This window comes from Echinicola rosea, assembly GCF_005281475.1.
In the GTDB taxonomy this organism is placed as follows: Bacteria; Bacteroidota; Bacteroidia; order Cytophagales; family Cyclobacteriaceae; genus Echinicola; species Echinicola rosea.
Map to the genome: position 1 here is coordinate 2,587,826 of NZ_CP040106.1, position 57,671 is coordinate 2,645,496.

Here is a 57,671-nt window from a genome sequence, read left to right on the forward strand (position 1 = left end):
CCGTGTGGCTTCATGAGTACTTGAAGGAATTTCCCGGCAAACAAGACGTGCTGCGGTACGTTCTTACGGCCAATGCACCGGAAGCAAAGGACAATGACTTTACCTGGAAGGATTTTCAGGGAAGGAACAATTCCGAATTGGTGGCCATTTATGGCAACTTTGTCAATAGGGCGGTGGTGCTTACCCATAAGTACTTTGAAGGAGTTATCCCACAGCGGGGAGCCTTGTCACCATATGATCAAGAAGTGCTGGCAGCATTGGAAGGTTATCCAGATAAAATAGCCGCTTCTATCGAAAAATTCAGGTTTAGGGAAGCGCTTGGGCTAGTGATGGATTTTGCCCGCTTGGGCAATAAGTACTTGGCAGATACTGAGCCCTGGAAGAGCATTAAGCAGGATAAGGAGCGGACTGGTACGGTGCTAAACATCGCACTGAACATTGCAGCGAATCTCGGTGTGGTCTCAGCGCCTTTCCTTCCATTTACTGCTGAGAAACTTGCCAAAATGCTGGGGACAAAGGAGGTAGATTGGACAAAGGCTGGTAATGGAGAAATCCTCAAGGGTGGAGAAACTATCGGGGAAGCTGCTTTACTGTTTGAAAAAGTGGAAGATAGTGTAGTCGAACAGCAAGTGAACAAGCTACTGGAGACCAAAAAACAAAATGAATCCGCAAACACTCCTGCTGAACCAGTGAAGGATACCATTGCCTTTGATGATTTTATGAAAATGGACCTAAGGGTGGTTACCGTACTGGAAGCAGAGAAAATGAAGAAATCCAAAAAACTGCTTAAACTAGTGGTGGATACTGGCCTTGGCAAGCGTACTGTCCTCAGTGGGATTTCAGAACACTTCAAGCCGGAGGATTTAATAGGTAAGCAAGTGACCATGTTGATTAACTTGGCTCCCCGTAGGATGATGGGAATCGAATCTGAAGGAATGATCTTGATGGCCGAGGACAAAGATGGCTCACTCCGCCTGATGATGCCAAGTGGCCCTGCCGCTCCAGGGTCTCAGATCAATTGATACGGATCAATTTTAGTTTGGAGTCCGCTTTTCTTTGGAAAGCGGACTTTTTTTGATCCCTATGAAAATGCTTTATTTCTTTAAAAAAATATATGGAGTGTTTGAAATTTATAATTTACGATATCGGCTTGTATCATCTTGACTAAAACGGTTTATTATTGGTTTGGGAATAAATTGGTTATTAGCATAATAAATTGAGATATTGATTTAATATAAGAAATAGGATTAAAAGTAGATGTTGTTTTTGAATTCTGTTCTAAAAATACCCGATTTGGGGTATTTTTTTGTTGATATTAAAGTTTTAGCTTTGAAATATTGTGAACCTTACCAATTCCTAGCATGACCTTCTATTATCTGACCAATTTTTATAGCCACACAGCTCCACATATTATTCATGCCCTAAATTGTCCGGATATGCCCGATATGAGTGAGCTAAGTTACTTGGGACCTTTTAATAATTGCTTAGAAGCGCATAGGCATGCCTCTAAGAAATTTGAAAATGTCACCGTATGCGAGTGCTGCTGTGACAAGCACAAAAAGGCAATCATTAATAAAGCCTCTTGCCAATAGGCTAGGTTATTCTATTGATTGGTAGGAGGGGTATTGATCATTATACATCAAAAAAACGAAGTTTTCGATATTTTACTGGGAATGACAGGCTGATAAAGTATGTTTCGTCCATCAGCAGGCTCTTTATTTTCCAATCCGAGAAGCCTCCCCCTACTTCATAGGGAATATACTGCGTGCCGTCTAGGCAGTTGATGGTATGGAGGTTGTCCACCATGCCTACAGAAGTGGCTTTTAGCAGGGACTCTTTACGGGTCCAAAGTTTATAAAATTCATGACGAGGTGAATACGCATTTTCAATAAAGTGTGTCTCAGGTTTGGTAAAACAGTTATTGATCAATGATAGAAAGTCAAAATCGCTGTCAACGTGTTCAATGTCCACTCCAACTTCATCACGACAAAAACTGAAAATCACCCAGTCTTTGGAGTGGGAAATATTAAAATGGATGTTCCGGTCGCTTTTTAATATCGGTTTTTTATTGATGCCTTCGATAAATTCAATTTCCTTGGGAGGTTTGTTAAGGTATTTTGATAGCAAGACTTTTAGGTACCCTTTACCAATAATATACCTTATCCGGTCACTTTCCCGTTGGTACCTGTTCATGGTTGTGAGTTCTTCTTCTGTAAGGTGTTGCTGAAGTGGAGAAAGTTTTCCCATCAGTTCTTTTACAGATACTCTCCAAAGGTCAATATGATCATCGATCATATAATCCGATTGTTGGTTCCAGTTGGGAAGTAAAACGGTGCTGCAATGAATCTTACTGATATATAGTTGGCTATTCATAGGACACGTTTTATTCTCCTGGTATTTAAAATGCAAACAACATTTTTGCTATTAATTTTGCAGCTTGATAATCGTTGATAGGTTATAATACTGTATAATGTAGTAGCGGGTAGGGTAGTTTTATTATTCATTTTTATGTTAGTGTTTTCCATATTGAATGGAAGGTCTTAACAAGAAGCACTTGACAACTTTGTTTTTTTTTACTTTATCGTCTTTTTCCTACGTTGGTTTTATTTAGTGTAAGAAAGAAGGTACCATTGTCTTTTGCCCGTGTTAATCAAAAGTAAATCTAGTTAATTTTTAAATCAATAAAAATGTATTTTAAATTAAAAAAAATGAATTTAAATAAAATGTAATTGAAATGAAACTATACAGCAATAATCCAGTGTAAATAGTGTATAACACCAAGAAAAAATTATCTTTTATCTATAGATTATTCTACGCTAGGGAATTGGCGGTATCCGGTTTATGGCCGGACACCGCTTAATTACAGTTGCCTACTCCCTAGCATTCAGAGTTTCTTGGAGTTTGTAGCCAAATGGTGCTACAAAAGGGTGATCAAACATGCTGTTATGATCGCCTTCTATATCGATTACTTGGATGGAATTTACATATGGAGTCCAGCCGTAGTATTTTTCCTCACTTACTGGTGCCAGCTTGATTTTTGCTTTGAAAAGTACCATGTCAACGTTTATAGGTTTTAAAGAATAGTTGAGCAAAGCCTCTTTATTGATTTGTTTTATCCTCTTGATAATAGCGGCACGGTCATGGGGGGAATTGTCTTTTTGAAGCCCCATTTTGGTCAGCAGGTTTTCGGTTTTCCGCTTGATCATTCTTCCTTTGGTGGTTTTAAATGTCTCAGGAGCTTCTACCAGAAGTTGTATTTCCACTTTTCTTTTGTGGAATTCTTTGGAAATCATGTCGAATATCCCCTTTTTGTCACCTTCCTCTTCCATCGGCTCCACGCTTGTGTCGAAGATGATCAATTTTCCCATGGCTTTGTTTTTTGCGATGAGTTGCCTCGCCATTTCGAATGCCACATAGCCACCAAAGGAATAACCACCGATATGGTATGGGCCTTCAGGATTATGCTCAATGATTTCATTGACATAGTGTGCGGCAATATTTTCCAATCCTGAATTTGGGGTGTCAATACCGTTTAGGCCCTTCGCTTGAAGCCCATAGATAGGCTGGTCTTTATCTACGTGGTCGATGAGCTTATAGTAATTGGTGATATTGGCAGCGATACCATGGACTACATAGATGGGTGGTTTACTGCCCTCAGGCTTGATAGCGACCAGCGAACTCCATTCGTTGCTTACTGCTTTGGTCTCTTCCTTATTTTCTAGGAGTGCAGCAAAAGACCGTACGGTGGCATGCTTAAATATCGTCGTTAAGGGCAGCTGAGCATCGATTTTTTTGTCCAGTTTGCTCATGACTTCTACCGCAAGGATAGAGTGACCCCCAAGCTCAAAGAAATCATCGTCCAAATCGATATAACTCAGTTTAAGGCTTTCCTTCCAGATCTCACCGATGATTTTTTCAATTTTGGACCACTCCCGGTCGTTTGGAGATGTTTTTTCTATAGCCTTTGAAGCAGGAAAGGGAAGGGCTTTATGGTCTATTTTTCCATTTGGTGTGAGTGGAAATTGCTTTATGCCCACCCAGTGGGAAGGTATCATGTACGATGGCAATTTAGCCTGGATACTTGATTTCCATCTTTTCAGGGTTTCATCCGATATGGCTGAAGGTTCATTGTGTGCGTTGACAGTATTCCTGGTGACATAAGCGACGAGTTGTTTATGGCCTTGCTGGGATTCCTGTACCGTTACGTGAGAAGCCATGACACTTTCCAGCTGGTTGATCTGCTGTTCTATTTCTCCTAGCTCAATGCGGTGTCCCCTGATCTTGACCTGGTTGTCGATCCTTCCCAGGCACATCAATTCACCATTGGTCTTAAACTTGCCCAGGTCGCCTGTTTTGTACATCAACTTTCCATTATTCGCAAACGGATTAGGGATAAATCGTTCCTTTGTTAAATCCACCTTTTGCCAATATCCCAGCGCTACACCATCTCCGCCAATATGTATTTCGCCGACTTCACCAATATCGACCAACTGCCGGTTTTCATCAAGCAAATAGATCTCAGTATTATTTATAGGCGTGCCTATAGAATCAAAATCATCCGGTGTTTTTATGTGCTTCAGACTGGATAGTATGGTTGTTTCTGTAGGGCCATAAGCGTTCCATATCTCTTCGGTAATGGGGAGCAGTTTTTCGATGAGGTGCTTTTGGAAGGGCTCACCACCAGAGACGATTTTAAGCGGCAGAGGAAAATCCCATCCCACCTGGACCAGCATCTGGTAAGTGGCCGGTGTGGAAAATACCCGTGTGATTTTCTTTTCTCCAAGCGCCTTAAGAAGCAGCCGGCCATCTTTGAGGGTAGGTGTGTCCGCGATTACCAATGTAGCGCCGGCTATCAAAGGGCCAAAAAGTTCCATTCCCGCCACATCAAAGGAAATCGTCGTAACGGCCAATACGCGATCTGAATAGGAAATTCCAGGACGGTCTTGTAAACTGTATAGGAGATTAGTGAGGTTTTGGTGGCTGACTTTTACACCTTTGGGCAAACCGGTGGATCCAGAGGTATATAAGAGGTAAACTGGATCATTCATCTGGATATTTGCCTCTTGATAGGTGTTGGGCAAGGTTTCATAATCCCGGTGGAAGTCCTCGATAAATATCCGCTGCACTGTTGCTTGAGGAATATCCTTTATGGAAGTGGTCGTTACGATCGCTGTGGCACTGGCATCATTCAGCATGTGCTGGATACGGTCATGTGGCAACTCCGGATCGATAGGGATATAGGTCAGACCGGATTTGGCTACTCCCAGAAGCCCGATCACCATGTCTGCTGATCGAGGCATCAAAAGGCCTATTCGGTCACCTTTTTTTAGGTTTTTACTTTGTAAAAATGCAGCAAACCTATTGGACTGGTCTTCTAGTTCCTTATACGTGACCAGCTGATGTTGGAATTCGATGGCAGTTTTGGTAGGGAATTGATTGGCCATGGCGTGCACCAATCTGGTAAAGGGTACATTCTTGGGATAATCCTGCTCAGTGTCATTCCACTTTTCATAAAAGCCGACCAGTTTGACAGGGTCAAAAAGGTGAATGTCCCTTAATTTCGTTTCGGGGTGATGGACGATGGTTTGCAGAAGCCGATCGAATTCCTCCATCATCTTCCCAACGGTGGCTTTTTTAAACAGCTTCGTGTTGTAGGACCAGTCAAATTGGTAGGAGTCCCCACTGTTTGTCAAGTTAAGCGCCAACTCAAAATTATCAAAAGCCCTCGGGTTGCTGATCAGTTCATGGTCAAGGCCGTGAAACTGGACTTGTGCGTCCATCCCCATGTCCAGGTTAAAAATAACAGGCACTAAGGCCGTTTTTGAAAGGTCCCTTTTGCGGTTCAGCTTGTTTAGCAGACTACTGTATGTGAAAAGCTGATGGTCATAGCAATCGAGTATTTCCTCATTTCGCTGTTTTAGGAAAGAGAGGAAAGTAATGTCGTTGTCAATCTTACTGTATAGTGGTAAAAGGTTGACGCAGTGTCCCACAAGGTTAAAAAGACCAGTCGCGGACTGCCCAGCTGCAGGAATGCCCAAGATCACTTCTTGGCGTTGACTTTTCTTCGAAAGAAACAGCTCAAACGCAGCGATAAAGGTGGTCACAAGAGACGCACCAGCAGTTTTACCCAAGGCTTGAACCTTATCGATCTGAGTTTTGGGCAATTTAAATTGCAGCCGTTCACTATCGTAGGTTTTTATTGCAGGACGGATGTGGTCAGTAGGAAGCGTAAAATCTTCCGTTTGATGGTTGAATTTTTCCATCCAAAATGAAATGGTATCGGCATGTTCCGGGAGGCTCTCCAATTCCGTTATTTGCCGACAGTAATCACTGAGAGGATTGACCTTGGGCAATTGGGGAGCGCCTTTTAGTACGTTGGCATTGTAGATTTTACAAATGTCCTCCAGTATCACACCAAGCGACCATCCATCGCCGATGAGGTGGTGGACGGAAAGGGTGAAGTAATGCTCCGTTGAAGATAATTTGTGAAGGGCCATTCTGAACAGCGGGCCATTTTCCAAGTCAAAAGCGGTCAGGGCATCTTCGCGGTGAAATTGCCCTATGTATTCGGCCTCTGTGGCAGCATCCAAGGCAGATATGTCTTCTGTATGGATCCGAATAGGCATTTTTTCCTGGATAAGAATCTGCTGGCCATCGATGGCAAATATGGCCCTTAGTGCTTCATGTCTATTGACTACTTCCTGAAGTGCTTCTAAGAAGGATGGCTGGTCAAACGTCCCTTTCAGCACCAATGAGATGGACTCGTTATAGGCCCTGTTGGCGTCTTCTCCTCCGATTTTGCAGGCTAGCCAAATTTCTCGCTGCGACGGGATACTGGTATAGGCTTTCTCAATGGCAATGCCAAAGGGGTCATAATCAACAACTTCAAAGGTTAGATCAGTATTCATGACAAGGATATTAGGTAGTCTTAAAAGTTAAATGAAGGTATTTTCCGGGGCGATCTGGGTCAGGGACAAACCAAGCAGCCTTTCCTTCTTGGTCTTGTCCTAGCTTAGCACCGGGTACAGGCGGCTGATCTTTGGAGATGACATGTGGAGAAGAATGGAGGCTTTCGGAAAGGCCAGGGATGATTTCGTCCCAAAACGTAGCCGAGATAAGTTGCTTAAAGCCGCTTATGATAATTTCCAAGATTTTGTCAATATCCTCGTCCTGGTAGGCTGCAGTAGCGAAGCATGGGAAACCATCATAAATATGAAGTCCTTGCTCTCTAAAAGTGGCAAATAACAGCTCCGTGTACGGGAGTTCCGCTTTGAATTTTATTTTCCATAGCGAACCAAAATTGGCTACGTATGCGGGGATCTTGTGGTCTTGGAAGAAACCGTTCAGTCCGTCTGCCAACCGTTGGATTTTGGCAGCCAGCTTTTCTTGAAGCTTGCCATTGTCCTGTTGGATATATTCGAGGGAAGCTTTTGCAGTGGCCAAGGCCAGGGGATGCCTTACGAAGGTTCCTGCAAAATAGGTGACCCCAATATCTGGGACGGAGTTGTCTCCATACTGCCAGTGACCACCATCCAGAGCGTCCATGAAGGCTGCTTTCCCGGCAATGACCCCGATAGGCAATCCTCCGCCTACGACTTTTCCATACGTCGCCAGATCTGCTTTAATACCGAAGATGCCTTGGGCGCCCTGCGGGTGCATCCTGAACCCAGTGATCACCTCGTCGAAAATCAATGCGGAGCCAGAAGCTGCGGTGATCTCACGGACCTTTTTCAGGAATTCTATCGGCTGAAACTCCGGCCTTCTGCTTTGGACAGGTTCTACGAGTACCGCAGCGATTTCATCTTTTCGTTCCTCTATTATTTTTAGGGCTTCTTCCGTGCCATAGTCCAGTATAAGGATGTTTTCGACTGCCTCGGACATGATGCCTGCGGCTGCAGGAAATGATTTAAGGCTTTTGGTTCCCCGAACGATGACTTCATCAAAGATGCCGTGGTAAGACCCGTTAAAGGCAACCACGAGCGATCGCTGGGTGATGGTTCGGGCCACGCGTAAGGCGCCCATTACGGCTTCAGAGCCGGTGTTGCACAAAGCAGACCGGTCGTGGCCGGTGATGTCACAGATGAGTTTGCACACTTCACCGGAGAGCTCATGCTGGGGGGCTATTTCGTAGCCCTTATCTATCTGGGCTTTTAAGGCCTCGTCGATAAAGGATGGCTTATGTCCGAATAAAATTGAGCCAAAGCCATTCAGGATGTCCAAGTATTCATTGCCATCGATGTCCCAGATCCTACTTCCTTTTGAGCGGTTTACGACAAGGGAATAGACTGTCTCTTTGATGCTTGGATTAAAGCCACTGACCACCCGTGGGTCTGCCATGTGGCTCCTGTTTTGCTGGGTGTAGGCTTTGCTGGAGGCTGTTTTGGAAGTATATCTTTTGGTAAAATCAGCAATAAAGTTATGCTGCTTTTCGGGTAATTTTTGACCCTTCTTATCGATTCGGGCCGTGGCACCGAAAGGTTTTTTCAGGTTTTCGGTTTCTTCCTTCGTTAACTTGACCGTGGTCCCGTTGGTAGGCAAAGGTGCATTGGCTTGGCCATTTCCGTTTGGTGGAGCCGTTGGCTGCGGGGCGGGAGCTGAGGTGGGCAGAGGTGTGCCTTGCAAAAGGGCCAGCTGCTTGGATAGAAGTTCTAGCTGTTGACCGATTAATCCGATGGCAGATTGGTTGTGTGCCGGCGGATAAGATGGTGCAGTCATGGTGTGATTGCTGCCGTTTTTAGGCTGCGAGGCAGCAGTGGGTGATGGTGCAGAACTGGCAGCGGGAGCGGTAGCAGGCGCAGGCTGAAATTGATCCGCAGGAAGTTCTTGGTCCAAATATCCCACCAATGCATCTATAGTGTTGATTTGGGAATTCAGCTGTCTGAAAGAAAGTGGTACACCAAATGCTTTTTTGAGGGCAAATGATAATTGAGTGAGCAAAAGGGAGTCCAATCCAAGTTCCAGAAAAGTGCTGTCACCAGCTTGGAGACTGATTTCCAGACCAGAAAGGTCCTCCAATACGTCAATGGCTTTTTTTCGTATAGTATCGGTTCTCATATGTTTAGTAGTAGTTTCGTTATTATTAGTATTTGTAGAGGGTTGAGCAAGTGTCGGCGTAGTAACTTCCCTAGGGAGCGGGTCGATCCAGCACCTTTTCCGGTCAAAGGCATAGGTGGGCAGATCATCTAGTCGGATGCGTTTTTGCCCCGAATAGAAGCGTGTCCAATCTGGCTGAATACCAGCAATGATCATTTCTCCCAAATTGCCCAGCAGTTCTTGGTAGTGATGTTGATTGCTTTGGCGATTTATACTGTTGACTGTTGTGGCGCTTTTAGCGGAAGGGTGCTGTTTGATCAGCGTGCTGATGACATTTCCTGGTCCTATTTCCAAGAAGACACCATTTGGGTCATTGCCCAAAAGGTATTCGATGGCAGGAGAGAAAAGCACGGATTTTCGCAAGTGGTCCGTCCAGTATTGGCTGCTTGTAGCTTCTTGATCAGTAAGTGGCAAGGCTGTGACGGAAGATATAATGGGCAGTTGAGGAGTACTCAGCTTGGCCAGTTCGACCTCTTTGCCAAAGTCATCAAGAACAGGATCCATCATGGAAGAATGGAAGGCGTGACTGGTAAACAGTTTTTTGTGAAGGATGCTTTCCTGATCAAGTTTACTGCTGATCTCAGCAATAGCTTCTGACGGACCGGCCAGCACACATAAATTGGGGGAGTTGACTGCAGCTAAAGAGATATTTTCCTTAATGAGGTGTTGTATTTTGGACTGTGGAGCCCTGACCGATAGCATGTCGCCACCGGGTAAGTCGGCCACCAATTGTCCTCTTTTGGCTACTAATCTGGTGACGTCTTCTAGGGAGAAAACACCTGCCAAATGGGCCGCTACAAACTCACCGATGCTATGTCCGACCAGTGATGAAGGAGCGAATCCCCATGCCATCCATTGCTGTGCCAGCGCATATTCAATAGCAAATATGGCCGGTTGCGTATAGCGCGTGTTTTTTAGGATGGCTTCCGCCTCATGGCTTTCTTCCGCAGGATAGATGATGTCCAAAAGCGGCTTGTCCATTAACTCATCAAACAAAGCAGCACAATGCATCAATGCCTCCCTGAAAACCGGAGCATATTCGAACAAGTCCTTGCCCATGTTCAAGTATTGAGCTCCCTGTCCGGGAAATACGAATACGGTGTTTTGAGGCAATTGCTTCATTGCTTTTTTCCTTGCTGTGGCCCCATTTGTGCCTTCCAGTTGGGAAAGAAGGTCTTCTTTGTCCTTGAAGGTGAGATAGCTTTTATAGAGGAATTGCTGGGGTTTGGTATTGATGGAAAAGCTTAGGTCAGCCAGGTTTAGGGCAGTAGAGGATTGTACAAATCGATGTAGTTTAGCCTTATAGAGTTCAAGGCTGTTTTCCGTTTTTGCAGAAAAGGAGAGAAGGTGGTAAGGGGCCGTGGATTCATCAGAAGACTGCTGAATGTGCGGGTATTCTTCTAAGATCACATGGACATTGGTGCCGCCGATACCAAATGAGCTGACACCTGCCCTAAGTGGAAATTCCCCTTCCCAATCTACCGTAGCTCCGTTAATGTAGAAAGGACTGTCTTTTAAATCTATTTGTGGATTTAGCTCCTCAAAACCCCGGGTGGCCGGAAGTTTTCGGTGGTGCAGGGAAAGGACCGTTTTGATCAACCCTGTCACTCCTGCGGCAGCGGTGAGGTGGCCAAAATTACTTTTGACCGAGCCAATGCCGCAAAAATGTGCCTTGGAATGTCTCCCGAAGGCCATTTTCAATCCTTCGATTTCGATAGGATCACCCAAAGGAGTGGCCGTGCCATGCGCCTCTACATAACTTATGGATGCTGAAGATACCTTGCTGTCCTGTAGGGCTGCTTTAATGACATCTGCTTGGCCTTTGGTGCTAGGGGCAGAGAAACTGCCTTTTCCATTACCGTCATTGTTGATGCCGAATCCTTTGATGGTGGCATAGATTTTATCCCCGTCCTGGATAGCGGTGTCGAGGTCTTTGAGCATGATGGCAGCCGCACCATCGCTAAATAAGGTTCCTGTCGCTTTAGCGTCAAATGGCTTGCAGTGACCGTCTTTGCTGAAAATAGCACCTTCTTGGTATAAGTGTCCGCTGTGGATAGGAGAAGTGATGGTGCTTCCTCCGGCGATGGCCATCACGCATTGGCCAGAACGAATACTCTGTACTGCCTGTGCTACCGCCAACAAAGAGGTAGAGCAGGCCGAATAAACGCTTATCGCTGGTCCTGTGAGGTCAAACTGGTAAGCTGTTCGGGTTGCGATATAATCTTTTTCATTAAGGGTCATGATCTGAATCGCACCATTTTGCTCGATCAGGTCAGGGTTGCTGAGGAGATTTTTTTGGTAATAGGTGTTATTGTTGGTGCCCGCGAATACACCAGTCTTGTGCGATGTCTCTGAAGTCGTTTGCTGGGTTTTCTCGATAAGTTCCCAGGCCAGCTCCAGAAATAAGCGCTGCTGGGGATCCATCAAGGCCGCTTGGTGGGGTGTGATGCCAAAAAAGCTATGATCAAATTTATCCGCATTTTCGATAATGCCACGCGCTTTTACGTAATGGTCGTCTTTCTTGAGATCCTCAGGGATCAAATCGTCAAGTTCCTCATCACTGAAGCGGGTAATGGATTCTTTCCCCTGCACCAGATTGTCCCAAAATGTGGCGATATCCTCTGCTCCTGGAAACCTCCCCGCCATTCCTACGATGGCCACAGCCTTGGATGAAGAAGGTTTGGTACTTGTGCTTGCTGTAGGGGATGGCTGTTGGTCTTCAGAAAGGTAATCAGTCAGTTGCTTAATGGTGGGGTATTGATATATGCTCGTGACAGGAACTGTCAAACCAAGCTCTAGCCGAATGTCGTTGGACAATTTTTGCACGAGCAGGGAGTTGCCTCCAAATTCAAAGAAGTTGTCAGAAGTACCTATTTGGTCAAAATGAAGTGCCTTTTCAAATAGTTTGGCCAGTTTCTTTTCCAAGGCTGTTTTGGCGGGAACAATAGGGGTTTCGACATGTTCACGCTTATTGATGGGGTCAGGAAGTAGCTTGCGGTCTATTTTTCCACTGGTTGTTTTGGGGAAAGCATCCATTTCGTAGAATACGGCCGGGATCATGTATTCCGGTAGGCTTTGCGCCAAGTGGTCGATCAATTCCTTTTGGCTGGGCCGTTGGTTTTCTGAAGGGATATAATAGGCTACCAAGTATTTTTGTCCGTCATCATATGTCTTAGCCAGTACGGCGACTTGGTAAACGGCGGTAAATTTGCCAAGCACTGCTTCTACTTCCCCGAGCTCGATACGGTGGCCGCGGATTTTAACTTGATCATCACGCCGACCAAGGAAGGTCACTTCCCCATCCTCGCTGATTTTGGCAATATCTCCCGTTTTGTAAGCCCGAAGGGAAGGCCTTTTTGGGAGGGTGGTGAGGGTTTTGAACTTTTCTTCTGTGAGGATAGGCTGATTCAGGTAGCCAGAGGCCAAGCAATCTCCTGCAATGTACAATTCTCCTTCCTTGCCATAGGAAACAGGCTGATCGTTTTCATCCAATACGTATAGCTGGACGTTGTTAATGGCATAGCCAATGGAAGGCAAGGACGGCCAGTTGTTGATGTTTTGAGGTTTGAGGACCAATTGGGATACCACATGGGCTTCTGTAGGTCCGTACTGGTTGAAGAGTGTGGTGTTGGGCAGGTGACTGAAAAGCCGCTTGACTTGGTCGGTGATTTTAAGCTGCTCTCCGGCTGTGATGACATCTTTTAAGGAGCTGGGGTAGAGATTATGCGCGACGGCGGTATGTGCCAGCGACTGAAGACTGACAAAAGGCAGGAAAAGCCTGTTGATCTTATTTTTGTCGATAACCTGTAAGAGGGCCAGTGGATCTTTTACGGTTTCTTCATCCACCAAGTGTAACGTCCCCCCTGTAGTCAGGGTACTGAAAATTTCCTGAAAAGATACGTCAAAGGTGAATTTTGAAAATTGGAGCGTTTTTGATCCCTGTAACTTGTCAAACTGCCCTTCTTGCCACAGCAATAGGTTTACCAGGGCACCATGAGGCATGCAAACACCTTTTGGCTCTCCTGTGGATCCTGAAGTAAATAGGATATAAGCCGTGTTTTCAGGCGCAAAAGTGATCGCAGGAGCTAAAATTGGGTAATTGGAAGGGATTTTTTCCAAAAGATCAATCTGCTGTAAGCTTTTTGGAGCTTCGTCCAGATAGTTACGGTCACGAATCAATAGTTTTGCCTCTGCTGCTGTGCAGATAAACCTTTTGCGCTCCACTGGAAATTCAGGAGCAATAGGGACATAAGCAGCACCGCATTTTAAAATGGCCAGCATCGCAACAATCATTTCTATGGATCGATGGGCACACAGCGCGACCTTGTCGCCCGGAGATATACCCTTGTCTATGATCAAATGAGCCAGCCGGTTACTGTCGTCTTCCAATTTTTGATAGGAAATATGGCTCTTTTCAAACGATATGGCATCTCGCGTAGAGGCAGTCATTGGCCGCCTTTTTAAAAGGTCAACAAGGGTCATCTTGGGAAGGGGGGTAATGTTATGGGTATTCATGGCAAAAGAGTGTAGTTCTGTAGAGACAAACAGCTTTTGAAATAGAGGTAGTTATTGTCTCCGATGAATAAAGTTAAATAATTTAAAACAAATAAAAATGTATTTTAAATAATAAAAAACGAATATAGATTATTTTTTTATTAGGGCTTGTTTTATGAAAGTCGAATGTTTGTTTTGAATAATTATTTTTTTGTTGATAAAAACCAAATAGTAGTAAGATATAAGAATTTATGGTTAAATTTTTATGTTTTTCAAAGGTTGGACTGTTTTTGTTTTTTGGTAAGGGGTTGTTGGTCAGTATGGTAAGTTGGAGAGAACATGTGTTCTATCCTTGTGGTTTCAAGACGTCATGACAATTTGATGGGGCATTTTAATCAACATTTGGGGTGTTGGTTTTAAAATTTTATTTTGTATATTTCTTTGATAGGGTATATGGAAGCTGAAGCTAAGTTTTAGCTACCACATTCATGTGTTTTGTTCAACTTTTTAGGTTCAGAAAACACTAAAGGCATTTGTTCATAAAACTGTATCAATACACCCAAAGGGTCTTGTCCATGATTAAACATCTTATAAAACTTCAATGGAAATCTTTCTTTAGGTCTGCTGCTTTTTCTTCCAATCTCGCCATTAAGATTCTGATGGGATTTGCAGCATTGTATATGATGCTAAGTTTCGGATTCTTGGGGGTGGCTTCATATTATATTATGGAAGAGATGGGGCTAAATGCCTTGGATACGGTGAACAGGCTGTTGGTTTATTATTTGATTATTGATCTGGTCATTAGGTATTTGCTTCAAAAAATGCCTGTCGTGCAGATAAAGCCATTGCTTTTCTTGCCCATTAAGAAATCGGCCATTGTTCAATATAGTATTTGGAAGACGGTGTTGTCTTTTTTTAATATTATCCACGCTTTTTTCTTTATCCCTTTTGCAGTGGTTTTGGTGATCAATGGATACGCGACCGTCTCTGTTGTCATGTGGCTAATGGGGATTTATGCCTTGATCATGGCAAATAATTTTATCAATATTTTTCTGAACGGGGTGGACGCTGTGCTCTATTCAGTTGCGGGGATATTGGCATGTTTGGGGGGGATGCATTATTATGGCGTGTTTGATATTTCGGTATATACCGGTCCTTTGTTTCAGTATCTTTATGAATTCCCCGGTGCTGCATTGATTCCACTGGGGCTAATGGTGGCCGTCTATTGGGTAGCATATAGGTATTTTAGGAAGCGGCTTTATATGGACGCGGGGCTTTCAAATAAGCTAAAAGAGGCCAAATCCGAAAACCTGGAGTGGCTTGATCGGTTTGGGAGTATTTCGGTGTTCTTGAAAAACGATATCAAACTTATCAAAAGAAACAAGCGCTCCAAGACTACCGTGCTCATGAGTGTCATGTTCCTTTTTTATGGCCTTTTGTTTTTCACAAATGCCATTGATGCATACGAGGGACCGGCATGGAGGATTTTTGCAGCACTTTTTGTGACGGGAGGCTTTCTGTTTAGCTTTGGCCAGTATGTGCCCAGCTGGGACAGTTCCTACTATCCCTTGATGATGAGTCAAAACGTCCGCTACCGGGATTACCTCAATGCTAAATGGTGGCTGATGGTAATGGCCACGGTGGTTTCTACGATTTTGGCTTCTTTCTATGCGTATTTTGGATGGGAGGTTTACTTGGCCATATTGGTAGCTGGGCTATACAATGTAGGCGTCAATTGCTACATGGTTTTGTGGGGAGGTGTATATGTGAGGACTCCCATTGACCTTTCCAGCAATAAAGGGGCTTTTGGCAGTTCCCAGGCATTTAATGCCAAAACCTTATTGCTAACCATTCCCAAGATGATCGTTCCAATGATCCTTTATGTCATTGGACATATGGTAAAGGGACCTTACCTGGGGTACCTTTTCGTAGCGATAGTGGCCGTTCTCGGGTTTGCATTTAAAGAAAGGGTGTTCAATTTAATTGAGAAAAATTATAAAACGGAGAAATACAAGACCATAGCTGCTTATAAGCAAAAAAGCTAGTGATTATGATAAATATAGAAAATCTATCAAAAAAATACGGGAAAGATACTGTACTGGATATCGACGCAATGGAAATTCCCTCAGGGGAGATTTTTGGCCTCGTAGGAAACAATGGTGCGGGGAAGACCACACTTTTTAGTTTGCTTTTGGATCTTATCATGCCCAGTTCTGGAAAGGTGCTGAACAATGGGATTCAAGTAAACACCAGCGAGGACTGGAAGCCGCTTACCGCAGCGTTTATCGATGAAACTTTTTTGATCGGGTACCTGACGCCAGAAGAGTATTTTTATTTCATCGGGGAGTTGCGCGGGATGAACAAGCAGGATGTCAGTGAGTTTCTGGTGCCTTTTGAGGATTTCTTTGATGGAGAAATCCTTAGAGGGAAAAAATATCTTCGGGATCTTTCAAAGGGAAATCAAAAGAAAGTGGGGATCGTTGCTTCATTTCTGGGGAATCCAAAAGTGATTATCCTTGACGAGCCCTTTGCCAATCTAGATCCCACCACTCAAATTAGGCTCAAAAAAATTATTGTCAAATACAAGGACATGGATGAAGTGACCTTGTTGATCAGTAGTCATGATTTGCTGCATGTGACGGAAGTTTGTCAACGCATCGTAGTGCTTGATAAAGGCAAAGTGGTGCGGGATACCAAAACATCAGAGGCTACCCTTAAGGAATTGGAAGGTTTTTTCGCGGAAGAAATCCAGTCCACAGAAGGGAATTAAGAGAGGTTATTGGCGATCGACCATGAGTGCGAATAGCATAAGAGCCTCAATGACCATTGACCCAATCAATCAATGTCGTTTAGTTAAAGAGATTTTCCAATACGGATCGTCCATTGAGAAAATTATGGTTTTAATCCATGGCCTTTTTTAAACAAAGGTAAAGAGATGAAAACCATCTTGGAATTTAACATGAAAAATAATTAAACCAATATTTCCAGATACACGCTAACTAAACGACATTGCCTAATCAATCCAATAACCTCCCCTTGAGACACACGGTACAATCGATCTTCTTACAATATACCAATTGTCAAACGGTCTTGTATTAGAGGACTTTCCTGGGGGGGGGGGGGGGTTACAGTGTTTTATGTTTGTGCTGCGAGATCTATTAAGAAGGCATAGTCCATGGCCGTTTCTTTTAAAGCATGAAACCTCCCCGAAGCACCTCCATGTCCTGCGTCCATATTGGTGTAAAGTAAGAGCAGGTTTTTGTCTGTTTTTTTATCCCTTAGCTTGGCCACCCATTTGGTAGGTTCCCAGTATTGGACTTGGCTGTCATGTAGTCCGGAGGTGACCAGTAGGTGAGGGTAGTCTTTGCTTTCCACATTGTCATAAGGCGAATAAGCAAGCATATAGTCATAATAGTCCTTGCTTTTAGGATTTCCCCATTCGTCAAATTCACCCGTGGTCAGCGGAATGCTCTCATCCAGCATAGTGGTCACCACATCCACAAACGGTACGGCGGCGATGACACCTTGGTACAGCTCGGGGCGCATATTGATGACCGTACCCATCAACATTCCCCCAGCACTACCGCCCATGGCGAAAAGCTTCTTCGAAGAGGTGTACCTTTCATTGATCAGGTGCTCGGAACAGGCGATAAAGTCCGTGAAGGTGTTTTGCTTTTTGAGCATTTTTCCATCATCATACCAGTGTCTTCCCATTTCCTGTCCACCACGGATGTGGGCGATGGCAAAGACAAAACCCCTGTCGAGAAGGCTGAGACGGTTTGAGCTGAACACGGCATCGGTGCTGAATCCATAAGAGCCATATGCATACTGTAGCAATGGATTGGAACCATCTTTTTTGAAAGTGTCCATTTTGTAAACGAGTGAAATAGGGACTCTTGTGCCATCTGGGGCAATGGCCCAGGTTCTCTCGGATTGGTATTGGGAAGGATCATAGCCCCCCTGAATTTCTTGCTGTTTCAGTAGTTCTTTTTCACGCACTTCCATGTCATAGTCATAAGTGGAAGAAGGAGTGGTCAAGGAATTGTAGCCAAATCGTAAAGAAGTAGTGTCAAATTGTGGGTTGTAACCTAGCCAAGCGGTATAGGTGGGATCGTCAAAAGTGATATAGTGACTTTCCGTACCGTCCCACGGCATGATTTGTATTTTTGTCAGTCCATTTGTACGTTCTTCGAGTACCAGATACTGTTTGAATACCTCAAATCCCTCCAACAGCGTATCCTGATGATGAGGGACCACGTCTTGCCAGTGTTCTTTTTGTGGATTCGCGACAGGGGTTTTGACCAATTTGTAATTGCTGGCCTTTTGATGGTTGGTAAGGATCAAGAAGTGATCCTCAAAGTGTTCCACACTGTACTCCAGATCACGCTCTCGTTCTTGTATGAGCTGGAAAGATGAGGTCGGTTGATGAGCGTCCAAGTAGCGGGTTTCTGAGGAAACGGTACTTTCGCTGACGATGAAGACAAAATCTTTGGATTTGGATTTGGCGACATGACAGGTGAACGTTTCATCGGCTTCTTCATAAACTAAAATATCCTCTTCCTGTGGCGTTCCCAATGTATGTCTGTAAACCTGAAAAGCCCTTAGTGTGTTGGGGTCCTGTTTGGAGTAAAAGAGGGTTTTGTTGTCATTTGCCCAGACCATGTTGCCTGTGACCTCGGTGATTTCATCTGTTAGGATCGTATCGGTGCTGAGGTCCTTTACCTTGATGGTATATATTCTCCTGCCGATATTATCTTCAGCGTGTGCAAGCAATTGTTGATCATAAGAAAGGGTAATTGCATTGACGTTAAAGTATTCGTGCCCTTCTGCTATTTGGTTTACATCCAAGAGCACCTCTTCACGGTTTTGTAGAGCGTCCTTTTTTCTGCAAAAAACAGGGTATTCACCACCTTTTACAAATTTGGTGTAGTAAAAATAACCATCTCTATAGTAGGGAACACTTTCGTCATCCTCTTTGATGCGGTTTTTCATCTCCAGATAGAGCTTCTCCTGTAGTGGCTCCGTATGCGCTAAATTGGCTTTTAGAAAATCATTTTCCTTGTTGAGGTATTGAATGACTTCAGGGTTTTCCCTGTCATTCATCCAATAATAAGGATCGATTCGGGTATGGTTATGGTAAGTGATTTCCTGTATTTTAATGGGAGCCTTGGGGGCTTCTACTCTTTTCATAAGTAACGTTTCGCTTTTCAAATTGAACTCCTGCAAATTTACAGTCTGCCAAAAAAGAAACCTATGGATCCTTTAAATTGATTGAAAAGAATAGGACAGCAATGATGGTTTGCGGGCACTTAATAAGTTTAGTAGTTACTGCCGGTTTAAGGATGGGTGTTTTCAATGTTGATAATAGGGTATGGGCAGTTAGGGAAGTGTGCTAAAAGTCCAAATATATTGGGCATTGGTTTACGAGCAATAAAGTTGATGGGTATGAAATTAAATATTTAAATAATGTATAATTGGCAAAATAAATTATATTTATAAGTTTTTAAAGATATTTAATATGGGTATTATTCAAGAGTTTAAAAAGTTTGCCCTAAGGGGGAATGTGGTTGACCTTGCTGTAGCGGTCATCATTGGAGGTGCATTTGGTAAAATCGTCACCTCTTTGGTCAATGACGTGGTCATGCCACCGATTGGATTGGCTCTTGGCGGAGTCAATTTCAAGGAACTGATGGTGGTTCTTAAGGAGCCTTCTGTGACTGCTGATGGAATAGAAGTGGCGGCAGTAGCAATCAAGTACGGTGCATTTATCAATACTATTGTTGATTTTGTGATCATTGCTTTTGTGATCTTTATGGCTATTCGCACCATGAACAAACTAAAGAAGAAAGAAGAAGCGAAACCAACTCCTCCTCCGGCTCCTTCAAAAGAGGAACTGTTGCTTGCTGAAATCAGGGATATCCTGAAGGAAAAATAGTGGCAAAGTTCCTACAATGAATTATGATCACGCTGCTGGATAAGCAATGGCAGCGTGATTGATTTTTTCCATTTACGCTATAGCCTTCAGCAGACTTATTGGCGATCGAATTTGTTGTGCTGCGATTTCTGTGGCTTCAGGTTTATCGGTTAAATTGATAGCGGACCTGAAATGTCAGCTCGCTTAGGTGAGTGCCCTTTACCTCTTGAAGCCCACTGCTGATGGTATTACGGTCGGTATAGCTCGTCCTTGCCCAGCGGAGCCAAAAGCTCAATTTTCTTATTGGCTTAAATTGGGTAAGCAGGTAGTAGCGCATCCCCTGGCCATAGTAACTGGGGATGGAAAATGCCCAAAGCACATTTTTTTCATATACATACTGTCGGTTATCATAATCGTCGGTGTCAAAAAGGGCAATCCTGCCACTCCATTTCCATTTTTTGTATTCGAAGTTCAGGTCTTGGACAATGGTATAGCCTTTTGTGAGTTTTTGATTGTAGTCAAAAGTGCTCATTTGGATCCTGGAGCGTATGGAGAAATATTCATTGATTTCTACGTCCAGGTTAAGCAGGTAATTGTATTTTTTTCCTGTTTGGATTTGATAGGTGGCAAGATCATTTTGAGCTGCGGTGACGTTGCGGTCCTTTACTTCCTCTCGCACCTGAAGGTATAGCTCCATTGATTTTTTTGGTCGGTAGCTAATGCGCTGGAGCCACTCATGACCAGATGAAGGAGCATATACGCGGTACCTCATCCATGGAAATTTAAATTGATCGTAATAGCCACTCCACTGAAGCTTTTTAGTGGGGTGATAGCTTAAGCCGAGGTAGATGCCTTTTTCATTGATCGGCCGTGAGGCTTCACCAAAGGCATTGCCATAGAAGCTATGAAAGTTACGGTCATAATTTCTGATGTGCAGTACCAAATCCAACTGCTTGCTGAGGCTGCTCATGATCCCCGCCACATAAGCAACTCCCTTACTCTTCGATATGGCTGTTTCTCCAAAGAAGAAGTGGTTTTGATGGTTATAGGAAAAGTACGCACTGTGGAGGTGGTTCATTTTGCCCCTGAATTCAAACCCATTGTAGTTCCGAAGATCCCGGTTATAGGGCAATTCAAACCGCGTCAACAAGCTGTTGAGGCCTATTTGTAGGTTGCGGTCTTTGGACGAATAATTAAGGTTGATGCCTACATCCTTTTCGTTTGCAGCGGCTTTTCTACTTATTTCGGATGCAGTCCTGTGGTAGCCACTTGATGGGAGTGAGGTGATGTGATGGAGTATGGCAGAGGTGTCGATATTGGCATCTCTGGATGCAGAAGAGACCATGACGGATCCTTCAAATCGTCCTTTTTGGTAGGTGGCGGAGATGCCTCTGAAATACCCCGATTCCATGGAGGAGGTGTAGGGCTTGATGCCAGTAGAGCTTCTTCGTGTAGTGGTAATGGTTTCTGCACCTTTTCCTACCGAAAAGCCCGCACCGAAGACCAATCCTTGGCCATATTGGGCTTGGTAATCTCCTACCGTGATTTGCTTCCAGTGGCCTTTATCATAGAGGGTAAAGTGGTAGCTCAGAAAATTAAAGCCATACCTCCGGGATCCTGGATCCCAAATAAACATTTCGCCGGCATCCCGATCCATAGTGATGCCAAAACTAAAGTCCCCGCTGTGCTGGCTTCTCATTCTCAGGTACTGTGTACCAGGAGGCCCTTGGTATCTACTGGTGAGGGATCCGTTTTTTAATGTATCCGGTGGCGTAAAGCCTTTTCGCTTTTCCAGGTATATGCGATGCCTGTATATAACGTAGGCCGTTTGCTCACTCAAAATCCTCTTGGGCAGTTTATGGGCGTACTTTTCCGGCGTTTTCTCCAAGGTGACAAAAGGGTCGAGCTTTCTGATTGTCTCCACATCAAATGACGGAATGGCCTGGAGCTCGTGAATGGACAGGAATTGGCCATAAATCCTGCGATATTTGAAAAAATTGCTCACCTGAAGTGGTGTCAGAATGTAAAGTGACTGTAGGTCATCTGGGGAGCAGCGGTTAAGGTCAATAGGATTGAGGTAACGCTGAAGAAGATTCTCATATAGCTGCTCATAGTCTAGGTTTTCCTCTTGGAGTGAAAACAGTTCCTCTGCAAATGCCTCCACATCAAAGTCAGTCTGTGCCTTTGTCTTTTCGCCGCAGACAAGGATAATGGATAAAAGTAAAATTCGACAGGTTTTCATGGCGATGCAAACGTATAATTCAAAGAAACGTGATGCGTGAAACCTAACTGGTTGTTTTGGGCGACTGCATAGTCAAATCGGAATTGCTTCGGTTTGAAACCGATGCCAAAGTGGAAATTGGATGGATTGGTTCGAATGCCGCATCTGGCCCAAAAGCGATTGATAAAGTTATATTCCATTCCTATTTTGGCGAAAGGCGGCAGTAGAATGTCCTTTTCAGCTTCCATGGTGATAAGCAGTTTTTTCGAAGGTTTATAAGACAATCCGGCCTTTATGATGGTCGGGAGGTAATCTTGGGAGTCACGGCTCAGTTGGCTTCTGGTAAAATTATAGACGTGGGCTCCAAAAATTAGCTTTGGTCCAAGTACTGCAGTACCTCCAAACTCCATTATAGGAGCCCCGGTTCTTCCATATCCAGCGATGTTGGTCTGGAGGTAGGTGGCTTTGATGCCAAAACTGGCGATCCCCATCTGGTGAGCGTAGCCAATTCCTGCTGCTTGCTGATTAAATAATTCGCCACCGTAATGGGATAGCCCAATACCGAAGTTGCCCTTGTCTGTGGCAATGACGGCGCCTGCTCCTAAGGTGGTCAGCTCATTGAGTCCTAACCGGTGGTCATAGCCTAATACCGCTGTAGAGGTTGACATTCTTCCCATAGCTCCTGGGTTGTTAAAGACACTCCAAGCGTCTGCCAATGTCACATGGGCATTTGCCATTCCGTAACTTCTGGCGCCTTTCGCAAAAATCTCAGAACCATTCTGGCCATAACTGCAATATGGTGCAATAAGGATTAAATACGAAAAAGCATTTAAAATAAACTTCATATTAGTATAAATAAACAGTTAAAAAATGTCTTTGAATTAAACTATTAAAAATCCTGGAAAAATAAAAATTCTTTCTTTAAAGCGAAGAAATCGCTTTTACCCCCAAGAGGCTATTTAATTTCAGGCAAAAGTAGTCAGCCCGAGCGGAGTCAAGGTCCAACGTCTAACCTTAGACGCTACCTGGTGGAAAGACCATTGCCGTCAGTATAAGCCATTAGCAACACACCAGCTATCACAAATAAATGTACTTAGCTGTTCGGGATGTGTATGTTCGGGGTTTAAAATCCCCTACGCCATTTGTAAAGAGCACAATTATCAATAAGGATATAGAATTTCAGCAACTTACGTACGTTAGCCTGACAGCTATGGGAGGATAGACAGGTCCGCTCAGGCTGATATCTCTTTTCTAATAGTTTCAAAGTGATACCCCTGTTCTTTAAAGCGGGGCCTTAATATTGATAAAAAAACTTCCTACCTGTTGGCTGTTGACAGAGTATTCAAATCGAATAACTTGGTCATAAAAAGTGATCAAATCTAGCCCCAGTCCATATCCATAAAGGTAGGTATTGGTAAGTGCGGCATTTTCGGGGATGTGGTTGCGATCGTTGACGTAGCCATGGTCAAAATTGGCACTGAGGTAAGCCCTGATCGGGAAGGTGTTGAATTCCTCAATTGGGATCAGCTTAGAGATATCATAAGCCACATCCAGCAGTTTATACCTAAAGCTGTTTTTGTGGATGAAGGTTTGCTGGCCTTCGATCACGTTAATTTCATACCCCCGTATAAAATCAGGAGCATAGCCAATTCCACGAACCAAGGTATAGGGCTGCCTGGAGCTGAGGTAGCTGGATACAGAAATACCCGTCACGAAGTGCGTTTTATCGCTAAATCTAAAATACTTATTGGCAATCAAGGAGATCTCCGTTTCATTGACGTCATCGTTGGTGAAAAGCCCGTACCTTGTGACGCCGACATTGATAAGTTCGCCCTGTGTGGCATAAGCGATATTGTCCCTGCGGTCGTGCTTGAAGTTATAGGAGGCGTAGAAGTATTTTTGCCTTGTGCTGTCGTTGAGAAAATAATTTGGATTCTGGGTCAGTACGTCTTCATGGACCTTAGTATTACTAAAACCTATGGTGAGGTAATTGAAATTATAGAAATTGCCCCTGTATGTATATTGTAGGCTGGCGCCCAGGTTTTTACGAAGGATTTCCTCGTTTTCATTGGTGTAAAAAACCTGTTTGTTTTGAGCTGATTTTACAGCTATGGTTTTATTGGTGTTATAGTTGATCCTGAAGGCAAGGCCATGCTCCTGCTCCTTATCGATATAAGGAATGCTGTATATGAGATCAAATGCTTGGGTAAATCCTAGCTGTCCCATGACGCGCAGTTTTTCATTTCGTCCACCGACGTTGTTATGATTGAGCTTCAGTCCGTAATTTACCCTGGAGAGGTCCCGGTTTTGATTGATCCACCATTCTGAGAAATTCCGGTCGGCCAAGTCAAATATAATGCTCGGGATTACATACCAGCGTTCTTTTACGGATACCAATAGTTCTACTTCCTCGTCTTCTACAAAGAGAGGGGTGATTTCTACTGAGGTAAATAATTGAAGGTTGTATATCCGTTGTTGATCTGTTTTTAGGATGCGTAAAAATTCTTCCCAGTCATATACTATTCCCGGAGCCACGTTCATCTCCCTTAGGATGATGTTTTTGCGGGTTTTTTCATTTCCGATGATAAAGACATTGTTGACGGAGACTTGCTTGGGGATCTTTAAGGCTGTGGTATCTTGGGGGACAGTTTCAGGAGTTTGTGCCAGGGTCGTGTGCTTATTTATCAAGACCAAGCAGATAAGCGCCATAAGCAAGTAAAGGCTTTTGATGTATCTTTGCGGTATTGATAAACGATATTGTTTCACGCAGTGGAACTTTGTTTAATGTTTCAGCCTTTTATTACCAAATGAACTAAATCTTGAAAACTATTTTAAGAAAAATAGCCGTTTTTCCAGTGTTGTTTTATCAGTACTTGATTTCGCCAATGTTTCCTGGAGCTTGTAGGTACACCCCCACTTGTAGCCAATATACGAAAGAGGCTATTCTCAAGCACGGAATAATCAAAGGAGGCTGGCTAGCGATCAAGCGCATTGCCAGCTGTCATCCATGGGGTGGCCATGGCCATGACCCCGTTCCTTAATCGGTTTGAGTTGGGTTGCCTATTTTTAGTGCTCGTATTACCAGTACAATGCCTCCCAATACCAACGGGATGCTTAGTGTTTGCCCCATGTTCAAGGTCAGGTTTTCTTCAAAGTCCACTTGGTTTTCTTTGAAAAACTCCCAAACGAAACGCATACCAAAGACAGTGATCAAGAACAGGCCAAGCAGTAGTCCGTCAGGAAGCTTTTCCCTGTATTTGTGCCATAGGGCATACAGCAATATGAAAATAGCAAAATAGGAAAGTGACTCATAGATCTGTGTGGGATGTTTGGTCAGGCCGAATGTACGGACTGTAGCCAGATAATGGTCTCCTTCATCCTTTAAATCATAATCCAAAGGGGTGTTTTCGGGCTCTGCCATGTACTTTTCAGCACTGTTAAATTTGGTGAGGACGTATTTTACGTCATTTTCCAAGGTTCTTCTCAAGTCCACTTCTTGGTAATTTCCCTTTTTGATTTCAATGTCGATATTTACAGGGACATGTCCATTGCCCTGCAGCTCTCCAGAGCGGTCATCCGGTTTATAGGCAGAAACATGCTCGACGGGTACATTCAGGGTTTCCAGGATTTCTTCTATGCTATGGGCATAGACGAAGCCATTGTCAGTACCGGTAGGTTTACCGCCGATCTCAGAATTCATCAGGTTACCAAATCTGATCAGTGCCCCTGTCATGGCCACTACGATGACAATCCTGTCCACCACCCAAAGGTAGCGTTGCTTTGGCGTATTGCGCACATAAAGCCAGAGGGCTATCAATATGGCAATGGCGGCACCATGGCTGGCAAGTCCACCTTCCCATACTTTGAGGATCTCGATGGGGTTGCTAAGGTATTTTTCGGGTTCATAAAACAGCACATGGCCCAATCGTGCACCTATGATGGTCGCCAAGACCATATAAATGGTGAGCTTGTCCACCAGCCTTTCATCATGACCTTCTTTTTTGAAAATATAAATGACGATTTGTTGCGAAATGATAAAGCCAAGTGCAAATAACAGGCTATACCATCTGATCCTGTCAAAACCTGGAAAAACAGCCGGGTTAGGGCTCCAGACTACGTAATCTAAAATTGTGCTGATCATTGGTCTAGTTAATTTCTGCTAAGATAGTTTTATTATTCGTCTAATTGATCCAGTTCATGTAATTCTTCTGTAAAGCCCCCTGACAGTATCGGAAATCTACACCATGTCTTGGGATCCACATTGAAGTCGTCCAAATGGAAGGAAGGTGCCAAGCGCTCTCGTTTCCACTGATTCCTGGACCATAGCCGGAAGAATTTATGGATGTAAATTTTTAATTGAACGGGCGATATGTCAAGTTCTTGTTTTAGGATCAGGTAAATGTCAGCAGGTTTTCTGCGGTCTCGAATGGCTAAGCGTTCGATTTCGACAATGACCGGATAGGGCATCAGGTCTTGTTCATCCGTTTGATGTTGCTCTTGTGGTCGCAGTTCGGCAGTAGGTTGAAGGGAATTTACCTTTCGGAGTCCTTTGTATCCCAGCTCCTCCTCGGCCCATCTCAGCCACTGAAGGATAAAATCCTTGTCCACTGCAGCAATAGGGGAAATACTTCCGCTGGTGTCCCCGTCCATGGTGGCATACCCTACATCTCCTTCGCTCCTGTTTGAGGTGGCAAGGAGAAGGGCGTTGTTCAGGTTGGCGAGCATCCAGATGATGGGGGCTCGTACCCTGGCTTGGATATTTTGTAGGGTGATATCATCTTGGCTCCACGTGAGCTTTCTGTCAATGGCATTTTCTATTTTTTGGGTATAAGAACTTACCTCTTCACTGATTTTCCAGTCATAAAAGGTGGCCCCAAGGCTTTCTGCCAAGCTCCGCGCACTGGCCAACGTGTCATCTGAAGAGTTTTCGGAACCTTGGTAGGCGGTAGTCAATATGTGCTTTACAACCGACTTTATCGGGGTGCTTTCATCTACGGAGATGCTTAAATGGCTCCGTTTTAGAAAATTGTCCAGCCCTAATTCGCTTATTCCTCTTCTGACCATTTCTGCCACCAAGGTAGCAATTGATGAAGAATCAGCACCTCCGCTGAGTGAAAGCACGAACCCTGTACTGCGACTTTTTCGCATATAATCGAACAAGGCCAAACAAACTGCGGCGGTAAATTCCTCGTTCTTGTTGTGCGATGAATCTATTTTTGGTGCCGGGACAGGTGACGTTGAAAAGTCAATCCCATAGATTTGGTAAGACTTATAAGAAAGCAATTTGTTTTTAATGAGCAATTTGCCGTTTTGGGCGAAAAGTATTTCTCCGTCAAAGATCATCCTTCCAGCCTCATTCCCCAACAAGTTGACATAAAAGTAGGCTGCATTCAGCGAAGCACTGCTTTCGGTGACAAGTTCTTCTCTATGTGCGCTTTTTCCCATGGCAAAGTGACTGGCGCTTGGATTGAATATAAGGTCCACATTGCGGTCCTTTAGGCGGTGGCCAGGACGAAGATCCCCTCTCCATGCATCTTCACAAATTTCAAATCCATAAGTAATCCCTTTTTTGTTGAAAACAATGTCCCCAAAGGGAATACTCCTGCCATAAAAGTCCAACGAACCGATTTTTCCAGCTTCCCAAGGGGTGAACCATCGAAATTCATAATGCACTCCATCGATGGCCAAGAATTGTTTGGCCATTATCCCTGAGACTTTTCCATCATCAAGCACGGCCGTACAATTATATAGTAGCTCTCCTATTCTTACGGGTAAGCCAATACAGACCGTCATATCCTTGGTGAAGGGGAGGAGTTTTTTGAGCTGTCCAAGGGCTTTCTCAGGGTACCACCTACTTAGAAAGAGGTCTTCGCTACCATAGCCTGTGACGGCAAGTTCTGGAAAGCACAGCAGTTCGATTCCTGCTGCCTTGGCCTCTGTAATGGCATCAGAGATATTTTTAAGGTTGCCTTCCCAATCAAGGGGAGTCTGATTGACAGTGGCCCCACCTATTTTCAAAATTGACATATCGCAAGGTGAATTTTAAGTTAACCTTCCTTCAGACATAAGATGGAAGGCCGCTTAATACCGATTAACACAATGGGCAAATATAGGGTACTATAGGGCCAATTTTAGTTTTTCGCAGGCATTTTTTGCAGCTTCCTGCTCTGCTTTCTTTTTTGTAGGGCCTTTTCCCTCGGTAAAAACCTCCTTCTCGATCAATAAATCTATGGTGAATTCTTTAAAGCGCTGAGAGCCGGTTACCGATTGAAGGGTGAATTCCACCTCCTTATTTTCCCGTTGGGACCATTCTATGATCTTGCTTTTGAAATTGGTGATCGTAGTGATGATATTCTCAAGGTCAAAATATGGGGATAGGATTCTGGAAAGGATGAATTTCCTGCAAAAGTCATAGCCTCTGTCCAGATAGACTGCGCCCACCAAAGCTTCCAAGGTATCACCGTAGATGGATTTGTGGGTGTAAAGCCCTTTGTCCGAGAGGTCCGATTCGACGATATTGGAAAGGCCGATTTTCTGTCCTACCCGGTTTAGGGATTCCCTGTTTACGATTCTGGAGCGGGTTTCGGTAAGGAAACCTTCGTCCCGGTAGGGGAATTTGATAAAAAGGTGTTCGGCTACTACTGCACCGAGGACGGCATCGCCGAGAAATTCCAATCGCTCATTAGAAACTTTTATGCCTTGCCTGATTTCCTCTGCTGCTGAGGAATGTCGGACGGCGAGCTTATAAAGCGACAAATTCAAAGGCTTGCTGCCTACCATTAACTTGATGGCAGCAGCAAGCCTTTTATCTTTTTTATTATAAAGTAGTTCGTGTAATCTGAGTCTTCGAAATATTTTCAAGGTCGGTTTACTCAGTTATTTTTTTGAAAATGACAGAGGCATTATGTCCGCCAAATCCAAAGGTATTACTCAAAGCTACATTTACTTCCCGCTCCTGGGCTTTGTTGAAAGTCAAGTTCAGCTTTTCATCAAACGCTTCGTCTTTGGTGAAGTGGTTGATCGTCGGCGGTACCAAGTCATGGTTAATGGCCATGATAGAAGCGATGGCCTCAATGGCACCGGCGGCACCAAGAAGGTGTCCTGTCATGGATTTGGTACTGCTGATATTGAGGTTGTAAGCATGGTCACCAAAGATCCGCTGTATGGCTTTGATTTCACTTACGTCTCCCAATGGAGTGGAGGTACCGTGTACATTGATGTAATCGACCTCTTCCGGTTTTATTCCGGCATCTTCCAGTGCAAACTTCATCACATTGCCAGCGCCTACTCCTTCAGGGTGTGGTGCTGTGATATGGTGAGCGTCTGCGGACATGCCGCTACCGATGATCTCCGCATAGATTTTGGCTCCACGTGCTTTTGCGTGTTCATATTCTTCCAGGATAATGGCTCCAGCGCCTTCACCGAGGACAAAACCGTCACGGTCTTTGTCAAACGGTCGGGAAGCGGTTTCTGGATCATCATTACGTTGGGAAAGTGCTTTTAGCGCATTGAATCCACCAACACCTGCCTCTGTGACAGCAGCTTCAGAACCTCCGGAAACAAAAACATTGGCCTTGCCCAGCCGGATGTAATTGTAGGCATCAATCAGGGCATTTGTGCCAGAAGCACATGCGGATACCGTCACAAAGTTGGGACCTTGAAGGCCATACTTCATGGAGATAAATCCTGCACTGATGTCAGCGATCATTTTGGGAATAAAGAACGGGTTGAAACGAGGCGTTCCATCACCAGTAGCAAAACTGACTACTTCGTCCTGAAAAGTCTTCAAGCCCCCAATGCCAGAACCCCAGATCACACCGGCCTTACTAAGGTCTATCTTATCAAGGTCCAGTCCGGAGTCTTTCATGGCTTCCTCAGATGCGATAACGGCATACTGGGTGAAAGGATCCATTTTCCGGGCTTCTTTTCTATCAATAAATTGCTCGATGTCGAGGCCTTTGACCTCGCAAGCAAATTGAGTTTTGAATTTTGAGGCGTCGAATCTCGTAATAGGAGCAGCACCACTTACCCCATTAGCTAGCCCCTTCCAGTATTCTGGAACGGTGTTTCCCAATGGCGTAAGGGCGCCTAAACCTGTTACTACAACTCTTTTTAAATTCATAAATGAATTTTGAGAAGTTAAATTATTTTACGTTTGCTTCCAGGTAGCTTACTGCTTGACCTACGGTGCCGATCTGCTCAGCTTGGTCATCTGGAATAGAAATGTTGAATTCTTTTTCGAATTCCATGATAAGCTCAACCGTATCCAAAGAGTCAGCGCCAAGATCATTAGTGAAGCTTGCTTCAGGAGTTACTTCAGATTCTTCTACGCCTAACTTATCCACGATAATGGCTTTTACTTTTTGTGCAATTTCAGACATTTTGTGATTAGTTTAGTTAAAACACTCCGCAAAGAAATATATTTAATACCTTAATGTCAAAAAAAACCGATAACTAAATTTAAGATATTCCGGTGAAACATTGAAGTTGAGCAATTATTTTTAATTTTGTTCTTTTAAAAACCCTCCCTTCATGAGGAAAACAAAACTCCAGGTAGAACATGATTATGATTTTGATCTTTTGGGTCTGGTAGCTCCATTGAAGGACTACAAGATGGCTTGGGTGGTCAATAGTTTTCTGGGAATCAGGATGATAAAGATCGAGGATTTTAAATTGGAGTTTCTGAATCAGCCCAAGTTGGAGATTTCCAGGTACATTTTGGAAAAAGATCACGGGTATATTCAGTTATTAAAGAACCGTTCTTTTTCAGATTCGGGACAAACGCTGTATCTTGTGCCGGAATTAAAGATTATGGATTATTTTCTCCTTCTACAGGATTTCACCCAGGAGACTAACCTTAATCATTGTATTGGGCAGCTTTCTGAGAGTAGCTATGTACAGAATATAGTTAAGTTGGATGTGAGCAAATTAAAATCAAAAGAGAACCTATTAACCTATTAAATATAATAATATACAAACAATGAACTTACCCATCGCGAATAAGAAGACCAAGATTTTGGCTACAGTTGGGCCGGCTTCAAACAACGAAAAGACACTTACCGAACTGGTAAAGGCCGGAGTCAATGTTTTCAGGCTGAATTTTTCCCATGGAAACCATGAAGTGCATGCCGAAGTGATCCAGTTGATCCGTAAGATTAACAAAGACTATGGATTGAACGTAGGGATCTTGCAGGATTTACAAGGACCTAAAATCCGTGTCGGTGAAGTAGAAAACAATGGAGTGGAGATCAAAGAAGGCGATCCTATCACGATTACCAATGACGCGGTAATCGGTACGTCGTCTTTGGTGAGCACCGTTTACCAAAACCTTCCACAGGATGTAGTTGCTGGAGACAGGATTTTGATCGATGATGGTAATCTTGAGGTGGCCGTAAACAGTACTGATGGAAAAAATGTAAACTGTACCGTCGTACACGGAGGAATTCTAAAATCCAGAAAAGGCATCAACTTGCCCAATACGAAAGTGAGTGCACCATCACTGACAGAAAAGGATAAAGAGGACTTGGCGTTTGGCCTCGAAAATGAAGTGGATTGGATTGCGCTTAGTTTTGTCCGTTCTGCTGAGGATATCATTGACCTTAAGAAAAGAATAGATGCCAAAGGAAAAGCGTGTAAGATCGTAGCGAAGATCGAAAAGCCCGAAGCCCTTGACAACATCGATGAAATCATCGAAGTGACAGACGGTGTGATGGTGGCCCGTGGGGACCTTGGTGTGGAAGTGCCTATGGAGATGGTGCCGCTATGGCAAAAGAGAATAGTAGAAAAGTGCAAGCAAGCCAGCAAACCCGTGATCATTGCTACGCAGATGCTGGAAAGCATGATCCAAAACCCACGCCCTACCCGTGCAGAAACCAATGACGTGGCCAATGCCGTATTGGATGGTGCAGATGCAGTGATGCTTTCAGCCGAAACTGCTTCCGGTGCATATCCTGTCCATGCCGTCCAGGCAATGACCAAAGTGATCCAATATGTAGAGAACAATTCCGATGTTTACCATTACCTCTATGATATTCCAGAAAACAGTAATTACTTTGTGAGCAACAATGTCATCATGATGGCTTCTGGCCTGTCCAAAAATGTCAATGCGAAGGCCATTGTGGGGATTACCGCTTCTGGGTTTACGGCTTTTAGGATCGCTTCCCACCGACCATTTGCCAAAAACTTTGTGTTTACCCATAATAAGACGCTGATCACCCAACTTAGCTTAGTATGGGGCGTGACGGCTTATTTCTTTGAAGGAAAACAAGTATCGACTGATGATACCATTACATTTATCCAGGATACGCTGAAGGAAAAAGGCCATCTAAATGTAGGTGATATTATGATCAATACCGCTAGCATGCCACTACAGGACAAAGGCAAGACCAATATGCTTAAAATCCACATGGTGGAGTAGAAGGTCGTTACCTATAGGTTTTTAACCTGTGGCACCTCGTGGAAACGGGGTGCTTTTTTATTGGGTAAAGCCTAACTTGGAAAATGGGTAAGGAGTCATCTGTATCATTCAGATCGTTCTTCCTTCTTCGGGCTTCAAGCTTGCGACTTTACTCTTTCTTTGCTCTTTTCCCTTTAATCACAGCCAAGACTTCCTGTAGTTTAGCTACTGACAGGGCCCTTAGGAGCAACCATAAGCACCTTTTCCTGATCGACCATTACAGCACCAGCGGGTGAGCCTTTTACTTTTCTGACATATTTGCAAGGCGTGTAAATCACCGCGGCAAGAGATTCGTTTTTGCTTTTTGAGTAGTAGGCAGCCAACTCGGCGGCTCTTTCCAGGGTGGTTTGAGGAATGGGTTGGCCTGATTTGTATTTAATGATGACATGGGATCCTGCGACATCTTTAGCGTGAAGCCATACGTCATCTTTCCAACTGTAGTACCTGAGCATTTGGTCATTCGACTTAGCGGATTTGCCCACTAATATTTCAAAGTCATCTATTTCAAACCGCTTAAATGGGAGATTGGTTTGGTCTTCCTTGGGTTTTGTAGATAATTGATGGGTTTTGGAAAATGCTCTTAGTTCTTTAAAATTGTCAATAGGAGCCAGCTCTTCCAATAATGTTTCCAGCTGCAGGTAGTAATCTTCTTTCTCCGATAGATTCTTTTGGAGCTGTTGGATTTCTAGTTTCCTGTTTTTTGATTTACGGTAGAGGTTTTCGGCGTATTTTTGGGGGGTAAGCCCTTTTTTCAGCTTAATGATGGTTTCCTTGTTTTGATAGAAGTCAAACAAAGTGGTTGTTTCAGCTCCTTGTGGGATTTGGTGGAGGTTGGCCATGATCACATCGGCCGTTTGGCTGGGTGGGGGGCTGTCTTGCAGCTCGGCCAGTTTGTTTGATGTTTTGTTTAGGTATGTATTGGTTTTCTTTTTTTGGTCTTCCAGCTTCTTTACCAATAGGCCTTTTTCTTTTTCGAAGGCTTGATGAATGACCGCATGTTGAAAGTAGGCATTGCAGCTTTCTGTAGGGTCTGCCGAAGAAAATATGGCATTTTGGACAGGGAGAAGGGTAAGCTGATATTGGTCATTTTTCTTGATGATGCTGAAGAGGGGGGCATTCAGCATGTCGAGCATTTCTTGCATTAACTGCCACTTGGTTTCGATATCCGCCTCTATGTACCCGTGGGACTTTAGCCATTCGCGTGGGATTTTTCCAAGTGTCGGTAAGAATGCGGCAGCTTTTCCTTCCAGTTTTAGGAATTCTTCGTAGGAAAGGTCCAAGTGCCTCTCCAGTTCATGTAGAGCGATATTGTGGTCTTCTTTGAGTTCATTTCTAAATAGGGCTTTAGGGTGTTGATGATCGCCATATGAATAAAGAAGTATGTTGCTGCGGCTTCCATGAAGTTTGAAGAGCAGGGTTTTTTGGGACTTGAAATCAAACCTGAATGCCCTCTCAAATGATAATGCTCTAACGGAAACAACTGTATCTCCGATCAGCTCCGGAAATAGGTCAACGCTATTTTTTTTGCTGCGCTTGTAATCCTCCGGAAAACAAATGCAGGGGTTGGAAGGGCTCAGGTTGGCCCTTAGGTAATGGGATTGTTCATCATCAGCGAACCCCATGACCAATTCGTCTTTGTGCTGGGAAAAACAGGTGACCAACTCCAGTCCCGCGAAGGTTGTCTCCAGTTCTGGACAGAGGTATTTAAGGAAATGGTAATTAAGATGCATGGTTATAGGCTGATCGTAAGGCCATCATAGGCTAAGAAGACATTATCTGGCAGCTTTTCTTCCACCTTTTGGTGCGAACCAAGTTTATGGCTGATGTGGGTGAGGTAAGCTTTTTCAGGCTTGATGATGTCAATGAGTTCCAGCGCTTCGGAGAGAGTAAGGTGGGAGAGATGTTCTTTGAGCTGGAGGGCATTTAGCACCAGAACTTTCGTGCCCCTTACTTTTTCCAACTCTTCTTCGTCGATGTATTTTGCATCGGTGATGTAGGTAAAATCCTTTATTCTATAGCCAAAGACAGGTAACTTATAATGCATGACCAGAATAGGTGTGAATGTCGTTCCGAGCACTTCAAATGGCTTGTTGCTGATTTCATTGGTGACTACCTGAGGGACGCCTGGGTATTTTTTTGGGGCAAAGACATATGAAAATTCCCTTTGGAGCTGGTCAAGTACAGCAGCGGTGCCATAGAGCGGCATGTCTTTCATCTGCATAAAATTAAATGGCCTGATATCGTCCATTCCGGCAGTATGGTCTTTATGCTCGTGCGTATAGATGATGGCGTCCAATTGACGAATGCCTTCACGCAGCATTTGTGCCCTAAAGTCTGGGCCGGTGTCAATCACAAAGCTATTGTCGTTTACTTTTAGGTGGATGGAGCTTCTCAGTCTTTTGTCCCTAAAATCGACAGAACTGCATGTTTCGCATGTACAACCGATTACTGGGATTCCTTGTGATGTTCCTGTTCCTAGAAAAGTAACTTTCATTTTTTTGTTATTCTTATATTTACTGTTTTCCCGCGCAATAAAAGAGAGAGGGGTGGATCATAAGCGCAGGAGTGCAAATCCTCCGAGGTACAGCTGGAGTTTGATGATCAGAGCTTCAGTTCAGTTTGCTGTAGCTCGACATAGAAATCTTGGTTCTTTTTGTTCTCGAATTCTTTCGGATTAAAATCAAGCTCTTTTAGAATGTCTATCAGGGTGTTTACCTTTCCTTCTAGCGTGTAATATTTATTTATTATTACGACTTTGGTGTCTTTTAAGATACAGTAGCCTGACTTAAAGTTCCCTTTTTCATACCGGAGCATATAGTCCGATTCAGCAAAAAGACTTTCGATTTTATCCAGATAAGTTTTTGTGTACTTTATTGCCATCAGGAATTTACAATATGGGATTATTTTGGGCCAAGGTGTTTTTTGACGGTGGATAGCAATAGGTCATAGTCCAGTGGCTTCTGGAGGTAATCATTGAGCCCCGCCTGTTTAAAGTCCTCCATGGTGTAGTTTTTGTAATTGCCCGTAATGGCTATGACTGGAATGGCAGCTTTTTTAGGATCGCTAAGTGCCCGGATGGCCTTGGTACATTCGATACCGTCCATTTTGGGCATGTTGATATCCATAAGGATTAGGTCATAATCTTCCTCTGCTAGTTTATCCAGAACTTGTTTGCCGTTTTTGACAGCGGTAATTTCATAATTTTCAAACAACAGAACGTTTTTAGTCAGGTTGATAATCACCGAACTGTCTTCAGCTACTAAAACTTTTTTGCTCTCGCTCATTTTTAAGATAGGTTGTTTAATTCTTCCAAATGCGATTTGAATACCTTGAGTTGATATTCTAATGTTAAATAATCTTCAATAATACCATTATATTTTGAGTCTTTTAATTTTTGTTCCAAAATACTGGCATGCTTAAACAATATCGTCGCCCCCAAAGTACCAGAGTTTCCTTTTAATATATGAAGTTTTTCATCAATTTCTGAATAATTTCCCTGATCAATTAACAACTTGATTTCATCCAAGAGTGTCTGGGCTTCTTCAAAAAAGTCTTCATAGACCGTTTTGATGTCTTCATTGGAGTTGTATTTTTTCAGCTGGTTGTACACCTTTTTATCCAGTATGTCTTGATCATCACCTGATGGTTGATTGGATGATTCCAAGGTGTTTTTATGAAGGTGGTTGCTGATACTTTCCAGTAGGTCCTTGGGCTTTACGGGTTTGTCGATAAAATCGTCAAAACCTGCAGATAAAAAATAGTCACGGTCTGTCTGGTCAGAATACGCCGATATGGCGATGACGGGCGCAGCAGTGAGTCCTTCTGCTTTGATGATCTTAAGTGCGGTGATGCCATCCATCACGGGCATTTGGATATCCATTAAGATCAGGTCAAACCTTTCACATTTTATTTTATCAATAGCATCCTGACCGTTTTCAGCTGATGAAAATGGGAAATTGTGACAGATGATGTTTTCAAAAACTTTTCTGTTCAGGTTGTTATCGTCAACTATTAATATCCTTTTGTTTTCCATGACCTAATCCTCTAATTTTGGGCCATTGGTTCTCCCTAAATTTATGTGGTGTCTTTGATAAAAAATAATAAATATCTTCTTGTGGTAGCCGGGCCTACAGCTGTAGGCAAAACCGAATTGTGCATAAAGCTAGCTAAAAAATTTCAAACTGCTATCATATCTTCTGATAGTCGGCAATTTTATAAAGAAACCGATATTGGTACAGCCAAACCTTCCCATGCTGAAATGCAAGGTGTTCCTCATTATTTTGTAAACAACTTGTCTATTCATGATGATTATGATGTACGGCAATTTGAAAAAGACGCCCTGTTGGTTTTGGATGATTTGTTTCAGACTAATGATGTGGTCATCATGACGGGAGGATCCGGGCTCTATATTGATGCCATCTGCAATGGTTTTGATGCGATTCCCGAGGTCGATCCAGAAATTAGGCGATCACTGAATCAGCTATACCAAGATGAAGGCATCACTGCTTTGCAGGAAAAATTAGCAGAATTGGATCCCGATTATTATAAGCAGGTCGATAGCCATAATCCGCAACGCTTGATCAGGGGCTGTGAGGTGACAATTGGGACAGGAAAGCCGTTTAGTAGTTATCGAAAAAGGAATAAAATCAATCGGCCATTTCAAGTGATCAAAGTGGGGCTGAAACGAGAGCGGCAGGAGCTCTACGACCGAATCAACCTGCGTATGGATCAGATGATAGCCGCGGGATTGTTTGACGAAGCCGAAAGATTGTTCCCGTTTCGCCAATTAAACGCTTTGCAAACAGTGGGATATTCTGAAATATTTGGTTATTTGGAGGGGAGATATGATAAAGATGAAGCGGTAAGATTGCTGAAACGAAACTCCAGGAGGTATGCCAAAAGGCAGATGACTTGGTTTAGGAAAGATGAGGAGATGCAATGGTTCGCTCCAGATGAGTATGAAAAAGTGGTGATGTTTGTTCAGGATCAAATGGGCCGGTGACCAGTGAGCTTTGCAATTAGGCTGTAGGGCTTCGTCTGGATCAGTTGATTGTATTGGTGTTTGAGAAGTTTGATATGGCCAATTTGCCGTTTAGCGGAATTTGTGTCAGGATGATCGGTGTCAAGAAGGCCTTGGATTTCTTTTTCCAGCATCACGATTTCCATGGTGTCATGAGATGGCTTTACGCCAAGATTTTTCTGAAGGGTTAGCAGAGCAGTTTTATATTGCTCTTTTTTCTGGTTGATGCTGTAACTGACCACCATGCCGAAGAGCAATATAAAGCCTGCTAAGGTGAGTAATATTGGAATAAACCCCATGTTATATACTTAAGATTTCGATAAGTTTTAGGGTGTCTCTATTTAGGGGTTTGTTTTTGGTGATACAGTCTTCAAAACTTGTATAGACCACTTCGTCATGGATAATGCCGGCCATGCAATTGGCCTGACCACTCATAAGGCCTTCCACCGCAGCCATGCCACACCTACTTGCGAGCATTCGGTCTTTTCCGGTAGGGCTTCCACCTCGTTGGATGTGTCCAAGTGTGGTCACCTTGAAGTCTTTCGTTTCGTCATCGATGATGTTTTTGACCTTTTCCATGATTTCGGCAGCGCTGCCTTCCTCATCCCCTTCGGCCACTACGATGACACTGGATGTTTTGGTTTTGCGGGAGCCTTTCAGTTTTTCCACTACTTCATGAAGGGTGGTTTTGGTTTCCGGTACCATGACCATTTCTGCTCCGCCTCCTAGGCCACACTCTACAGCGATATAGCCACTGTCCCTTCCCATCACTTCGATAAAGAAGATCCTGTCGTGTGCTGCAGCCGTATCCCTGATTTTGTCGATAGCTTCCAAGGCCGTATTAATGGCAGTGTCAAATCCGATCGTAAAGTCGGTACCATAAATGTCATTGTCAATGGTGCCAGGGCATCCTATGGTAGGGATTCCATATTCCTCGTAAAACACCTTGGCTCCCGTAAACGTACCGTCACCCCCAATGGCGACGAGTCCCTCGATGCCAAGTTTCTGTAATTGTTCGTAGGCGATCTTTCGACCTTCTTTGGTACGGAATTTTTCACTACGGGCAGATTTAAGGATGGTACCGCCACGCTGGACAATGTTACTTACAGCATGGGATTCCATTTTTTGGATTTCACCATTGATCATGCCATCGTAGCCATACATGATTCCGTACATTTCCATCCCATGGAAAATCCCGGTACGGACCACCGCCCTGATGCAAGCATTCATGCCAGGCGCATCTCCTCCCGAGGTTAATACAGCAATTTTCTTCATCGGTTTAATTATAGGTTTTATAGTGAACCAAAATTAAGCATTAATGAATGGAATTATAATTAAATGGGTAAATCTTTTAGAGTGTATGAATTCCACGGCCAAATATGTGAGAAAGGTTTATACTTTAAATAAACTAGTTAAAAATACAATTTTTTGGTGATTTTTTTTGATACGCCAATTGCTTTATTATATTTGTTTTTAACCGACATAGTAAAATTTTATTTTATAATTTTTAAATTCATATAAATATGGTTTTGTGTTTTTTGAACCTATTTATGTGGATTTTGTAAAAATTATTTCCTGCGTTGATTAAGACCAGACACTAGGACATATGAAAAGAACTCTACTCTTTTGCATTATTGGGGTAATGCTATACCGTATTGCGTACCCTTTTTCCGGAGAGCCAGTACCAGGAGCTCCACCCGTAATTACCACTACTCCAGGATATACGGAATTTGAGCCTGGAGATGGCGCCGTTACGATTGATGGCGGAGTGACCGCGACAGATGAGGATTCGCCAAAAGCCTCCAAAGCCATTGTCAAGCTTGCCAATCTGCTTGACGGCGGTAATGAAATTATGAATATCGGCCCTGACGTGGTGGACTTGGCCAATGATAGTGGTCTCACGATAAATTACAACTTTACGAGTGGTGAGTTGACCATTACGGGAGAGGCGGATTTTTCTGTTTACCAACGGATTTTCAGGGAGGTAACATATAATAACCTTTCGCCATTTCCAGATACTGAAGATAGGGTGGTAGTATATACGGTTTTTGATACTGAAGGTAATCAAAGTGCCGAGCAGTCCCGAATTATCAAAATCAAGAACGTCCCCGCTGTCATCACCGAAGTAACAACGGTGGCAGATGGCCTGTATGGTATTGGCGACAAGGTTTCCATAGTGCTGGTTTTCAACAGACCGGTATGGGTAAATGGCGGTGAGCCGGATCTGACCCTGCAAATTGGGGATCAGACTGTGTCAGCTAGCTATACTGCAGGTTCGGGATCTAATGAGCTGGAGTTCAGCTATACTGTGGAGGAAGGCGACCTTGATGAGGATGGCATAGGGCTGACGGAGGAAGTGAATGTGGGAGGAGCCAGCATTGTGGACAGCGAGGAGGAAGCGGCAGACCTTACGATTGGCCAGCTTCCCAACACTTCAGGTGTCCAGGTGGACGGTATCCGCCCAATTGTTTCCCAAGTGATGTTACCGGAAGATGCTACTTACTCGGTGTGTGGAGGAAGTGCCCTGGAGTTTACATTGGATATGAGTGAACCGGTCACCGTCAATGGGCCGGTAGTTTTGCAAGTGGTGTTGGATTCAGGTGAAATATTGGCCAATCTGGACACTGAGAAGAGCAGTGCCGAACGATTGATCTTTACCTATGAGATCATTTCAGGGGATGTGGACGAAGATGGAATTGAGGTGGTCGCATTGCAGGTAGAGGAAGAAGGGATCATGGATCTGGCAGGAAATGCTTTGATAGACCTAGAGTTGGAAAGTACGGAAATCCCTGCACAGAACAGTATTATCATAGATGGTTCTGCGCCACCACCACCCCAGGTAACTGGTATCAGCCCTGATACAGGAACTTCGGATGGCGACCAAATTACCAATACCTCCTCCATTACCATCACCGGCACAGCCGAGCCTAATCTAGCAGTCAGCCTTCTCGCCAATGACGAAAAAGTAGGCGAAGTAACAGCAGATGATAGTGGGGATTGGGCTTTTGACGCTACAGAACTGGCTTGGGAAGAGGGACAATATGAGCTTGCTGCCGTATCGGTAGATGGCGCTTGCAATGCCAGTGAGTCAAGTAATAAACTGTCGATAACCATAGATATGAATGGTCCAGTGATCAGTACCGTGGATCAGGAAATTACCTTAGGAGAGAATGGAGAGGCATCGATAGCGGTAAATGCCTTGGTGGAGGCGGTCAGTGATAATTTCTCCTCATCAGATGAAATAGTGCTTTCCTTGGATCAGGATTTATTTACCTGCGATGATTTGGGTGAAAATGAAGTGAGCGTTACGGCTACGGATATAGCTGGCAATGTGACTGAAACGATCGCCATGGTGACGGTGACCCACAGCGAGGCACTTTCATTTGTGGTGGAAGAAGTGGAGGTTTCCTTGGATGAAAATGGAGCAGCGGAAGTGTCTTATACCGACATGGTGACAGGACTTAGCGGGACTTGTTTGGGCTTGGAGGATTTTAGTTATGAATTGAGTAGGTCAAGTTTCGGTTGTGCAGACTTGGGAGAGGTCAGTGTGGATGTTTTGGTGACAGGTGATCAAGGATTTGCGGAAACGTTGACCACGTCTATACTTGTGGTAGATAGTACTTCTCCCACGATCACAGGGACGGAAGAAAATATTGATATCTATGTGGATGCAAGCGGAGAGTACGTATTGGAGGATTACCTGTCGGTATTGAGTATTTCGGACAACTGTACCGTGGTTTCGCAAGTGCAGGTCCCCGCAGAAGGTACGGTGCTCAGTGGCTATGAGACGCCCCATCCAATAACAGTAACCGCTGTAGATCAAGCAGGAAACGAATCGGTTTACGAATTTACCATTACCTTGAAAAGTAATATTATCGCTTCATTGATTGACCCTGAAATGCTGACGGTGAGTTGGGGGACAGCCCCGGAGGACTTACCATTGCCAATGCAGGTAGAAGCCGTGTTGGTTTCAGGAGTGACAGTGATGGTTGATGTGGTTTGGGATATTCAACAATACGATGAGTTGGTTCCAGGGATTTATCAGAATGCCGGTACACTGAATTTGGGAGATCACTACAGCTACGATGGTGACCATCAGCCCAACCTGACCATTATGGTCAATGAGAAATCACTTCCGGAAGATATCTTGCTAAGTGATGACGAGTTTTCAGTTGAGGATGATCCGAATGCCCCGCTTGGTATATTGACGACTGTAGATGAGGACGACGATCAGCACACCTATGCCCTCACGGGCGAATATGAGGATGAGCAGTATTTCTACATCTTGGGGGATAGGTTGTTTTGGACATCCGCAGATATGCCAGATGGCCAGCAGGAATTTACCATTACCGTAAGCAGTACGGACAGAATGGGAAATAGCATTTCCAAGACCTTTATGATCACCCGGTCAAAACCCGACTTGGATGATCTAAATATCAGCAATGTATTCAGCCCAAATGGAGATGGTATCAATGACAGTTGGGGCGTGTCCTCATTGAAATTTTATGGTGATGTAAAGTTGATGGTTTTTGAAAGAGGCGGAAAGATGGTCTTTGTGACGTATGATCCAGAAGAGCGATGGGATGGAAGGTATGAAGGAGGGGATTTGCCGGTCGGAGCCTATTATTATGTGATCGAGTTAGGAGAAGAGCGACAAAAGCGTAGGGGAGTCCTTAACCTCATTAGAAACTAATTCCAACAGTGGTTACCATGAAAAGCAACAACATGAAAAAGCTCATATTTATATTTCTATTCATCGCCATGGTTCTAAACCAAGGGTATGGGCAGAGCAGAAAGTATTTTAGTTATTTTAATTCCCTCCAGAGCTATTATAATCCTGCATTGGTTGGATTGGAAGGAAGCAGTGCCAGAAGTATTGTCCGGAACCAATGGAGTGGCATTGACGGAGCACCAAAGACCGTTTATGGAAGTGTAGAAGGTGATTTTGCACATATGGGAGGGAATGATAGCGTGCCGTCCATCGGACGAAATGCCATCGGCCTTTCTATCATGTACGATAAGCATGGAGCTTTTACAGAGACTGAATTGGTGCTCAATTATTCCAGTCGAATTAAATTGTCCGAAAAGCACCATTTGGGTTTGGGGATAGGTGTCAAATACCAAAATACCGAGCTGGATGGAATGCGGTTAACTCCAGAGCAGTCCGATGATCCTTCCCTTTCCAAGTATTTGGGAGGATTTGCAGAAATGAAGTTTTTGGATTTTAATTTTGGTTTGGGCTTGCGGCATAAGCAGTATTATGTTGGGTATGCAGTACAGAACATAGCTGCGGGTAAAATTTCATCAGGGGATGAGTTTTACGTAAATCGTCCAATGAGTCATAATCTCCAAGCAGGTTATAGGGGAGAAGTGAGCGAAAATATCGGATTGGTCGGTAATGTGCTTTATCGCATTCAGGAAGATTTGCCGTATAACGCAGAATTTAACGTGAAGGCGTTGTTTATGGATCGCGTCTGGTTGGGAGTCGGACACCGGGTGGACTATTCGACAGGATTGCAGGCGGGATTTTTGATGAATCGCGTCAGTGTGGGGTACAGTTATGAGATGGCTACTAAAAAGCAGTCTAGAATGTATGGAAGCACACATGAATTTATGGCATCTATTAGGCTCTTTGACCACTATGGAAAAGGGATCTTCGGTATGTGGTAATCACTGTTTTTTTAATCAAACGAAAAAAAACACTTCATAGACGGAGTGTTTTTTTATATTCGCATGACAAATTGAAGTGGATCAGTGATTAAGTTTTGTTATGAAAAGCATTTGTTTTAATGTTTAATACTTTTTTATATATTTGTTTTAGTGAATAGAAGAGAAGTATAAGAAATTGTTCCATTTGGAGCCTAATAGATAATAGAAAGACAACATGAAATTTTTAGTAACTGGAGTTGCTGGATTTATTGGCCATGGGTTATCAAAAAAACTTTTGCAGGAAGGGCACCAAGTGGTTGGTATTGATAGCCTTAATGACTACTACGATGTGAATCTCAAACTAGATAGGTTGAAGGACCTAAAAATTGAGGTGGCTGATCTCAGTGATCATCAAAAGGTAGCCTCTACCGACAAGAGTTGCTTTGAGTTTGTGAAGATGAAGCTGGAAGATGGGGAGGAGATGATGGCACTTTTTGAGGCGGAGAAGTTTGATGTTGTGGTTAATTTGGCAGCACAGGCCGGGGTGAGGTATAGTTTGGAAAATCCCAGGGCATATGTGGATGCCAATATTGTCGGTTTCTTGAATGTGTTGGAGGCTTGCAGGCATCACCCGGTAAAGCATCTGGTTTATGCATCTAGCAGTTCCGTGTATGGCACCAATAAGAAGATGCCCTTCTCGACCAGTGACAATGTGGATCACCCAGTAAGTTTATATGCCGCATCGAAAAAGTCAAATGAATTGATGGCGCATACCTATAGCCATCTTTATGGTGTTCCGACGACCGGCTTAAGGTTTTTTACAGTATATGGCCCATGGGGAAGGCCAGATATGGCCTTGTTTATTTTTACCAAAGCCATCTTAGAAGGTAAGCCATTGAAGGTCTTTAATTATGGGAAGATGAAGCGAGATTTTACTTACGTGGATGACATCGTAGAAGGGGTATATCGTACGGCTTTAGTACCTCCGACGGGAAAAGAGACGACAGAAGATGATCCGCTTTCCAAGGCTCCCTACAGGCTCTTCAATATCGGGAACTCCAAATCAGTGAATCTTATGGACTTTATCAGGGCGATCGAAAAAGCTACCGAAAAGGAAGCTGTCCTTGAGATGTTGCCCATGCAACCAGGGGATGTCCCTGCTACCTATGCGGATGTGTCGGCCCTTTCCGAAGTGACCGGGTATAAGCCCAATACCCTCGTGGAGGACGGTGTGACGAATTTTGTAAACTGGTATAGAGATTATTATCAGGTATAGTATGGGGTGTTATGGTATTGTTTTTGGTTGTTGTAAATTTGTTTTTGGGTTAGCCCTTAAATAAATAACCAATCTTATATAAAAGATACACATACATCCCATGCAGAAATCAATTTTAATTACCGGTGGAGCAGGCTTTATTGGAAGCCATGTCGTCAAGCTATTTGTAGCGAATTACCCGGATTATACTATTGTGAACCTCGATAGCCTGACCTATGCAGGTAATTTGGAAAACCTGAAAGAAGTAGAGGGAAAGGAAAATTACCATTTCGAGAAAATCGATTTATTGGATGAAAAAGGGCTAGAAGCGGTATTTGGTAAATATCAAATTACCGATGTAATCCATTTGGCCGCTGAGTCGCATGTGGACAGGTCTATTTCTGACCCTTTGGCTTTTGTAAAGACCAATGTCATTGGTACGGTGAACTTGCTGAATGCTGCCAAGACTGCTTGGAAGGAATTGGATGGACATTTGTTTTATCATGTTTCCACGGATGAAGTTTATGGATCACTTGATGATGGTGGTTTTTTCTTGGAGACCACTGCTTATGATCCCCAATCACCCTATTCCGCGTCCAAGGCATCATCTGACCATTTTGTCAGAGCCTATGCGAATACCTATGGCATGAAGACCGTCATCAGCAATTGTTCTAACAATTACGGTCCTAACCAGTTTCCTGAAAAATTGATCCCACTTTGTATCAATAATATCAAAAACCAAAAGTCACTACCTGTATATGGAAAAGGAGAAAATGTACGGGATTGGCTCTATGTGGAAGATCATGCAGCTGCTATTGACGTCATCTTTCACCAAGGCAAATCAGGAGAGACTTACAATATAGGAGGCTGGAATGAATGGAAAAACATTGACATCGTAACCCTCCTTTGTGAGATAATGGATAGAAAGTTGGGGAATGAAAAAGGGACATCCGCTCAGTTGATCACTTTTGTGAAAGACCGGGCTGGCCATGATTTGAGGTATGCCATTGATGCGGGGAAGCTTGAAAAAGAGCTAGGGTGGAAGCCTTCCTTACAATTTGAAGAAGGAATAGAAAAAACCGTGGATTGGTACTTGTCCAATGAAGTATGGCTGAAAAGTGTAACTTCGGGAGATTACCAGAATTATTACGATAAGCACTATGGGGAATGATGCTTGCGAGAGTGGTTAAAGAAAAAAAAGGATAGCCGAATATGTATTTTGGCTATCCTTTTTTGTTGATGGTGAATGAAGCAGTTCATAATTGATATTTGCATTTTCATAACTTGGATATTTGAGTATATTTGATTTGATATAACACCAATCAACATAGTAGAATTCTAGTTTTGAATGAATAAATTGCTGTTTGCTATCCCCATAGCACTGCTCATGATTTCGTGCATTAGTAATAAGCGTCTTAATTATTTGCAGAACTTACCCGAAAACGATCCAATTGATCTGGACGAGTTTATTCCTTATGCAGAGGTGGATTATGAATATATTCTGCAGCCTTTTGATATCGTAGATATTGATTTTGCTTCCTCCGATGAGGAGCTGACGAAGGTGTTTGAATACCAGGGTGCTCGAAACGCACGCGGATCCGGAGGTGGTAATAATGGTGGTGATCCATTTTACTTTACTGGATATACCATCGACAAGGACGGAGCGGTACGGATTCCAAAACTTGGCAGGATCAAGATCGCAGGACTATCAGAAGAGGCTGCGCGTGCCAAGATCGAAAAAGAAATCAACGAGTATTTCAAAGATGAGGTTTATGTGAGGTTGAGAATAGGAGGGATACGTTTTACTACTATCGGGGAGTTCAACAGTTCTGGTACCAAGGTGATCTATAAAAACAGGGCGACTATTTTCGACGCAATTGCTTTGGCAGGCGAGAGCGATATATTGGCAAAGAAAAATGAACTGTTTCTGATTAGACAATACGATGGAGGTACCAAAATCCACCAGATCAACCTAAACGATCGGGCCTTGCTCGCCTCACCATATTATTTTATCCAGCCCAATGACATTCTTTACCTGCAGCCAATGTCCGTTAGACAGGTCGGAGATGCTAATAACCTTGCAACCACACTACAGCTGGCTATTGGATTGGTGACAGCAGTATTGTTCTTTGTTGCCCTTACAAAAAATTAATACATGAGAGATGCTTATGACATGCCGAAGTTTGAGGAAGACGATAGGCCGGTAGATATAAAGTACTATTTGCTAAAGTATTTTCGGTTTTGGCCCATATACTTGGTCAGTACAATGATAGCTTTGGCTGGTGTATTCATGTATCACCGGTACACGGTTGAGAGGTATGAAGTAAGGGGCAGCATGCTGATCAATGCTGCTCCAAGCCCTGAGGTGCGCATATTGGACCGGTCAAATATTTTTGAAAATCCGGGTACCCTGGAAAATGATATGTTGGTTTTTACATCCAAAAACCTTGCGGCAAAAGCACTTGAAAAAGTGCATTTCGATGTGAGTTATTTTGCTTATACCAATATAAAAGAGATAGAGCTGTACCAAAAATCTCCTGTCATGGTAAAGGTGGATTGGGACCATGTCCAGCAAGAGCATGGACTGATCGATTTGACCATGGTGAGTGAAGATGAATTTATACTGAGCACGGCGGATCATGGTCTTTTTAATTACTTTGTCACCAAAAAATCCATCCCAAAGGATGCCAATATCCTTGGTAAAACCTATCGATTTGGCGAGGTGATCGAATCTTCAAGGACCAAATTTGTCGTGGAGAAAGAAACGTCAATGGAGGTAGGGGAAAAACTTTCCTTTGTTATCAATAATCCTTCTTCTTTGGTGGATTATTACTCCAACGCCATTGCTGTGCGGCCCCAAAACAATTATGGTTCTGTCCTTCAGGTGACCCTACGCACTAAAGTCGTGGAAAAGGGCAGGGATTATATAAATGCTCTGATGAATGCCTACATGGAACATGACCTTGAAAAGAAAAACCAAATTGCAGAAAATACCCTTAAGTTTATTGAGGAGCAGATGTATGTGGTAGAAGATTCCCTGAACTTGGCAGAACGGAGAATGCTTGATTTTAAGGTGGATAACAAGATGCTGGATGTGAATTCTGAATATGGGGGAGTGCTAACCAAGATCCAAGCACTTGAAGAGCGACTTCAAGAAATGGATTTTGAACTGGAATATTATAAATCACTGGAATCATACCTCAGCGTAAGAAATGGAGATTTCAGCAAAACCGTGGCCCCTTCCATGATGGGAATCACCGATGCTACCCTGAACAACATGACCCAGCAGCTGATGACACTTTCCATGGAAAGAAAAAGTGTCCTTTCTATTGTGAATGAAAACCATCCAGATGTCAAAAAACTTGATGAACGAATAGGCCGATTAAGGGAAAACATCTTTGAAAATATCAAAAACCTGATCTCCAATACGGAAAAGAAAAAGCTGGAAGCCGAGAAAAAACTGGCAGCCTATGATCAGGAATTCTCAAAGATCCCTAAAGCTGAATCCAATTATGCCAATATCTACAGGGAGTTTAAGTTAAGGGAAAACCTCTATAATTACCTATTGGAAAAGCAGGCGGAAGTTGGAATAGCAAAAGCTTCCAATGTGTCCGATATTTCGGTGGTGGATTATGCTAAACGGGGAGACTTGATCTTTCCCAAAAAGCTCAATAATTACACGATGGCTATGGGAATGGGACTGTTATTGCCATTGGGACTTATATTGCTTTATGATTTTTTAAATGACAAAATCCTTGATCAAATTCAACTTAAAAATGCCATTAGAATGCCTTTACTGGGCACCATTGGCTATAGCGAAAAAAAGACAAATATGCTGGTGGCAGAGTATCCAAAGGCCATTGCTTCGGAATCCTTCCGGTCACTTCGATCAGCACTCTTTTACCTTGCCAGTGATAAGAAATGTAAAAGGGTTTTGGTCACGTCCAGCGTTTCGGGAGAAGGGAAAACATTTGTTAGTTTAAATCTGGCCGCAGCCATGGCCCTGAGTGGAAAAAAGACCTGTGTGCTCGGGATGGATCTCCGCAAACCGCGAATTGCGCAGTATGTAGGGATCAGTAATAAAAAAGGCCTTTCTTCCTATCTGGTGGGGAAATGCACAAGATCAGAAATTACCCATCAGACCGAACATGAAAATCTCTATTTTATACCATCCGGTCCCGTTCCTCCCAACCCTTCAGAGCTTCTGTTAAAACCAAAATTGAGTGAGCTGATGGCTTCGTTGGAAAAAGAATTTGATGTGGTGATCTTGGATACGCCTCCATTGGCGCTTGTGTCGGAGACGAAAGATTTATTGCGGTTTTCGGATGTGAATTTATATATCGTCAGGCAGGATTACACTCGGAAGAAGTACCTGCTCATGATCAATGATCTTTTTGACAATGAGCAGGTCGATCATTTTTATGGCGTATTCAATGCCGTGAAGGCAGATGGAAATGATTTTGGTGGGTATAACTATGGCTATGGCTATAATTATTCGTTTATTAAAAAAGGGCACTATTCGGGATACTATGAAGAACCCGGTTCCTTGTCAAAGGGCTGGTTTGGTCGAATGTTGGATCGTTTTAGAGGTTGAGAAAGTTAGGTGTTCAGGATTTCTTGGATAGCACTGGCCTTGAGTATGCATTCATCATATTCGTATGCTGGATCTGCATCATACGTGATGGCGCTACCAGCAGCAAAAAAGAGATGTTTGGCCTTGGTGTCGATGATGATGCTCCTGATGATGACGCTAAAATCAAAATTTCCCGTTTCGTCTATGTATCCCAGTGCTCCAGAAAACCATCCCCTTCTGAAGTTTTCGTATTGTTCGATCAGTTCCATGCATTTTATTTTAGGTGCACCCGTCATGCTTCCCATCGGAAATGTAGCAGCAATGATCTCCGCAAAGGAAAGGTTGGGGCGAAGGGTAGCCGAGATGGTAGAGATCATTTGATAGACTTGGCGGAATGGGTAAATGCCAAAAAGCTCATCTACCTTTACTGTTCCCGTTTGTGAAATCCGCGCCAAATCATTTCGCATGAGGTCCACGATCATCAGGTTTTCAGACTGTTCTTTCTCACTTTGACGCAATGTTTCCTTGAGTTGTTGGTCTTCATCAGTGGTTTTGCCTCTTCGGATAGTTCCTTTGATGGGTTGTGCAATAAGCTTGCTTCCCTGTTTTTTGATAAACCTTTCTGGGCTTGCCCCCACTATACATTGATCTTTGCATTTGAAGAAACTGGCGAAAGGCATTGGCGATTTTTCCTGTAATTCGAAGAACAGCTGGACAGGGCTTATCGATTGTATCGCTGCTTCGAAAGCGATGCAGTAATTTAGCTCATAAATGTCTCCTTCACGGATGTGGTTCTGGATGTTCCTTACATGTTGGATATACTGGTCTTTGCTGGTTTTTACTACGATAGGGGAAATACTTTTGGAAACCGTTTTAGGTTGGATATTGTCGATTTCCATAAATATTTTTTCCGGTTCAGTGTGTTTGATCTCAAGTGTTTCTTGATGGAATAAAATGGTCAGTTGCGGAAGGAAAAAACAAGTTTCGGGGCAGTTTACTAGTGATGGATTTTGGCTTTTAAGCCTTTCGAATTTGTTTTTGAGGTCATAGCTCAAGATTCCTGCCTTGGGACCAACGTGTGATTCGAGGACATTCCAAGGGATGGTTTCTTGTCCGGCATAGAGCACATGGGGAAAACCTTGTACTGGATAAGCAATGTCGTTGGGATGGTGATAACTGGTGTAGTCGAAATGCTCTGTGACCCAGTGCAGGGCCTTTTCGATCCAGTTTTTCTTGAGCGGAAATTCCCTTGTTAATGTGTCCATCATGGGGCAAAATTAAGGGAAAGGACATAAAAAAAGAGGAATTTGATCAAATTCCTCTTTTTGTAAATCTTTCTATCAGCACTTAGTCTGCTTTGATTTCAAAGCCAACATTTACCGTGTTGTAGATGAATTTGTCTTTTGCTTTGTCCGCGACAGAGCTTTCGTCACTGTAGGTCAAGCCCCAGTCAGTTCTGTCGATATTAAAACCGGCTTTGGCCGATACAACGCCATTGTTTAGGCTGACAGCTGCAGGGAACTTGATGTTTTTGGTAGTGCCCCTCATGGTCAGGTTTCCGCTGATCCAGTGGGTAGGGTTTTCTACCATTTGCTCGCTAAGGCTGTTAGGGGTAAATTCAGTTTCGAATTCTTCTTTGTCTTCGATGGTAGCATCAGCCGTAAATGGCTCCACAGCGGTCACTTCAAACGTCGCCGTAGGATGGTTAGCCGCATCAAAGAAATCAGGAGATTGAAGGTGGCCGTGAAGTTTACCGTAATTTTCAGAACCTTCTTCCATATCGCCAATTTCGAGGGCAGCAATGTCAAAGGTAAAATTACCGCTGGTAATGGCATCTCCTTCGATGGTGATTTCTCCAGCCGTCACGGGGATTGTCCCAAAATGCTTGCCAGCAGGCTTGAAGCCGGTCCAAGAAACTGCACTTGCGGCAGGATCTACAGCAACGGTGGTCCCAGTTGCTTCAGCTACTTCTTGTGCTTCAGAAGTTTCTACAGTTTCGCTTTTTTGGCCACAAGCCACCATTAAGAGGGCACTTGCCAGTAATAGGCCGGTAGTTTTAATTGATTTCATAATTGTTTAGTCTTATAATTTTATGTGTATTAGATGTATGTACATGTAAATTTAAATTTAGAAAAAAAGGTTCACATTGTCATTAAAAAAACTAGATTTGATGATTAAATGTTTGAGTATAAGACGAAAAAACACGTAGAATAGTTATATGGCACTAGTAAAAGCGGTAAATGGTAAGGCACCTAAACTCGGGGATAAATGCTGGCTGGCAGATAACGCCACCGTGGTAGGAGATGTGCGTATGGGAGAAGGCTGTACGGTATGGTTCAATGCCGTGGTACGGGGTGATGTCCACGAAATCGTCATCGGAAACCATACCAATATCCAAGATGGCGCCATCATCCATTGTACTTATCAAAAGGCTGGTACCTATATCGGAAGCAATGTGTCCATCGCCCACAACGCCATCGTACACGGATGTACCGTTCATGATAATGTCCTGATCGGTATGGGGGCAGTGGTCATGGACAATGCAGTGGTGCATAGTGGTGCAGTGATAGCCGCCGGAGCCATCGTCTTAGCCGGGACGGTGGTGGAAGCCAACAGCATTTATGCTGGGATTCCCGCCAAAAAGGTAAAAGATACAGGTGAGGAGATGATGGCGGTCATCAAACGCACTGCTGAAAATTACCCTAAATATGCTTCCTGGTATGGGGAGGAATAATGGCCTGAATGAGGGAGGTGTTTACAAACTTAATGTTTTAATGATTTTTTGACCGAAACCGGTTGTTTCTGAAAGCTGTAAATCAGGTAAAACAGTGCTGGAAGGATAAATAGACTGCCGATCAGCAGGGCCATGCCCAATGCGAATATGGTACTTTCACCTGCGGCTGCATTTTCCAAGCTTATCGTGCTGTTTTTGAGAATGATAAAATCGGGATGTTGGCTGACCATCAGCGTTACCAGGATCATGGTGATCTGAAAGCCTACGAGTACCCGGGGCCAATAGACTTTTTTCTGTCGCAATAGCATCCAAGTTACTGGCAGGGACAAGGTGGCCAAGACCAATGCCGCCAATCCAACTGGGTGGTTGATCAGCTCTGTAAACAGCCGGATGCCTTCCCATTCCCCGACCAGAAACACCAAGCCTCCAGCGATTACAGTCAGGATGTTCATGCGGAAAGCTTTTTTTCGAAAGAGTTCACGGTCATCATTGTCGTTGGCCTCCCCGATCAGGAATACCGCCGCGAGAAATCCGCAGATTACCACAGTGAAAAGCCCTACCGATAGCGGAAACCACCCCAGCCACGGACTCAGGTATGCTGACACGAAATCTGTGGCATCAGGATCTATTCTTCCTGAGATGGCGGTGCCGGCTAAGATACCAAGGAAAAATGGCGTCATAAAAGAAGAGTAAACAAAGATCAGGTTGTAGATTTTTTGGAAATGATCTTTCACGGCATCATAATGCCGAAATATAAAGGCTGTTCCGCGTGCAATAATCCCAATCAAGAGCAGGGAAAGGGGGATGTGGAGATAGACCGAGGCCAATGTGTAAATTTCCGGAAACCCCACAAACAAGATCACAATTGTAATGATCAGCCACATGTGGTTGGCTTCCCAGATCGGACCAATTGCCTGATAAGTAAGCAGTCGTGTTCGTTCTTTGGATGATCCACCCGAAAAGAGCTCGATGATTCCCGCACCAAAATCGGCTCCTCCAAAGAGGAGGTAAAATAGTAAAGAAAGGTATAAAAATGCGATGACTACGTAAAGCATAATTCAGGAATTTGACGGTAGTGATAAGTCTTGGTTTTTATCGATGTTTTTGATCTGGCGGATCAGGAGTAAAGTGACGATTCCGGCAAGTGAGACATAAATCGCTGCATATAGTAAAAAGGAATACACAATGCCCGGCATCGGGGTGACGGCATCCTTGGTCTTCATGATGCCATAAAGTATCCACGGCTGTCGCCCCACTTCTGTGACAAACCAACCTGCTTCTACGGCTAAGAACCCTAGTGGGGTAAGCAGGGCAATCCATCCCAAAAATTTACTGGAATAGATGTACTTTTTATTCTTCCAGAGGCCAAAAAGCCAGATAATTCCCGTTATCATGAGCACCATGCCACAGCCTACCATGATCTGAAAAGCGAAGTGGGTAATGGTGACAGGAGGTTGCTCATCTTTGGGGATTTGGTCCAAGCCGGTGACTTCTGCATTGAAATCCCCATGGGCCAGGAAGCTTAGGGCACCAGGGATCTTAATGGCATAATGTACCGCTTGGTTTTCTTCATCAGGAATGCCGCCGATGATCAATGAGGCAGCCTCTTCCGTTTTAAAATGTGCTTCCATTGCCGCAAGTTTGGCAGGTTGTCTCTCTGCGACGTCCTTGGCAGAAAGGTCTCCACTGAGGGGCTGTAAGATGGCAGCCACTGCACCTAGGGTGAGGGAAATCTTCAAAGCGGCTTTATGGATATTGGTGTTTTTGCCCTTGGTAAGCAGCCAAGCATGGATGCCGGCCACTGCAAAGCATGTCGCCACAAATGCGGCCAAGATCATGTGCAGCGATTGGGTAAACCAAGCGTCGTTAAACATGGCGGCCATGGGGTCAATGTTCAGGTATTCACCGTTTACGTAGTCAAAACCTGCAGGGGAATTCATCCAAGCGTTGGCAGCGACCACCAAGATGCCTGAAGCCAGGCCGCTTACCCCGACTACCACTCCGGTAAACCAGTGGAACCAGGGATGGAATTTCTCCCACCCATACAGAAAGAATCCCAAGGCAATCGCCTCAATGAAAAAGGCGGTGCCTTCCAAGGAAAAGGGCATCCCGAAAATCGGGCCTGCATGCTTCATGAATTCCGGCCACAATAATCCTAGCTCAAAGGAAAGCATGGTGCCCGACACAGCTCCCGTCACGAAGAAGATGGCCACGCCCTTGCTCCAAGCCTTGGTGAGGGTCTTGTATTTTTCTTTTCCGGATTTGAGGTATTTATAGTGGGAAATTGCCATCAAGAAGGGCATGATCATGCCGATGCAGGCAAAGATGATGTGAAAACCCAACGAAAGTGCCATTTGAGACCTGGCGGCCAGTAGATCATCCATACGCGAATAGGTTAAAAATTGTTAAAACCTTGCCTTTACTTACGGCATAGGCTGATTTAGGTTCGCTAGGATAAGATAATAAATCAATGTTTAAATATGACTTTTGACCTGTATTTTTAAGTTAAATGAATTTATCCAAAACCTGTTCTAGGCTGGCGATCCTTTTGATTTTGCCGGAAGGGGTCTCTGTAAAATTTTCTATAAAATAAATGTTTTTTGGACGCTCATGTTTTTTGACTTTTGCGGCAATTTCAGATTCAATTTGTTCCCTTTTGGCAGTGGAAATAGGGGCTGACTCGATGACCAATACTACCCGCTGTCCCCATTTTTCGTCAGGTGCTCCAGCAATAAAATAGCGTTTCCCTGGTAAATGCATTTCCATGGTTGAGGCGATTTCTACTTCCAGTTTTTCTGGCTGTATTTTTATCCCACCGGAATTGATGGTAAAGTCTGCCCGTCCTTGCCAAATAAAGGTGTTTGCTGCGGGAATGGTTACCTTATCATTTGTGGTCAGGGTGGTGTTGGCCATTGGAGCATTGATGACCAGGCAGGAGTCTTTGGAGGTGGAAATAGTCACTCCAGGGAGCGTACGATAGATGAGTGGAGGAAGACCGGTTATTTTGGCCAAGGCAATATGGGAAACGGTTTCTGTCATGCCGTATGTTTGGTAGGCATTACAGGATAGTTGGGATATTTCCTTTTGGAGTTTATGTGATAGGGGTGCTCCGCCAATGATGAGGTGTTGGATGTTTTTTAGTTTTTCTATACTATAGAGAAGGCTGTTTTCGACTTGTGCCGGTACCATCGCTACAAAACCAAAGGTGCCCAAACCATCTAAATCAGCCAAAGGGGTTCCGGAAGGTTCTTGCAAATAGATGATGCTGTCCCATTCCAGTCCTCTGACGAGCATCATTTTACCGGCAATCATGTCGGTGTTTAAACAGCAAAGTAGATTGGCCTTTGGCTCAATGTCAAAGAATTTACCTGTGGCAGCCGCACTTATTTCCATTTGCCGCCGGCTTATGTCGATCGTCTTAGGTGTCCCGGTGGAGCCGGAGGTATTCAGCTGAAAGCTTGCCTCACCATTTAGCCAAGCTTGACAGAAGGCCAGCGATCGGTCAAAGTAGGGGCCACAGTCAGGCCAGTTTCCTTTTTTGATTTCCCCGAAGGGAATAGATGATGTTCCAATGATGATTTTGCCCATGGACTTTTCTCAATTTCCACAAAAATAGTCAATTCTAAAAGGACAGGTCGTGCCAATACTGGATAAAGTATTCGATAGGCTTGACCTCAGTTTTTAAATGTAATGATGTCAAATTCAAATGATAGCTGGTTTTGTCCATTTTTATATGCTTAATCGATCAGTTGCTATTATCTTGCATAGGTATTTCTATCAGCAAAAAATCAAAAAAAAATATGGAGTGGAAAGTAGTAAAGGAATTTAAGGATATCACCTATAAGAAATGTGACGGCGTGGCCAGAATAGCCTTTAACCGTCCGGAAGTAAGGAATGCTTTTCGGCCTCAAACTACCAGTGAGCTTTTTGAGGCGTTTTTGGATGCTAGAGAGGACACGTCTATTGGAGTGGTGCTGCTGTCAGCCGAGGGGCCTTCTCCAAAGGACGGAGTGTATTCCTTTTGCAGCGGAGGTGATCAAAAAGCACGCGGGCACCAAGGCTATGTGGGCGAGGATGGTATGCACCGGCTGAATATCCTAGAAGTACAGCGCCTGATTCGTTTTATGCCGAAAGTCGTGATTGCCGTGGTGCCGGGTTGGGCAGTTGGAGGTGGCCATAGCTTACATGTGATTTGTGACCTGACCTTGGCCAGCAAGGAACATGCTGTTTTCAAACAAACGGATGCGGATGTGACCAGTTTTGATGGGGGCTATGGTTCGGCCTATTTGGCCAAAATGGTAGGACAAAAGCGTGCCAGGGAAATTTTTTTCCTAGGGAGAAATTATTCTGCGCAGGAAGCCTACGAAATGGGCATGGTCAATGCTGTTATTCCACATGATGAATTGGAAAATACGGCTTATGAGTGGGCTCAGGAGATTTTAGAGAAGTCGCCGACTTCCATTAAGATGCTGAAGTTTGCTTTTAACCTTACGGATGATGGTATGGTGGGACAGCAAGTATTTGCCGGAGAAGCTACCCGCTTGACTTATATGACGGAAGAAGCGCAGGAAGGACGGAATGCTTTTCTGGAAAAGAGAAAGCCTAATTTCAAAGACATCAAATGGATTCCATAAATGGAAGAATACCCACCGTCTGCTACCGATAATGGATAGCAGACTTTTTTTACCCAAAACAAACCAGATACCATGAAAAGAATTCTAATCGCGATAGCATTTTGGATGGCGACGTCAAGCGCATTTAGTCAGACTCCTACAGGTCTATCTTCCCAACCACTTACCGAAGCTGACCCTAATAGTGTTGGTATGTCAGCTGGGCGGCTGGAGAGGATCGCCAATATGTTGGAAGCTGAAGTGGATGCAGGAAATATCCCCGGAGCAGTGGCTTTAGTGGCCAAGGACGGCAAAATTGTACTGCATGAGGCCTTTGGTATGGCCGATAATGCCACAGGGGCATCCATGAAGAAAAATACGATTTTCAGGATTGCATCCCAGACCAAGGCAATTACTTCCACAGCTGTGATGATGCTGTGGGAAGAAGGCAAGTTCAGGTTGGATGATCCCATTTCCAAGTATATTCCAGCTTTTGAAAACCCCCAAGTGTTGAGTACTTTTAACTACGCGGATACCACTTATACTGCCGTGCCGGCTACGTCCGAGATCACAATTCGTCATCTGCTCACTCATACTTCTGGCTTGGGATATGGCGTGATCGATAGGGATCAGCGGATGAAAATGATATACCAAAAAGCAGGGGTTACAGATCTGTTTACCACTAAGTCCATCACAATCGGTGAAAGTGTAAACAAGCTAGCCAAGCTTCCTTTGCATTTTAACCCGGGAGAGCAATACTCCTATAGTGAGGGATTGGACGTACTGGGGTATTTTGTAGAGGTGATCTCTGGGCAGCCGTTTGACGAGTATCTGAAAGAACATATTTTTGACCCTTTGGAAATGGATGATACGTGGTTTTACCTTCCGGAAAGTAAGGCAGATAGACTGGTGACCGTGCAGCAAAAAGTGGAAGGGGAATGGCGACAATTTCCGGTAACATTTTATGATCCTGATTATCCCAAAAAAGGAGCAAAAACTTTCTTCTCTGGGGGAGCAGGGTTAAGCAGTACTGCAAAAGATTATGCCACTTTCCTCCAAATGTACCTCAATGGAGGAGAACTAAACGGAGTAAGGCTGCTTAGCCGCACCACGGTCCGAAGTATTCTGGGCAACCAGACAGGGGAGTTGTTTGGTGGAGAAAATCAGTATTACGGTCTGGCTTTTGGGGTGGTGACTGCTGAAGGGGAAGCACACGGAGGGATAGGAAGTGAAGGTACCTTTGATTGGGGTGGTTATTTTAACACGCAGTATTTTGCAGACCCCAAGGAGCAAGTAATCGGTGTCCTTATGAAACAAACGCAAGGCCCGATAGATGATAAGACCGGCTGGAAGTTTCGGCAAATGGTAGGTGCGGCAATAGATGATTGATGTTCAGTGAAATTTGATAATGAGCTGCTATGGCGACAAAGTGGCTTTTTTGTGATGCGAAAGATTTTTTAGTAAATTTCTATATGAGCACTTCTGAAAAAGATAGCGATAAAGTCGAGGAGCCTGATATAGAATACGGCCGTTATTCCTATGCAGACTACCTGACATGGCAGATGGATGAGATGGTGGAGCTGATCAAGGGCAAGGTATTCAAGAAAGCCGCCGCAGCCCCTCGCCGGATTCACCAAAAAGTCGCAGTGGAG

The 57,671-nt window shown here is 43.9% G+C and carries 42 protein-coding genes (2 of these 42 running past the window's edge); 18 read left to right on the forward strand and 24 right to left on the reverse strand.

The window, feature by feature from the left end; genetic code table 11:
• Window positions 1-1,022, forward strand: the 3' end of a protein-coding gene (gene metG, locus FDP09_RS10425) for a methionine--tRNA ligase (RefSeq protein ID WP_137402614.1). It extends 1,039 nt beyond the left edge of the window; 1,022 of the gene's 2,061 nt are visible here — the last part of the coding sequence; its start codon lies off the left edge, out of view; its stop codon occupies window positions 1,020-1,022.
• A gap of 610 nt (window positions 1,023-1,632) precedes the next feature.
• Here metG and FDP09_RS10435 read toward each other — a convergent pair.
• The 3 genes from FDP09_RS10435 to FDP09_RS10445 all read right to left on the reverse strand — a co-directional run bounded on the left by FDP09_RS10435 (window position 1,633) and on the right by FDP09_RS10445 (window position 13,608).
• Window positions 1,633-2,373, reverse strand: a complete 741-nt coding sequence (locus tag FDP09_RS10435; RefSeq protein ID WP_187328837.1) for a 4'-phosphopantetheinyl transferase family protein — start codon at window positions 2,371-2,373, stop codon at window positions 1,633-1,635.
• 497 nt (window positions 2,374-2,870) lie between these two features.
• Window positions 2,871-6,908, reverse strand: coding sequence for a non-ribosomal peptide synthetase (locus FDP09_RS10440; protein ID WP_229683276.1), 4,038 nt, complete (start codon window positions 6,906-6,908; stop codon window positions 2,871-2,873).
• Between the two features lie 10 nt (window positions 6,909-6,918).
• A complete protein-coding gene (locus FDP09_RS10445) occupies window positions 6,919-13,608 on the reverse strand; it encodes a polyketide synthase (RefSeq protein WP_244940525.1) in 6,690 nt (2,229 codons plus the stop codon).
• A gap of 554 nt (window positions 13,609-14,162) precedes the next feature.
• Here FDP09_RS10445 and FDP09_RS10450 point away from each other — a divergent pair.
• Together FDP09_RS10450 and FDP09_RS10455 are read left to right on the forward strand one after the other, a co-directional pair.
• Window positions 14,163-15,632, forward strand: coding sequence for a DUF5687 family protein (locus FDP09_RS10450; RefSeq protein ID WP_137402618.1), 1,470 nt, complete (start codon window positions 14,163-14,165; stop codon window positions 15,630-15,632).
• Between the two features lie 5 nt (window positions 15,633-15,637).
• Window positions 15,638-16,357 (forward strand): ABC transporter ATP-binding protein, encoded by a 720-nt coding sequence (locus FDP09_RS10455; RefSeq protein WP_137402619.1) that lies wholly within the window; start codon window positions 15,638-15,640, stop codon window positions 16,355-16,357.
• A 365-nt stretch (window positions 16,358-16,722) separates the two neighbouring features.
• Here FDP09_RS10455 and FDP09_RS10460 read toward each other — a convergent pair whose 3' ends face one another.
• Window positions 16,723-18,777 (reverse strand): S9 family peptidase, encoded by a 2,055-nt coding sequence (locus FDP09_RS10460; RefSeq protein ID WP_137402620.1) that lies wholly within the window; start codon window positions 18,775-18,777, stop codon window positions 16,723-16,725.
• A gap of 328 nt (window positions 18,778-19,105) precedes the next feature.
• On the opposite strand from FDP09_RS10460, the gene mscL reads away from it, so the two are divergent.
• Complete coding sequence (gene mscL, locus FDP09_RS10465; RefSeq protein ID WP_137402621.1) at window positions 19,106-19,522, forward strand: large-conductance mechanosensitive channel protein MscL; 417 nt, start codon at window positions 19,106-19,108, stop codon at window positions 19,520-19,522.
• 142 nt (window positions 19,523-19,664) lie between these two features.
• Here the strand turns inward: mscL and FDP09_RS10470 are convergent, their stop codons facing one another.
• The 3 genes from FDP09_RS10470 to FDP09_RS10480 form a co-directional block, all read right to left on the reverse strand.
• Entirely contained in the window at window positions 19,665-21,743 is a 2,079-nt protein-coding gene (locus FDP09_RS10470; RefSeq protein WP_137402622.1) for a ComEA family DNA-binding protein, read from the reverse strand.
• A complete protein-coding gene (locus FDP09_RS10475; protein WP_137402623.1) occupies window positions 21,740-22,567 on the reverse strand; it encodes a PorV/PorQ family protein in 828 nt (275 codons plus the stop codon). The genes FDP09_RS10470 and FDP09_RS10475 overlap by 4 nt, the downstream gene beginning before the upstream one ends.
• A 436-nt stretch (window positions 22,568-23,003) precedes the next feature.
• Window positions 23,004-24,431: a BamA/TamA family outer membrane protein gene (locus FDP09_RS10480; protein ID WP_187328838.1), complete on the reverse strand. Its 1,428-nt coding sequence runs from the start codon at window positions 24,429-24,431 to the stop codon at window positions 23,004-23,006.
• Window positions 24,432-24,541: 110 nt separating this feature from the next.
• On the opposite strand from FDP09_RS10480, the gene yidD reads away from it, so the two are divergent.
• Entirely contained in the window at window positions 24,542-24,763 is a 222-nt protein-coding gene (gene yidD / locus FDP09_RS10485) for a membrane protein insertion efficiency factor YidD (protein ID WP_137402625.1), read from the forward strand.
• Here yidD and FDP09_RS10490 read toward each other — a convergent pair.
• The 5 genes from FDP09_RS10490 to FDP09_RS10510 form a co-directional block, all read right to left on the reverse strand.
• Complete coding sequence (locus tag FDP09_RS10490) at window positions 24,760-25,863, reverse strand: prolipoprotein diacylglyceryl transferase (protein ID WP_137402626.1); 1,104 nt, start codon at window positions 25,861-25,863, stop codon at window positions 24,760-24,762. The two genes, yidD and FDP09_RS10490, sit on opposite strands and share 4 nt — an antisense overlap.
• Before the next feature lie 32 nt (window positions 25,864-25,895).
• Window positions 25,896-27,749, reverse strand: a complete 1,854-nt coding sequence (nadE, locus tag FDP09_RS10495) for an NAD(+) synthase (protein ID WP_137402627.1) — start codon at window positions 27,747-27,749, stop codon at window positions 25,896-25,898.
• 90 nt (window positions 27,750-27,839) lie between these two features.
• Window positions 27,840-28,583, reverse strand: coding sequence for a ribonuclease III (gene rnc, locus FDP09_RS10500; protein WP_137402628.1), 744 nt, complete (start codon window positions 28,581-28,583; stop codon window positions 27,840-27,842).
• 7 nt (window positions 28,584-28,590) lie between these two features.
• Window positions 28,591-29,844 carry a beta-ketoacyl-ACP synthase II gene (fabF, locus tag FDP09_RS10505; protein ID WP_137402629.1) on the reverse strand — a complete coding sequence of 418 codons (1,254 nt, stop codon included), beginning with the start codon at window positions 29,842-29,844 and terminating at the stop codon, window positions 28,591-28,593.
• A 22-nt stretch (window positions 29,845-29,866) separates the two neighbouring features.
• A complete protein-coding gene (locus tag FDP09_RS10510; protein WP_010855324.1) occupies window positions 29,867-30,103 on the reverse strand; it encodes an acyl carrier protein in 237 nt (78 codons plus the stop codon).
• 151 nt (window positions 30,104-30,254) lie between these two features.
• Here FDP09_RS10510 and FDP09_RS10515 point away from each other — a divergent pair, with 151 nt between their 5' ends.
• A complete protein-coding gene (locus FDP09_RS10515; RefSeq protein ID WP_137402630.1) occupies window positions 30,255-30,683 on the forward strand; it encodes an IPExxxVDY family protein in 429 nt (142 codons plus the stop codon).
• A 19-nt stretch (window positions 30,684-30,702) separates the two neighbouring features.
• Entirely contained in the window at window positions 30,703-32,139 is a 1,437-nt protein-coding gene (gene pyk, locus FDP09_RS10520; protein ID WP_137402631.1) for a pyruvate kinase, read from the forward strand.
• Between the two features lie 200 nt (window positions 32,140-32,339).
• On the opposite strand, the gene FDP09_RS10525 is transcribed toward pyk, so the two are convergent.
• The 5 genes from FDP09_RS10525 to FDP09_RS10545 form a co-directional block, all read right to left on the reverse strand.
• A complete protein-coding gene (locus FDP09_RS10525) occupies window positions 32,340-33,908 on the reverse strand; it encodes an NFACT RNA binding domain-containing protein (protein WP_137402632.1) in 1,569 nt (522 codons plus the stop codon).
• A gap of 2 nt (window positions 33,909-33,910) precedes the next feature.
• Window positions 33,911-34,672, reverse strand: coding sequence for an MBL fold metallo-hydrolase (locus tag FDP09_RS10530; protein ID WP_137402633.1), 762 nt, complete (start codon window positions 34,670-34,672; stop codon window positions 33,911-33,913).
• A 107-nt stretch (window positions 34,673-34,779) separates the two neighbouring features.
• Entirely contained in the window at window positions 34,780-35,058 is a 279-nt protein-coding gene (locus tag FDP09_RS10535) for a hypothetical protein (protein ID WP_137402634.1), read from the reverse strand.
• A gap of 20 nt (window positions 35,059-35,078) precedes the next feature.
• Complete coding sequence (locus FDP09_RS10540) at window positions 35,079-35,462, reverse strand: response regulator (RefSeq protein WP_137402635.1); 384 nt, start codon at window positions 35,460-35,462, stop codon at window positions 35,079-35,081.
• A 2-nt stretch (window positions 35,463-35,464) separates the two neighbouring features.
• Window positions 35,465-36,211, reverse strand: coding sequence for an Hpt domain-containing response regulator (locus FDP09_RS10545; protein WP_137402636.1), 747 nt, complete (start codon window positions 36,209-36,211; stop codon window positions 35,465-35,467).
• Between the two features lie 54 nt (window positions 36,212-36,265).
• Here FDP09_RS10545 and miaA point away from each other — a divergent pair, with 54 nt between their 5' ends.
• Window positions 36,266-37,180, forward strand: a complete 915-nt coding sequence (miaA, locus tag FDP09_RS10550; protein WP_137404991.1) for a tRNA (adenosine(37)-N6)-dimethylallyltransferase MiaA — start codon at window positions 36,266-36,268, stop codon at window positions 37,178-37,180.
• Here the strand turns inward: miaA and FDP09_RS10555 are convergent.
• On the reverse strand, window positions 37,165-37,497 hold the full coding sequence (locus FDP09_RS10555) for a hypothetical protein (RefSeq protein WP_137402637.1): 333 nt from the start codon (window positions 37,495-37,497) through the stop codon (window positions 37,165-37,167). The genes miaA and FDP09_RS10555 overlap by 16 nt on opposite strands.
• 1 nt (window position 37,498) lies before the next feature.
• A complete protein-coding gene (pfkA, locus tag FDP09_RS10560; RefSeq protein ID WP_137402638.1) occupies window positions 37,499-38,473 on the reverse strand; it encodes a 6-phosphofructokinase in 975 nt (324 codons plus the stop codon).
• A 331-nt stretch (window positions 38,474-38,804) separates the two neighbouring features.
• Between pfkA and FDP09_RS10565 the strand changes: the two genes are divergently transcribed.
• The 6 genes from FDP09_RS10565 to FDP09_RS10590 all read left to right on the forward strand — a co-directional run bounded on the left by FDP09_RS10565 (window position 38,805) and on the right by FDP09_RS10590 (window position 48,696).
• Complete coding sequence (locus FDP09_RS10565) at window positions 38,805-41,891, forward strand: Ig-like domain-containing protein (protein WP_137402639.1); 3,087 nt, start codon at window positions 38,805-38,807, stop codon at window positions 41,889-41,891.
• 32 nt (window positions 41,892-41,923) lie between these two features.
• Entirely contained in the window at window positions 41,924-42,868 is a 945-nt protein-coding gene (locus FDP09_RS10570) for a PorP/SprF family type IX secretion system membrane protein (RefSeq protein ID WP_137402640.1), read from the forward strand.
• A 214-nt stretch (window positions 42,869-43,082) separates the two neighbouring features.
• Window positions 43,083-44,123, forward strand: coding sequence for an NAD-dependent epimerase (locus FDP09_RS10575; protein ID WP_137402641.1), 1,041 nt, complete (start codon window positions 43,083-43,085; stop codon window positions 44,121-44,123).
• A gap of 100 nt (window positions 44,124-44,223) precedes the next feature.
• Window positions 44,224-45,273 (forward strand): dTDP-glucose 4,6-dehydratase, encoded by a 1,050-nt coding sequence (rfbB, locus tag FDP09_RS10580; RefSeq protein ID WP_137402642.1) that lies wholly within the window; start codon window positions 44,224-44,226, stop codon window positions 45,271-45,273.
• Between the two features lie 177 nt (window positions 45,274-45,450).
• Window positions 45,451-46,254, forward strand: coding sequence for a polysaccharide biosynthesis/export family protein (locus FDP09_RS10585; RefSeq protein WP_137402643.1), 804 nt, complete (start codon window positions 45,451-45,453; stop codon window positions 46,252-46,254).
• 3 nt (window positions 46,255-46,257) lie between these two features.
• On the forward strand, window positions 46,258-48,696 hold the full coding sequence (locus FDP09_RS10590; RefSeq protein ID WP_137402644.1) for a polysaccharide biosynthesis tyrosine autokinase: 2,439 nt from the start codon (window positions 46,258-46,260) through the stop codon (window positions 48,694-48,696).
• A 5-nt stretch (window positions 48,697-48,701) separates the two neighbouring features.
• On the opposite strand, the gene FDP09_RS10595 is transcribed toward FDP09_RS10590, so the two are convergent.
• On the reverse strand, window positions 48,702-49,943 hold the full coding sequence (locus FDP09_RS10595) for an anthranilate synthase component I family protein (protein ID WP_137402645.1): 1,242 nt from the start codon (window positions 49,941-49,943) through the stop codon (window positions 48,702-48,704).
• Window positions 49,944-50,022: 79 nt separating this feature from the next.
• The gene (locus FDP09_RS10600; RefSeq protein ID WP_137402646.1) at window positions 50,023-50,745 is read right to left on the reverse strand and encodes a YceI family protein; all 723 of its coding nucleotides are present in this window, start codon (window positions 50,743-50,745) and stop codon (window positions 50,023-50,025) included.
• 148 nt (window positions 50,746-50,893) lie between these two features.
• On the opposite strand from FDP09_RS10600, the gene FDP09_RS10605 reads away from it, so the two are divergent.
• Window positions 50,894-51,409: a gamma carbonic anhydrase family protein gene (locus FDP09_RS10605; RefSeq protein ID WP_137402647.1), complete on the forward strand. Its 516-nt coding sequence runs from the start codon at window positions 50,894-50,896 to the stop codon at window positions 51,407-51,409.
• A 29-nt stretch (window positions 51,410-51,438) separates the two neighbouring features.
• Here the strand turns inward: FDP09_RS10605 and FDP09_RS10610 are convergent, their stop codons facing one another.
• The 3 genes from FDP09_RS10610 to FDP09_RS10620 form a co-directional block, all read right to left on the reverse strand.
• Window positions 51,439-52,464: a cytochrome d ubiquinol oxidase subunit II gene (locus FDP09_RS10610; RefSeq protein ID WP_137402648.1), complete on the reverse strand. Its 1,026-nt coding sequence runs from the start codon at window positions 52,462-52,464 to the stop codon at window positions 51,439-51,441.
• Window positions 52,465-52,467: 3 nt separating this feature from the next.
• Window positions 52,468-53,793, reverse strand: coding sequence for a cytochrome ubiquinol oxidase subunit I (locus FDP09_RS10615; RefSeq protein ID WP_137402649.1), 1,326 nt, complete (start codon window positions 53,791-53,793; stop codon window positions 52,468-52,470).
• Between the two features lie 121 nt (window positions 53,794-53,914).
• On the reverse strand, window positions 53,915-54,997 hold the full coding sequence (locus tag FDP09_RS10620; protein WP_137402650.1) for an AMP-binding protein: 1,083 nt from the start codon (window positions 54,995-54,997) through the stop codon (window positions 53,915-53,917).
• A gap of 212 nt (window positions 54,998-55,209) precedes the next feature.
• On the opposite strand from FDP09_RS10620, the gene FDP09_RS10625 reads away from it, so the two are divergent.
• The 3 genes from FDP09_RS10625 to FDP09_RS10635 all read left to right on the forward strand — a co-directional run.
• Entirely contained in the window at window positions 55,210-56,043 is an 834-nt protein-coding gene (locus tag FDP09_RS10625) for a 1,4-dihydroxy-2-naphthoyl-CoA synthase (RefSeq protein WP_137402651.1), read from the forward strand.
• A 72-nt stretch (window positions 56,044-56,115) separates the two neighbouring features.
• A complete protein-coding gene (locus FDP09_RS10630; RefSeq protein ID WP_137402652.1) occupies window positions 56,116-57,408 on the forward strand; it encodes a serine hydrolase domain-containing protein in 1,293 nt (430 codons plus the stop codon).
• 83 nt (window positions 57,409-57,491) lie between these two features.
• Window positions 57,492-57,671, forward strand: the start of a protein-coding gene (locus tag FDP09_RS10635; protein WP_137402653.1) for a Uma2 family endonuclease. 435 nt of this gene lie beyond the right edge of the window; 180 of the gene's 615 nt are visible here — the first part of the coding sequence; the start codon lies at window positions 57,492-57,494; its stop codon lies off the right edge, out of view.

Excerpts from the sequence above, each read along its gene's own strand:
- FDP09_RS10435 (WP_187328837.1), bottom strand. The coding sequence starts at position 2,373 with ATGAATAGCCAACTATATATCAGTAAGATTCATTGCAGCACCGTTTTA.
- FDP09_RS10440 (WP_229683276.1), bottom strand. The coding sequence starts at position 6,908 with ATGAATACTGATCTAACCTTTGAAGTTGTTGATTATGACCCCTTTGGC.
- FDP09_RS10445 (WP_244940525.1), bottom strand. The coding sequence starts at position 13,608 with ATGAATACCCATAACATTACCCCCCTTCCCAAGATGACCCTTGTTGAC.
- FDP09_RS10450 (WP_137402618.1), top strand. The coding sequence starts at position 14,163 with ATGATTAAACATCTTATAAAACTTCAATGGAAATCTTTCTTTAGGTCT.
- FDP09_RS10455 (WP_137402619.1), top strand. The coding sequence starts at position 15,638 with ATGATAAATATAGAAAATCTATCAAAAAAATACGGGAAAGATACTGTA.
- FDP09_RS10460 (WP_137402620.1), bottom strand. The coding sequence starts at position 18,777 with ATGAAAAGAGTAGAAGCCCCCAAGGCTCCCATTAAAATACAGGAAATC.
- mscL (WP_137402621.1), top strand. The coding sequence starts at position 19,106 with ATGGGTATTATTCAAGAGTTTAAAAAGTTTGCCCTAAGGGGGAATGTG.
- FDP09_RS10470 (WP_137402622.1), bottom strand. The coding sequence starts at position 21,743 with ATGAAAACCTGTCGAATTTTACTTTTATCCATTATCCTTGTCTGCGGC.
- FDP09_RS10475 (WP_137402623.1), bottom strand. The coding sequence starts at position 22,567 with ATGAAGTTTATTTTAAATGCTTTTTCGTATTTAATCCTTATTGCACCA.
- FDP09_RS10480 (WP_187328838.1), bottom strand. The coding sequence starts at position 24,431 with ATGGCGCTTATCTGCTTGGTCTTGATAAATAAGCACACGACCCTGGCA.
- FDP09_RS10490 (WP_137402626.1), bottom strand. The coding sequence starts at position 25,863 with ATGATCAGCACAATTTTAGATTACGTAGTCTGGAGCCCTAACCCGGCT.
- nadE (WP_137402627.1), bottom strand. The coding sequence starts at position 27,749 with ATGTCAATTTTGAAAATAGGTGGGGCCACTGTCAATCAGACTCCCCTT.
- fabF (WP_137402629.1), bottom strand. The coding sequence starts at position 29,844 with ATGAATTTAAAAAGAGTTGTAGTAACAGGTTTAGGCGCCCTTACGCCA.
- FDP09_RS10510 (WP_010855324.1), bottom strand. The coding sequence starts at position 30,103 with ATGTCTGAAATTGCACAAAAAGTAAAAGCCATTATCGTGGATAAGTTA.
- FDP09_RS10515 (WP_137402630.1), top strand. The coding sequence starts at position 30,255 with ATGAGGAAAACAAAACTCCAGGTAGAACATGATTATGATTTTGATCTT.
- pyk (WP_137402631.1), top strand. The coding sequence starts at position 30,703 with ATGAACTTACCCATCGCGAATAAGAAGACCAAGATTTTGGCTACAGTT.
- FDP09_RS10525 (WP_137402632.1), bottom strand. The coding sequence starts at position 33,908 with ATGCATCTTAATTACCATTTCCTTAAATACCTCTGTCCAGAACTGGAG.
- FDP09_RS10530 (WP_137402633.1), bottom strand. The coding sequence starts at position 34,672 with ATGAAAGTTACTTTTCTAGGAACAGGAACATCACAAGGAATCCCAGTA.
- FDP09_RS10535 (WP_137402634.1), bottom strand. The coding sequence starts at position 35,058 with ATGGCAATAAAGTACACAAAAACTTATCTGGATAAAATCGAAAGTCTT.
- FDP09_RS10540 (WP_137402635.1), bottom strand. The coding sequence starts at position 35,462 with ATGAGCGAGAGCAAAAAAGTTTTAGTAGCTGAAGACAGTTCGGTGATT.
- FDP09_RS10545 (WP_137402636.1), bottom strand. The coding sequence starts at position 36,211 with ATGGAAAACAAAAGGATATTAATAGTTGACGATAACAACCTGAACAGA.
- FDP09_RS10555 (WP_137402637.1), bottom strand. The coding sequence starts at position 37,497 with ATGGGGTTTATTCCAATATTACTCACCTTAGCAGGCTTTATATTGCTC.
- pfkA (WP_137402638.1), bottom strand. The coding sequence starts at position 38,473 with ATGAAGAAAATTGCTGTATTAACCTCGGGAGGAGATGCGCCTGGCATG.
- FDP09_RS10565 (WP_137402639.1), top strand. The coding sequence starts at position 38,805 with ATGAAAAGAACTCTACTCTTTTGCATTATTGGGGTAATGCTATACCGT.
- FDP09_RS10570 (WP_137402640.1), top strand. The coding sequence starts at position 41,924 with ATGAAAAAGCTCATATTTATATTTCTATTCATCGCCATGGTTCTAAAC.
- FDP09_RS10575 (WP_137402641.1), top strand. The coding sequence starts at position 43,083 with ATGAAATTTTTAGTAACTGGAGTTGCTGGATTTATTGGCCATGGGTTA.
- rfbB (WP_137402642.1), top strand. The coding sequence starts at position 44,224 with ATGCAGAAATCAATTTTAATTACCGGTGGAGCAGGCTTTATTGGAAGC.
- FDP09_RS10585 (WP_137402643.1), top strand. The coding sequence starts at position 45,451 with ATGAATAAATTGCTGTTTGCTATCCCCATAGCACTGCTCATGATTTCG.
- FDP09_RS10590 (WP_137402644.1), top strand. The coding sequence starts at position 46,258 with ATGAGAGATGCTTATGACATGCCGAAGTTTGAGGAAGACGATAGGCCG.
- FDP09_RS10595 (WP_137402645.1), bottom strand. The coding sequence starts at position 49,943 with ATGATGGACACATTAACAAGGGAATTTCCGCTCAAGAAAAACTGGATC.
- FDP09_RS10600 (WP_137402646.1), bottom strand. The coding sequence starts at position 50,745 with ATGAAATCAATTAAAACTACCGGCCTATTACTGGCAAGTGCCCTCTTA.
- FDP09_RS10605 (WP_137402647.1), top strand. The coding sequence starts at position 50,894 with ATGGCACTAGTAAAAGCGGTAAATGGTAAGGCACCTAAACTCGGGGAT.
- FDP09_RS10610 (WP_137402648.1), bottom strand. The coding sequence starts at position 52,464 with ATGCTTTACGTAGTCATCGCATTTTTATACCTTTCTTTACTATTTTAC.
- FDP09_RS10615 (WP_137402649.1), bottom strand. The coding sequence starts at position 53,793 with ATGGATGATCTACTGGCCGCCAGGTCTCAAATGGCACTTTCGTTGGGT.
- FDP09_RS10620 (WP_137402650.1), bottom strand. The coding sequence starts at position 54,997 with ATGGGCAAAATCATCATTGGAACATCATCTATTCCCTTCGGGGAAATC.
- FDP09_RS10625 (WP_137402651.1), top strand. The coding sequence starts at position 55,210 with ATGGAGTGGAAAGTAGTAAAGGAATTTAAGGATATCACCTATAAGAAA.
- FDP09_RS10630 (WP_137402652.1), top strand. The coding sequence starts at position 56,116 with ATGAAAAGAATTCTAATCGCGATAGCATTTTGGATGGCGACGTCAAGC.